The organism is Leisingera daeponensis DSM 23529 (assembly GCF_000473145.1).
GTDB classification, from domain to species: domain Bacteria; phylum Pseudomonadota; class Alphaproteobacteria; order Rhodobacterales; family Rhodobacteraceae; genus Leisingera; species Leisingera daeponensis.
Genome location: NZ_KI421500.1, coordinates 776,506 through 833,837, shown reverse-complemented (window position 1 = coordinate 833,837; position 57,332 = coordinate 776,506). Strand labels below are relative to the sequence as shown.

Below are 57,332 nucleotides of genomic sequence, written 5' to 3'. Positions count from 1 at the left end.
GTTGACGGGCTGGAGCCATCGCCGGAAATGCTGGAGCAGGCCCGTGCCAAAGGCGTCTACCGGCAGCTGACGCAGCTGGACATTGCGGACAAGACGCCGGTGAAACCGGGCAGCTACCGCGCTATTGCCGGCTGCGGCCTGTTGAGCAAGGGCGCGGCACCGCCGGCCACCTTTGACGTGATCATGCGGGCGCTGGACCGTGGCGGGCTGTTTGCCTTCTCCTTCAACGACCACGCGCTGGAGGACCGCGCCTATACCGGCAAACTGAATGACTGGCTGGACTGTTCGGCGGCACGGCTGCTATTCAAGGAATACGGCGACCACTTGCCCGGAATCAACCTCAAGTCCACCGTCTATGTGATTGAGAAAGCGTGACATTCACCACCCGCTTTGCGCCTTCGCCAACCGGACCTCTGCACCTGGGCCACGCCTATTCCGCGCTGCTGGCGCATGATATGGCCGTGGCTGCGGGCGGCCGGTTTTTGCTGCGCATCGAAGATATCGACCAATCCCGCTCCCGCACCGCCTGGGAGGCGCAGATCTATGACGACCTGCACTGGCTGGGCCTCAGTTGGCCGCAACCGGTGATGCGCCAGTCCGAGCGGCTGCCCCGCTACCGCGCTGCGCTGGACCGGCTGACCGCCCTGGGGCTCACCTACCCTTGCCGCTGCAACCGCGCCGATATCGAGGCCGCGGCGGGCGCGCCGCAGGAAGGCGTGCCGCAGTTCGGCCCCGACGGGCGCATCTACCCCGGCACCTGCCGCGGCCGCCTGCCCGGCGAGGCTACGGAGCGCGACGTGATCCGGCTGAACATGGAAAAGGCCGTCCAGACCGCCGAGCTGCGCAGCTTCAGCGAGACAGGCCCGGAGTTCGCCGGCACCCATGCACTGGACCCAGAGCAACTGATCTCAACGGTTGGCGACATCATCCTGGTGCGCCGCAACATGGGCAGTTCCTACCACCTGTCGGTGGTGGCCGATGACGCGGATCAGGGCATCACCTGCGCGGTGCGCGGCGCCGACCTGTTCGAGGCCACCCAGATTCACGTGCTGCTGCAAAGCCTGCTGGGCCTGCCCACGCCCGTCTACCACCACCACCGGCTGATCCGGGACGAACAGGGCAAGCGGCTCGCCAAACGTGACGACGCCCGCGCGATTGCGAAGTACCGCGCCGAGGGCGCCACCCCGCAGGACATCCGCGGGATGGTGGGCCTGCCCGCTTCTTCTGGCTGAAAATATCCCCGCCGGAGGCACGGCCCGTCAGGGCCGCGCCCTGAACGCGGTCAGTCCATCGGCGTCATCAGCTCGACCTCGCCGCCCTCCCGCAGCGCGGTGTAGAAACAGGTCCGGCGGTTGGTGTGGCAGGCCGCGCCGGTCTGGCGCACCAGGGCCAGCAGGCAGTCCCGGTCGCAATCGACGCGCAGATCCACCAGTTCCTGCACGTGGCCCGACGTCTCGCCTTTGATCCAGAACGCCTGGCGCGAGCGCGACCAATAGGTGAGCCGGCGGGTTTCCAGCGTGCGCGCCACCGCATCCGCGTTCATCCAGGCCATCATCAGCACCTCGCCCGAGGCCTCGTCCTGCGCAATGCAGGGGATCAGGCCCGCATCGTTGTAAACCAGGCTGGCGGGATCAAAGGACGCGGCAATAGACATGGGCAAAAACCTTTTGCATCTGCTGTTCGGCTCCTTATGTATGGGGAACCACCAAGCAGGGAAAGCCCGGGAAAGCGATGTCTGGCGAATCCGATCTGATCAAGCTGTATTCTACGCGCATTCTGGCGCTGGCGGCGGATATTCCGCACCTTGGACGGCTGGACGCGCCGGATGCCACGGTCAAGAAACGCTCCCCGCTCTGCGGCTCCACCGTCACCGTCGACATCCGCGTCGAGGACGGGCGGATCACGGATTTCGGCCAGGACGTGAAGGCTTGTGCGCTGGGACAGGCCGCGGCGGCTGTGGTCGGCGCCAATGTGATCGGCCGCTCGCTGGCTGAAGTGGAGACCGCCCGCGACCAGCTGAAGGCAATGCTGACCCAGGACGGCCCGGTGCCGCAAGCCCCCTTTGACGGGCTGGAAGTTCTGCAACCCGCGCGCGAGTTCAAGAACCGCCACGCCTCCATCATGCTGGCGCTGGACGCCACCCTGGAAGCGATGCAGACCGCCGCCAAGGAGCAATGCGCCTGACGGCGGCGTCCTGCGCCACTGATTGCCAAAGACAACGAACGCCACGGCCGCCCTTGCAGCTATGCAGGGGTGAATTTTCTGTTGCATCCGCCCCTCAAACAAAAAACCGCCGCGCATCCGGGCAGGATGGCGGCGGCAGTCATGCTCTGCTGTGCGGGACCCGGGCGGGCCAGGCTGGATCTTGAGGCAATCCATTCGGGGATCGGAACAGGCGGTTGATCCCTTAAGCAGTCCGGGACAGGAAAGGGCCGGCCCGGCACGGCAGAGGCATTCAGGAATGGGAACAGCGGGTCAGAGCAGGCCCGGCAGATGCAGCGCCGCCACCAGCATCACCATCAGCGAGGCCGCGCCGATGGCGTCCTGCAGCAGGGTGGAATGGGCATTCTGAATCGTGGTTTTGATCTGTGTCATCATGGCTCGGGCCTCCTCCAGTCTGTGTTTTCGCTCTCTGGCAGTTTTGTTGCCCCTTTGTTCTCATTTTTACCGGCACCTGTAAAGAACTTTTTGAGAACATTTGCGAACACGCTGGAACATTGACGGAGAACAAGCGACGGGGCGCGGCTCAACCCACTGAAATCAAACGGATCGCCTGATCCTGTTTCATCAGCCACAACAGCACCCGTGCCGCCTTGCCGCGGGCGCTTTCCAGTTTCGGATCGGCTGCCAGCAGCGCCCGCGCATCGCTTTGCGCCACCTCCATCAGCCCGGCCTGGCGCTCCAGATCGGCAATCCGGAAGCGCGGCAGGCCCGATTGCGCGGTTCCGATCATGTCGCCCGCGCCGCGCATCTGCAAATCGGTCTCCGAGATCCTGAAACCGTCCTCGGTCTCGCGCAGGACCTCCAGCCGCTTGCGCCCACCTTCGGTCAGCGGCGGCTGATACATCAGGAGGCAGGTCGATTCGGCGCTGCCGCGCCCGACCCGGCCGCGCAGCTGGTGCAACTGGGCGAGGCCAAAGATCTCTGCCCGCTCAATCACCATGATCGAGGCATTGGGCACGTTCACCCCCACCTCGATCACCGTGGTGGCAACCAGGACCTTGGTCTTGCCCTCCTGGAAGGCCGCCATCGCGGCATCTTTCTCGGCGGGCGGCATCTGACCATGCACCAGGCCGGCGATCCCCTCGCCCAGAACCGCGCGCAGATGCTTGAAGCGTTCCTCCGCCGCGGTCAGATCGCTCAGCTCCGACTCATCGACCAGCGGGCAGACCCAGTAGCACTGCCGCCCTTCCGCGATGGCCTTGCGCAGGTGATCAACCACCTCCTGCATCCGTTCGGTGCTGATGACGGCGGTCTTGACCGGTTTGCGCCCGGGCGGTTTCTCATCCAGCACCGAAACATCCATGTCGCCGTATTGCGCCAGCGCCAGCGAGCGCGGGATCGGCGTCGCGGTCATCACCAGCACATCGGCGCCCTTGCCTTTTTCCGCCAGCTCCATCCGCTGGCGCACGCCGAAACGGTGCTGCTCGTCGACAATCGCCAGCCGCAGATCGCGGAATTCGACATCCTGCTGGAACACCGCATGGGTGCCGACCAGTATTTGGATGTCGCCGCGCTTCAGCGCCGCCAGTTTGGCCTTGCGCTCAGCCCCCTTGTCGCGGCCTGTCAGGATCTCGATCACCACGCCGGCATCCTCGGCCAGCGGCGCAAGGCCTTCTATATGCTGCTGGGCCAGAATCCCGGTCGGGGCCATCATCACCCCCTGCCCGCCCGCTTCAACGGCAACCAGCAACGCCATGAAAGCAACCAGGGTTTTCCCCGCCCCCACATCCCCCTGCAAGAGCCTGTTCATGCGCTTGGGCGAGGCCATGTCGGCGGAGATTTCCTCGATCGCCCGCGCCTGCGCGTTGGTGGGCCTGTACGGCAGCGCCTTCAGAACACGCGATTGCAGCCGCCCGGTGGCATGGCTTTCGATGCCCCGGGACTTTCGCTCCGTCTGGCGCGCAAGGGCCAGGGTCAGCTGGTGGGAAAACAGCTCATCATAGGCCAGCCGCGCCCGGGCCGGAGACTGCGGGCTCAGATCGTCCGGGCCCTGCGGAGCGTGGGCAGACTGCAGCGCGTCGTGCCAGGCAGGCCAGTTTTCCCGCAGCATCTGCGCCGGGTCGATCCATTCCTCCAGATGCGGCATCCGCGACAGCGCGCTTTGCGCGGCCTTGTACATGGTTTTCTGCGAAACCCCGTGGGTCAGGCTGTAAACCGGTTCAAACTCCGGGATCTCATGCGCCTCTTCCACCGGCAGCATGTGATCGGGGTGCACCATCTGCGCGATGCCATCGAACAGCTCCAGCTTGCCGGAAACCACGCGGCGCGCGCCTTCCGGCAGCTGCGCCTCCAGATAGCGGCTGCGGCCGTGGAAGAAGACCAGCTGAAATTCCGTCTCAGCGTCCTCCACATGCACACGGTAAGCGCCGCCGCGGCTGCGCGCCGGGCGGTGGCGGCCAATGGTCACTTCAACTGTCACCACGGCGGGCAGGTCCACCCCGCGGATGGTATCGCGGCGGCGCCGATCCACCACCGAATAAGGCAGCGAAAACAAAAGGTCTCGCGGTGTTTCTATATCAATCTGCGTCAGGTTCTGCGCGGTTTTCGGGCCGACACCCTGCAGGGTCTCGGCGCCGGCAAACAGCGGAAACAGGATCTCCGGACGCCCGCTCATGCCCCTGCGATCAGCTCCAGCCAGCCGTCTTCATCGAGCGTCTGGATCCCCAGCTCTGCCGCCTTCTTGGCCTTGGAGCCCGCGCCGGGACCAGCCACCAGAATGTCGGTCTTCTTGGAGACGGAGCCGGAGACCTTGGCCCCCAGCGCCTCGGCCCGGGCCTTGGCTTCGGCGCGGGTCATCTTCTCCAATGTGCCGGTGAAAACGACAGTCTTGCCGGCCACCGGGCTGTCCGCGGCCGGCGCATCCGGCGGCACGACGGTCAGTTTAGCCACCAGACGGTCGATGGCCGCGCGCTCCTCCGGGTTGGCAAAGGCATCCGACAGCGACAGGCCCAGCACCGCGCCGATGCCGTCGACCCCGATCAGGTCGGCCCAGGCGGCGGCGGCCTCGGCCGGCACCTCGCAGGCGGCGATGGCGGCCGCCCGGGTTTCCGAAATCCGGGCGCGGCGGCCCTTCTCCGCGGCGGATTGGCGTTCGGCTTCCTCGGCTTCATCCGCGGCGCGGTGCGCCAGGGCTGCCGGACGGGCCGCGTCAAGCGCAGCCGCCATCCCCTGCCAGTCCCGGTAGTGCAGCGCCAGATCGCGGCCAGCCACCTCGCCCGCATGGCGGATGCCAAGGGCAAAGATCAGCTTGGCCAGCGGGATCGTGCGCTTTTCCTCAATCGCGGCAAACAGGTTGTCGGCGGATTTCTCTCCCCAGCCTTCTCGGTTCTTGAGCTGTTGCAGGCCAGAGCCATAATTCGCTTGCAGATCAAAGATATCTGCGGGTTCCTTGATCCAGCCGTCGCTGTGGAACTGCTCCACCTGCTTGGCGCCCAGGCCTTCGATATCAAAGGCCGCGCGGGACACGAAATGCTTGAGCTTCTCCACCGCCTGAGCAGGACAGATCAGCCCGCCGGAACAGCGGCGCACGGCATCGCCTTCTTCCCGCTCCGCCGGGCTGCCGCATTCCGGACAGGTGTGCGGGAACTGGTATGGCTCGGCGTGTTGCGGGCGCTTGGACAGGTCCACATCGGCCACTTTCGGGATCACGTCGCCCGCGCGGTAGATCTGCACCCAGTCGCCGATGCGGATGTCCTTGCCGCCGCGGATTTCCTCGCCTTTGGAGTCGCGGCCCTGGATGTAATCCTCGTTATGCAGCGTGGCATTGGACACCACCACCCCGCCCACCGTCACCGGGGTGAGCCGCGCCACCGGGCTGAGCGCCCCTGTGCGGCCGACCTGAATGTCGATGGCTTCCAGCCGTGTCCAGGCGAGTTCCGCCGGGAACTTATGCGCAATCGCCCAGCGGGGCGTGGTGGAGCGGAACCCCAGCCGCCCCTGCAGCGCCAGATCGTTGACCTTGTAAACAACACCATCGATGTCATAGCCCAGCGTGGCGCGCTGTTCCTCGATGCTGCGGTAATGATCAATCAAGTCCGCAACGCTGGTGCACAGCCGGGTCAGCGGGTTGGTTTGGAACCCGAGGGATTGCAGCCGTTCGATCGCCTCCATCTGTGTTTCTGCCAAAGGCGCGCTTAGCTCACCCCAGCTATAGGCGAAAAACCGCAAAGGCCTGGCGCGGGTGATTTCCGCATCCAGCTGCCGCAGCGAGCCTGCGGCAGCATTGCGCGGGTTGGCAAAGATCTTGCCGCCGCGCTCCGCATGGCGGGCGTTCAGCGCTTCGAAATCGGCGTGGCTCATATAGACTTCGCCGCGCACTTCCAGCACCTCCGGCGCGCCGGTCAGGTCTTGCGGAATATCGGAAATGGTCCGCGCGTTGGCGGTCACGTTTTCGCCCACACTGCCATCGCCGCGGGTGGCGGCCTGAACCAGCTTGCCCTGCTCATAGCGCAAAGACAGCGACAGCCCGTCAATTTTCGGCTCCGCCGTGTAGCCAAGCGCGGCCTCCCCGCCCAGGCCCAGGTATTTGCGGACACTGCGGTCAAAGTCAGTGACATCCTCATCCGCAAAGGCATTGCCCAGCGACAGCATCCGCACCGCATGGGTGATCTTGCCGAAGCCGGACGCCGCCGGCGCGCCAACCGCGTCCAGATGGGTGGCCGCATCTGCAAGGTCGGGAAAGGCCTCTGCCAGCGCCCGATAGCGCTGTTTCAGCGAATCATATTCGGCGTCGCTGATCTCCGGCGCGTCAGCCTGGTGATAGGCCAGATCCGCCGCCCGCAGCTGATCCTCCAGCGCCAGAAACTCTGCCCGGGCGTCCTCCGCCGTCAGGCCGGTCACGTCTTTTTCCGAATTCTCTGCCACGCGCGGTCCCTCTTCGTTCTCCCTTCAGGTGATAAGGCTCCGCGCGCGCCGCGTCCAGCGCCTCTGTCAGAGCGGCCCGCGCCGCCGGCAGACATGAAAAAAGCCCGCCAAGCGGCAGGCCTTTACAACCGGGGGCACAGTTTTATGTGCCGTCCGGAAGGTCATTCTTTCAAGCGCCGACTGCCATCCGCTGGCCGCCGGACATATGATCCTCCTGCGGATCACGCAGCACATAGCCGCGGCCCCAGACGGTTTCGATATAGTTTTCGCCGCCGGTCGCGTTGCTGAGTTTCTTGCGCAACTTGCAGATGAAAACGTCGATGATTTTCAGTTCCGGCTCATCCATGCCGCCATAGAGATGGTTGAGGAACATTTCCTTGGTCAGCGTGGTGCCTTTGCGCAAGGACAGCAGCTCCAGCATCTGGTATTCCTTGCCGGTCAGATGCACCGCCTTGCCATCGGCCTCAACCGTTTTGGCATCCAGGTTGACCGAGATCTTACCGGTCTTGATGATCGACTGCGAATGGCCCTTGGACCGGCGGATGATCGCATGGATCCGCGCCACCAGTTCCTCGCGGTGGAAGGGCTTGGTCAGATAGTCGTCCGCACCAAAGCCGAACCCCTTGATTTTGTTGTCGGTATCGTCGGCTCCGGACAGAATCAGAATGGGCGTTTCGATGCGGGACATGCGCAGCTGGCGCAGCACCTCATGGCCGTTCATATCCGGCAGCCCCAGATCCAGCAGGATCAGGTCATAGTCGTAGAGCTTGGCCAGATCGATCCCCTCCTCGCCCAGATCCGTCGAATAGACGTTCAGGTTGGCGTGGGTCAGCATCAGCTCGATGCTTTTCGCCGTGGTCGGATCATCCTCAACCAAAAGAATGCGCATATTATATTCTCCGCCTGTACACTGTTTCCCTCAGGTCTCGTTAACCTTGGTGGAAAAAAGTTAATGGCCCGTTACCATGATGGTTAATTTACGAATTCAACTCAAGGGCGGCCCTATCTATTTTGCGTCCGGATTGCGGAATTTCTTCAACCGTGTTGTTTTCAGCGCTTCTTCACCGTGGTCGGCAACAGCGGCAACCCAGCTGCGGAATTCCTCCTCGCTCAGCCCGTAGCGGCGCATCGCCTCGGTCTGCGGCAGCAGACCGTAAAGCACGCCGCGCACAACCGCAGCCTTGCGCGAGGCGACCCAGCGCTTGGTCGTTTCCGGCGGCAAATCCGCCCGGGTCATGATGGTCCCGTCCGGCAGGGTGACTGCCCGCGGGCCGTCGACTTTCTTCAAAAACATCCGTCTTCCCTTTGAAGATCTTTTCGTTTTGGTCTGGAAAAAGAATTTCCGATCAGGCTTAACGGGCCGTGAACCACACCCCTTGAGAGTCGTTAGGATTTTCCTATATTCTGCGGCGCCTGCCCCCTTGCCTTCAGGAGCTGCCCCATGGCGCTGGACCACAACACCACCGTGAACTCGCTCGGCTTTGCCAAACCGCCCTCTGAAACCCGGGTGGTGGTGGCCATGTCCGGCGGCGTCGACAGCTCTGTTGTGGCGGCATATCTGGCCGATCAGGGCTATGACGTGGTCGGTGTGACGCTGCAGCTTTACGATCACGGGGCGGCGCTGGCGAAGAAGGGCGCCTGCTGCGCGGGGATCGATATCCACGACGCGCGCCGTGTGGCGGAGGAACGCGGCTTCCCGCATTACGTCCTGGATTATGAGAACATTTTTAAGGATGCCGTGATTGACGAGTTCGCCGACAGCTATCTGGCGGGCGCGACTCCGGTGCCCTGCATCCGCTGCAACGAGCGGGTGAAGTTCAAGGACCTGCTGGAAACCGCCAAGGATCTGGAGGCCGACTGCATGGCCACCGGCCATTACATCCAGCGCAAGATGGGTCCGAACGGGCCGGAGCTGCACAGCGCCGAGGATGCCAACCGCGACCAAAGCTATTTCCTGTTCTCCACCACCCCGGAGCAGCTGGATTACCTGCGCTTCCCGCTGGGGCACCTGCCCTCCAAGGACGCAACGCGCGAAATGGCGGCCCAGTACGGGCTGGCGGTGGCGGATAAGCCCGACAGCCAGGACATCTGCTTTGTGCCGGACGGAAACTATGCCTCGGTGATCGAGAAACTGCGCCCCGGCGCAGCGGAACCGGGAGAGATCGTTCATTCGGACGGCCGGGTGCTGGGCAGCCACGAGGGCGTCATCCACTACACCATCGGCCAGCGCCGCGGCCTTGGCATCGGCGGCCTGTCCGAACCGCTTTATGTGGTGAAGCTGGATGTGGACAAGAAACAGGTGGTTGTCGGTCCCAAGGAGCTCTTGGCCACCCGCACCATTCCGGTGCGCGAGATCAACTGGCTGGGCGATGAACCTTTCACCAGCCGGGACGAATGGCACCTGAAGGTCAAGGTCCGCTCCACCCGCCCCCCGCGCGAGGCGATCATCCGGCCGCTGACGGACACAACTGCCGAGGTGGAACTGCTGACCCCGGAGGAAGGCATCTCCCCCGGCCAGGCCTGCGTGTTCTATGCCAGCGAAGGCTCCCGCATCTTCGGCGGCGGCTGGATCTGGCGCGGTTACTGAGCCGCCACGCCCGCAACTCCGGGTCAAGGGAGGCGCGGCCTCCGCACGGCACGCGCGGCTTGCCCTTGACGCGGCAGCTTCAAGCCATAATCGGATTGGCGCCTGAGGGCAGACCTGCCCTTAGGGGCTTCTCAGCGAAAAAAGATCCAACGCCACTTCTCTGCCCGGCCGTCAGAGTTCTGCTGGACCGGCGCGGCAAGCCCCGCGCGGGGGCGTCAGCGCCCGCGCCACCAGAAGCCGCGCGCCGGAGGCTCCAGCCTCCGGCGCGCTTCTTCGTCAGCGTCCGGGCAACCGGTCCAGAACGGCCCGCGCCGCGCGCAGCCCGGGGTCTTCCCCGCCTTGGCCGAGGCGCTGCATGGTCAGTTCCATCGCGTCCAGCTGCGCGCTTGGGTTTGCTGCCAGTGCGTTCAGCCGGGCGGCAATGGTCTCCGGCGTGCACTCCGGCCCCAGGCATTCCGGCACCACGCGGGTCTCGCTCACCAGGTTGACCAGCGTCACCGTGTCGATCAGCGCCATGCGCTTCATGATCTGCCAAGTCAGCCACTGGAACTTGTAGGCGATCACCATCGGGGTGCGGGCGGCGGCCAGCTCCAGCGAGACGGTGCCGGAGGCGGCCAGCGCCAGATCCGCCGCAGCAAAGGCTGCGCGCTTGTGCGTCTTGGCAGTGGCTGTCTCAAACCGGTTGGGATCGACCAGCACCGTACCCGCTGGCCAGTCTTTCAGCGCGTCCTGCACCAGCCCGGCCACCGGCGCGGCTGCGGGCACGACGATCCGGAAATCCGGGTGCTGCGCCGTGAAGCGGTGCAGCGCGCCGCCGAAATCCAGTGCCAGCCGCGCGACTTCGGACCGCCGCGAGCCGGGCAGCGCCAGCACAAAAGGCGACTCGCCCAGACCAAACTCCGTGCGGAAGGCGGCGATCTCCGCCCCCGTGGCCTGCGGTTCGGCAACCACCGGGTGGCCGACAAAGTCGCAGTCCATGCCTGTGGCCTCCATGTAAGGCGGCTCAAATGGCAAGAGCGCCAGCACATGGTCGATCACTTCCGCCATCTTCCCGGCCCGCTTGGGCCGCCAGGCCCAGACCGAGGGCGCGACGTAGTGGACGGTGCGGATGCTGCTTTGTTCCTTGACCAGCCTCGCGACGCGCAAGGAAAAGTCCGGGCTGTCGATAGTGATCAGAACATCCGGTTTTGTCTCAAGGACGGCCTCCGCGGTTTCCCGGATGCGGCGCTTCAGGTGTCGGTATTTGGGCAGCACCTCTGCCAGCCCCATCACCGACAGCTCGTCCATCGGAAAGCGGGAGGACAGCCCCTGTTCCGCCATCAGCGCCCCGCCGATGCCGTCGAAGCTGACGCCAGGCGCCAGCTGTTTCAGCCCCGCCATCAGCGCTCCGCCCAGCCGGTCGCCCGAAGGCTCCCCGGCCAGGATGAACACCCGCAGGCTCACGGCCGCCGCAGCCACAGGTACAGGCCCAGCCGGTCGCAGGCCGCAATCACCGCATCCTGATCCAGCACGATGACGCCGCCCGCCTCCAGCACGATGCCGGAAAGGCCCGCCCTGGCGGCAGCTTCCACGGTTTCCACGCCGATTGCCGGCAGATCGGCGCGGCGGTCCTGCGCGGGCTTGGGTGCCTTGAACAGCAGTCCGCCCTGCCCGTCCGGGCGCTGCGCCAGTGCGGCCAGCATCCAGTCGGTGCCAAAGACATTTTCCACCGCAATCGCCTGCCGCTTGCGCACGGCGCAGGACTGGCCGATGTCGGCGGCGGACATGGCGGCGACGATCTCCGCACCGCGCTCCGCATCCGCTTTGTCCAGCTCGCCCGGCTGCACCTTGGTCGGCACGCCCGCCGCCATCAGAAGATCGGGTGCCACCTCATGCGCGGCCCGCACGGCAAAGCCAGCCTGCTCGAAAATGCCGATGATCGCCCGCAGGGCACCATCATCGCCCGCGGCCAGCGCCCCTTGCAGGACCGGCACCAGCGGCAGGGTGGCCGCATCAATGGCCGAAGGGTCGATATTCGGCCGCTGCACCGCGCCTGCCATGCAGATTTCGGTGACCTCCGCAGCCTTGAGCCGTTCGAGAAAAGACCCCAGCTGTTCGAACCGGAAGGTAATCTCAGGGTCGACCGCATCCGGTTCCGACCCCGCCATCGCACAGATCAGCGGACGGCCCGGCGCCCGGGCGGCCACTTCGGCGGGCAAGCCGCCGGTGCCTGCAATCAAAGCCAGCATGGTGTCAGCCTCCCGGTGTCAGGAAAGAGCGGTCGCTTTCGCCCGTGATGAAGGCAACAATCTCCTGAACGTATGCGCTGTCGGTCTCATCCCCCAGCCGCTTGGCGCGCTCCTGGAAGGTGCCTTCGCCCTGGGCCAGCATCTGGAAGGCGGCGCGCAAGGCGGTGATGTCGCTGCGCGCCACGCCGCGGCGTTTGAGGCCAACCAGGTTCAGCCCGTCCAGTTCGCCGCGCTGCGCCTGCACCAGGCCATAGGGAATCACGTCGTTGGTCACCATGGTGACCGCGCCGATGATCGCGCCCTTGCCGATCCGCACCCACTGGTGAATGCCGGACAGGCCGCCGATGATCACATCGTCCTCCAGCACGCAGTGGCCCGCCACCGCAGCAGAGTTCACCACGATCACCCGGTCGCCGACCTGGGCGTCATGGGCGATGTGGCAGCCCGCCATGAACAGGCCGTCGTCGCCGATGCGGGTCACGCCGCCGCCGCCCTCTGTGCCGGCATTCACCGTCACATGCTCGCGGAAGCGGTTGCGCTTGCCGATCACGGTCTTGCACTTCTCGCCCTTGAACTTCAGGTCCTGCGGGATCTCGCCCAGCACGGCAAAGGGGAAGACCACCGTCTCGTCCCCGATCTCGGTATCGCCGGTGATGACGACATGGGACTTCAGAACAACCCGGTCCCCCAGAACCGCCTCCGGGCCAACCACGCAGAACGGGCCGATCTCGCAGTCCTTTCCAAGCTTGGCGCCCTCTTCGATCACGGCACTGGGGTGGATCTTTCTCATCTCAGCCTTCCTCGGCCTGGCGGTCAACCATCGCGGTGAATTCAGCCTCTGCGGCCACTTCCCCCCCGACCGTTGCACGGCCCAGGAACTTGAAAATCTTACCGCCCGGCTTGCCGCGCAGGGTCTCAACATGCATCTCCAGCACATCGCCCGGCACCACCTTGCGGCGGAATTTGCACTTGTCGATGTTCATGAAATAGATCAGCAGGTCGGTATCGACCATATCCATGCCAACGCCCAGCATGACGCCTGCGGTCTGCGCCATCGCCTCGACGATGGTGACACCCGGCATGATCGGCGTGCCCGGGAAATGGCCCTGGAAGTGCGGCTCGTTCATGGTGACATTCTTGATGCCGCGGGCCGATTTGTAGCTGTCGATATCGACCACCTTGTCGACCAGCAGGAACGGATAGCGGTGCGGCAGGATCCGCTGGATCAGTTGAATGTCAGCGCTTTGCAGCTCGGTGGTCATGGTTGGTTTCCCATATTCTTCAAATGTGCTGCGCCGTCCCTAGCAAGCAGGCGGCGTTTGGGCAAGTTCGCCGGATCAGCGATCGCCATCCTCTTGCCCTGCGCCATCCTCTTGCCCCGCGCCATCCCCCAGCACCGCATCGACCCGGGCGATGGCCAGGCTGGTGATATCGGCGGCATCCGCGCTCAGGAACACCGAGGCGTGATCGAGGATTGCTCCGGCCCCGGTTTCTTGCAGGATCTGCTGCAGCACCGGCAGCGAGGCGCTGATGAACTCGCGCCGGGCGTCCTCGCCCATCTGGGTGATTTCGCGCAGTTTCTGCTCCTGGCGGCGGCGGGTGTCCTGCACTTTCTGATCAAAGGCATCGGCCAGCGCGCGGAACGCCTGCGGCTCCATCCCGGTGCGGCGCTCCGTCAGGTCCAGCTCCTCGCGGCGCAGCTCGGCCTCGATACGGCGGTTTTCGGCGGTCAGCACCGCACCTTCCGCCTCCATCTCCCGCTCTACCCGCTTGCCAAAGGCGCTTTCGGAGAACAGCCGCTCGGGCTGAATGGTGAGGATGCCGCTTTGCGGCAGCCCCAGCTGGTAACCGCGCCCCGGCCCCGGCGCCGGTTGCGCCGCGTCCTGCGCAATAGCGGGAGCAGCCCCGAAACAGGCCAGCGCCACGGCGAGACCGCGCGCCGCCCAACGGCCGGGAGCCTGCCGCCGCACCAGATCAGAACCTCGCCTGCAGGGTCAGGTCAAAGGCTTGCTCCTCGTCAAAGTCCTCTTTCTTGAGAGCTTTGGAGAAGTTGAACCGCAGCGGGCCAAAGCCGGTGGTCCACAAGAGCGAGAACCCGACAACGTGACGGAAGGACTGTTCGTTACCCACAATCTGGTCGGTCGCCAGGGTGTTCACATCCTGCAATCCCCAGAGGCCGCCGACGTCATAGAACAAGCCGCCGCGCAGCCCCAGTTCTTCCGGCAGGCCCAGCGGGAACTCCGCATCGAAGCGCGCTACCGCATAATAATTGCCACCCAGGAAGTCATTGTAGTTGCCTCCGTTCGGATTGCCAGACCCCTGATCCCGCGGGCCGATGCCGCCAGGTTCAAAGCCCCGCATGACAGAAGGGGTCAGAACAAAGCGGTCGATCGTGCGGCTGTTGCCGCCGCCTTGCCATTGGAACGCGCCGGCCTCAACCGTGGCGCGGATCGTGACTTCCTCATTCCAGATGCGGCGCTGCGCAACCAGCTTGGTGGTTGCCTTGATGTATTCGGAGTCCCCGCCAAGGCCAGCGTAATCTGCCCCGACTTCGACCAGGAACCCGGCATTCGGATCGAGGCCGGTCAAACGGCTGTCGTACCGGTAGGTGACACCGAAGGCGCTGGAATTCAGCTCTCCCTGCGCAATTTCGCTACGGATGACCGGGCCAGCCAGATTCTGGTTGGTGTCATCATCATCGAACAGCATCTCGTCCGAGTCCCACGTGTAGCGGACCTGCACCGACGAATCCTCGCCGGTATCGAACGTCAGCGCCGGGCGGAAGAAAACGCGTTTGGTTTTGTATTCGGAGAAGCTGGAATCGGTTTCATTCAAACCAAGATCCAGGTCAAACCGCAGCTTGCGCCCCAGCAAATAGGGCTCGGTGAAGCCCAGGACGTAGGAGTCCGATTCCGTCGCCGTGGCGATGTTGAACGACAGCCGCTGGCCGCGGCCCAAGAAGTTGTTTTCGCTCAGGCCGACACTGACACCGAAACCGTCGGTGACAGAGTAGGCGCCGCCCAGGTTCAGCGAACCGGTCGGCTGCTCCTCGACGTCCACGTCGACGATCACCTGATTTGAAGAGCTGCCCTCGCGGGTCTCGACATCGGCATTGGCGAAGTAGCCCAGAGCCCGGATCCGCTCGGCGCTGTTGCGGATCGAGCGCGGGTTGAACGGGTCGCCTTCGACAGAGCGGAACTGCTGGCGGATCACCCGGTCCAGCGTGGTGGTGTTGCCTTCGATGTCGATGCGCTCGACAAACACACGCGGCCCGCGCGTCAGCACGAATTCGATATCGAGCGTCAGGTCGCGGTCGTTGCGTGTGACCCGCGGCTCGACCCGCAGAAAGTCGATCTCGTTGCGGACGGCCAGACCTTCCATCCGGTCGATCGCGTTTTCGACCAGGGTCGGAGAATAGACCACACCGGGACGGATTTTCAGCGTGGAGCTGAACAGATCGGCGTCGGCTTCCGGCATTTCGCTGGTCACCGAGATGTTGCCGAACCGGAACTGCTGCCCCTCGGTCACGTCGACGACCAGGAACACCGCGTCACGCTCCTGCGTGACTTCGGCATTGGCGCTGTTGACGCGGAAATCCACATAGCCGCGCGACAGGTAGAAATCGCGCAGCACCTGCTTGTCGAATTCCAGCCGGTCTTCGATCAGGGTGTCGGAGCGGATGAAGGTGCGCAGCAGACCGGCCTGCTTGGTTTCCAGAACCCGGCGCAGGCGGCGGTCGGAATAGACCCGGTTGCCGGTGAAGGACACGCGCTCCACCTCGACGGTGTCGCCTTCCGAAATCTCGAACACCAGGTCGACGCGGTTGTTGCTGCGGCGGATGATGCGCGGGGTCACGCGGGAGGCCAGACGGCCCTGAACGCTGTAGGCTTCAGCAATCAGGGCGGCGTCGCGCTCTGCCTGCGAGGGGCTGAACACCCGGCGCGGCGCGGACTCGATGATGTCGCTCAGCGCGTCGTCCTTGAGGCGGCGGTTGCCCTCGAAACTGATCTGGTTGATGGTCGGGAACTCGGTGACCTTGATCACCAGGGTGCTGCCGCGCGGCACGATTTCCACTGTTTCAAATACGCCACTGTCAAGAATGCGCTGATAGGCATCGTTCAGTTCGCCTGCGCTGACCGTCTGGCCGCGCTCAATGCCGGTATAGGCGACAACAGTGGATGTCTGAATCCGCTGATTGCCCTCCACCTGCACCGAATTGAAGCGGTAGCTTTGCGCCTCCGCCGGCAGCGGCGCCAGCGCGTAACCCAGCGCAACTGCCAGAGAAATAGCAGAAACTTTCCGGTACAAGATATTGATGCCCGACTTACGCTCACCACAGGACTTGCCTGCGACTTTCCCCCAAACCATCTTTTTTACAACCCGATTATTTTAGCAGCTTTGGCAAGTGCGTACCGGGTTTGAAAGCGCTTGTCAAAACTATCAAAGCGCATTCTGGCGGCAACCGGCGCGGCGGGCTTGCGCGCCGGTTGCGGGAATCACAAGGTGGCGAGCCAGGTGCCGGCGGTCAGCGCGCCAAGGATGGCAAATCCGGTCAGCGCGCGGTCCCAGTTCAGCCGCATCAGCAGGCCAAGGCCGCGATAAGAGTGCGAGAGTGTCTGCATCGGTCATCCCCCAGTTTACGTCAGTCTCTCCGCGCCGCGGCGCTGTCGCAGCCGGCGCGGATTGATAAAACGTTAACGTGGGAATGTGGCGGCAGTTGGGCGGCACTGTGGCCGCCCCTTGGCGCTGCTGCCGGCCCGCTCAGCAGAACAGGTCGTTGCCAAGCGCAAACACCATCAGCGACAGTACGATGGCAATGCCAAGCGACATCAGCACCCGCACCGCCCGGTCGCTGGGCGGACGGCCCGCCACGGCCTCATAGGCGTAGAACATCAGGTGGCCGCCATCCAGCGCCGGCACCGGGAACAGGTTCAACAGCCCCACCGCGGTGGACAGCACCGCAATGAAGCGAATAAAGCTTTCTGCCCCCTGGCTGGCCATCGCGCCGGAGGTTTCGGCAATGCCGATCGGCCCTGACAGGTTGCAGGTGCTGATGGCCCCGGTGATCATGTGCTTCAGACCTGACAGGGAGGTCTCGACCACTGCCCAGACCTGGTATGTGCCCGCCGCCAGCGACTCGCCCAGCCCGGCCTTATCGGCGGCAGGCTCAAACGCCAGCCCGCCGATGATGCCGATCCGCCAGCGGGTGGTGAAGCCGCCGTCCGGCAGCGGTTCATCGGTGCGCCGGGGCGCCAGGGCCATCTCGACCGTCTCGCCATCCCGCAGAACATCCAGCACCAGCACCTTGCCGTCCGCCGCTTCGACCAGCTCCTTGAGCTGATCAAAGGACACCAGCGATGTGCCATCCACCGCGACGATCAAATCCTCCGGCTGCAGCCCGGCATCCGAAGCCGCGCTGCGCGGCACCACGCCGCGCACATAGGGCGGGTACAGATACGGGCCGCTGACGCTGAGCTCTGCCCCGTCGCGGCGCACCTGATACTCCAGCGGCTGCTGCTGCGGCAGGGCTGTGCGGAAATCTTCCCAAGCTTCGGTGTCCAGATAGCTCGGCACGGCCAGTCCGCCCACGGTGATCAGCTCATCCCCCTGCTGCAGCCCGTTTTCGGCACCAGCCAGCGGGGCCATGTCCCCGACGGTCAGCGGATCGCGCATCACCCCCTGCGACATCGCCACAGCGGCAAAGATGATGGCCGACATCACGAAATTGAACACAGGGCCGGCCGCAACCGTTGCAGAGCGGGCCCACAGCGGCGCGCCATGCATGGTCCGCCGCAGCGCCGCCGGGTCGGCGGCGGCCGCCTGCATCGCCTCGGAATCCTTGCCCGAGGCCGCATCGGCATCGCCCAGGAACTTCACATAGCCACCGAAAGGCAGCGCCGCGATCTGCCAGCGGGTGCCACGCTTGTCCACCCGGCTCCACAGCACGGGACCGAACCCGAGGGAGAACACTTCTGCGTGAATGCCCGACCAGCGGCCGACGATGTAGTGGCCGTACTCATGCACAGCCACGATCACCGACAGCGCCACGACAAAGCTGGCGATTGTATAAAGAAAACCGCCAAACTGCGGGACAAAAGCAAAAATGTCCAAAGATCTACCCTATGTGTTTTTCTGCGGCCCTGGCAGCCTCTTGCCGTGCGAGATGGTCAACCCGGGTCACGTTATCAAGTGTCATGGCAGCATCAATGAGGCTGCTCTCTGCCGCGAAACGCTCCAGCACGTCCTCGGTTACGGCCGCCATGCCGGTGAAAGGGATGCGGCCTGCGATGAACGCGTCCAGCGCCTGTTCCTTGGCGGCGTTGAAGGCCGCACCCATCATGCCGCCGCGTTCCATCACCTCGTAAGCCTGGCGCAGCGCCGGATAGCGGGCGGGGTCCGGGGCGCGGAAATTCAACTGGCCGATGCGGGCCAGATCCAGCCGCTCCACCGGCAGATGCTGGCGGTCCGGCCAATGCAGTGCATAGCCGATGGCGTGCCGCATGTCGGCGGCCCCCAGATGCGCCATCAGCGCCCCGTCATTGAAGCCGACCAGCGCATGAACCAGAGATTCGGGATGCACCAGCACCTCGATCTGGTCCGGGCGGACGCCAAAGTATTCCCGGGTTTCAATGACTTCCAGCGCCTTGTTGAACATCGACGCGCTGTCGATGGTGATCCGCTGTCCCATGTCCCAGTTGGGGTGCGAGGACGCCTGCGCAAGGGTTGCGTTCGGCAGATCCTCCAGCGGCCAGTCGCGGAACGCGCCGCCGGAGGCGGTGATGACGATCCGCTCGACCGCCTCGATGTCTTCGCCCACGAGGCCCTGGAACACCGCCGAATGCTCGCTGTCCACCGGCAGCAGCCGGGCGCCGTGCTTTTCGGCCGTCTCCAGCAGCAGCCGGCCCGCGCAGACCAGCGATTCCTTGTTGGCCAGCGCCAGGGTGGTGCCGTGTTTGAGCGCCTCCAGCCCCGGCGCCAGGCCGGCCGCACCGACGATGGCCGACATGATCCAGTCTGCCGGGCGCGCGGCAGCCTCGACCAGAGCCGCCTGCCCGGCGGCCGCCTCCACGCCGGACCCCGCCAGCGCCGCGCGCAGGTCCGGCAGGCGGTCGTCATAGGCGGTCACTGCCACATCCGCCCGCAGCGCGATGGCATCCTCTGCCAGCCGCGCGATATTGGCGCCGCCGGTCAGCGCCACCACATCATAGGCTTCAGGCGCGCGCCGGATCAGGTCGATCGTGTTTTGCCCGATCGACCCGGTGGCGCCGAAAATCGAAACTTTCCGCATACTTTTTCCTGCCTGGTTATCCCCAGATGGCGGTCACGGCCAGGAACATGGCCGCGGCGCCCAGCATCCCGTCGAACCGGTCGAACAGCCCGCCGTGGCCCGGGATCAGCGCGCTGGAATCCTTGACGCCCATCTTCCGCTTCAGCGCGCTTTCCGCCACATCGCCCGCTTGGCTGGCCATCGACAGCAGCACCGACAGGACCACGATCCCAAAACCCAGACCCACTTGCGCGGCGAACACCGACCCCACCAGCGCAGCGGCCAGCCAGCCGGCGGCGGTGCCGCTCCAGGTTTTCTTGGGGCTGACCCGCGGCCAGAACTTAGGCCCGCCAATGGCCTTGCCCGCGAAGTAGCCCGCCACATCGGTCGCCACCACGACGCCAATCAGCCACAGCATCCATTCGATCCCCATCTGGCCGCGCAGCCAGATAAAGCCGAAGCCGGCAAACAGCACCCAGATCGCGCAGCCGGAGAAATAATGGCGGTTGCGATCAAACTGGCTGAACCCGGCTGCAACCGGCGCTGCCAGCAAAGGCACCACCCAGATCACCGGCAAAAGGGACGCCAGCAGAACCGCCGCGGCAGAGACCGCGCCCAGCTGCAGCGCGAGGCCGCCGCGGTCCGGCGCCAGCATCCGCACCAGTTCCCAGATCATGCCGCCGCAGCACAGCGCGATCGCCGCATCAAACACCAGCCCGCCAGCCCAAACCGCATAGCCGCCCGCCAGGACCATCACGATTGCCGACAGAACCCGCGGCAGAAGGTCGGCCCAGCGGCCCTTGTCAGCGCTCATGTCTTGACTGCCCCGAACCGGCGGTCGCGGCGGCCATAGCTGCCGCAGAGCCGCGCCAGTTCCTCAGCCGTGAAATCCGGCCACAGGGTGTCGATGAACTCATACTCCGCGTAGGCCGACTGCCACAGCAGGAAGTTCGAAATCCGCGCCTCGCCGCTGGTGCGGATCACCAGATCCGGATCCGGCAGCACATGGGTGTCCAGGTAACGCGGCAAGGTTTCCTCATCGACGTCCTCAGGATCCAGCCGGCCCTCGGCCACATCCCGCGCCAGCCGCTTGGTGGCGCGCGCCACCTCGTCCCGGCCGCCATAGTTCAGCGCGATGGTCAGCTGGGTGCCGCTGTTGCCTTCGGTCTTGCGCTCCAGCTTGTCCATCAGGTCGATCAGCTTGGCATCCAGCCGCACCCGGTCGCCGATAAAGCGCACCCGGACGTTCTTTTCCGCCAAGGCGTTCATCTCCTTGGATATATAGCGGCGGAACAGGCTCATCAGACCTGCGACTTCGGTCTGCGTGCGCTTCCAGTTCTCTGTCGAGAAGGCAAAGATGGTCAGGTATTCCACGCCCAGACTTGGGCAGCACTCGACAACTTCACGAACCCGGCGCGCGCCGGCATGGTGGCCGAACAGCCGAGGCCGCCCGCGGGCCTGCGCCCAGCGGCCATTGCCGTCCATGATGATGGCCACATGGCGCGGGCCGGAGCGGGCCGCCGGAACCGGTCCGGCGGGGCTCATCTGCGGATTTGCATCTCCCGGCATAATGCGCCGTCAGACCTGCATGATCTCGGCTTGCTTGGTCTCAAGCGCCTCGTCCACATGCTTGATCATCTTGTCGGTCAGCTCCTGCACCTCGGCCTCCCAGAACTTCTGATCGTCTTCCGACATGCCGTCGGCCTTCGCCTTCTTGATCTGGTCCATGCCGTCGCGGCGGACGTTGCGGATCGACACGCGGGCGTGTTCGGCGTAGTGGCCGGCCACCTTGCCCAGCTCGCGGCGGCGCTCCTCGTTCAGCTCCGGGATCGGCAGCATGATGATGGTGCCGTTGAGCTGCGGATTGATGCCCAGGCCGGATTCGCGGATCGCTTTTTCCACTTTGCCGACCAGGCCCTTGTCCCAGACGTTGATGGTGACCATGCGCGGCTCCGGCACGTTCACGGTGCCGACCTGGTTGATCGGCGTCATCGAGCCATAGGCATCCACCATCACCGGCTCCAGCATCGAGGCCGAGGCCCGGCCGGTGCGCAGCGAGGCAAATTCGGTGCGCAGGTTGGCCATGGCGCCATCCATGCGGCGTTTCAGATCGTCGGTATCCAGTTCAAAATCATCAGACATGCTGCTCTCTCCCCTTATCTGAGGCGGTCTTCACTTGGCTCATAAGCCATTGGAAGGCTGATGTATAGCGATCATGGGGAGGATTTGCCGCAACTTCCCGCCCAAAGCGGAGCTCCGGCGCCTGCTCCCGCATCCATCCAAATAGCCCGCCCGCCGTGTTTTTCCTGCGATTGCTGCGGCGGCGCGCGGGCAGAATGCGGCCTGCCGGGGCCTGGGCGCAGAGGAGTGCCGGCGGCGGCACAAAACGCGGGCCAAATCGCTGGCCCGCGTCCGGATTTCATCAAGGCTGCAGGCGCTTAGCCTTGGACCTTGGTGTAGGTCCCCTTGCCCGACAGGATGCCGCGGAAGCCGCCCGGCTCATCCAGCGGGAAAACGATCAGCGGCAGATTGTTGTCGCGCGCCAGCGCAATGGCGGAGGCATCCATCACCTTCAGCCGCTTGGCAAAGACATCGTCATAGCTGATTTCATCATAGCGCACCGCGTCCGGATGCTCTTTGGGGTCCTTGTCATAGACGCCATCGACGCCGTTCTTGCCCATGAAAATCGCCTCGCACGCCATCTCATTGGCGCGCAGGGTCGCGGCGGTATCGGTGGTGAAATAGGGGTTGCCGGTGCCGGCGGCAAAAATGCAGACCCGCTTCTTCTCCAGGTGGCGCACGGCGCGGCGGCGGATATAGGGTTCCGCCACCTCATCCATGCGGATCGCCGAGATCACCCGGGTAAAGACGCCCATGCCCTCCAGCGCCGACTGCATCGCCAGCGCGTTCATCACCGTCGCCAGCATCCCCATGTAGTCGGCGGTCGTGCGCTCCATCCCCTGCGCCGAGCCGGACAGCCCGCGGAAGATGTTGCCGCCGCCGATCACCATGCAGATCTCGACGCCCATTTCCTGCACAGACTTCACCTCGCGGGCGATGCGCTGCACGGTCGGCGGGTGCAGGCCGAAACCCTGGTCGCCCATCAATGCCTCGCCGGAAATTTTCAGCATGACGCGTTTATAGGCGGCGGCCGGATCCAGCTCCGGCTTGTCTTGCGGTTGAGGCATGTTGCGCTCCAGAAGATGTGAGGGTTAATTTGCGCGCAAAATGGAGTAATTCGCTGCCGGTTTCAATCCGCGCAGCGCGGTTTCCGCCGAGATTTGCGGAACCGGCCTTGGAAACGGACCGCACCCGCATGACCCTGCCCGACACCGACCCGGATTTGCCTGTGCTGATTGCAGGCCCCACCGCCTCCGGGAAATCCGCGCTGGCCCTGGAAATTGCCGCGCGCCAGGGCGGTGTCATCGTCAACGCCGATGCCAGCCAGGTCTATGGCTGCTGGCGGGTGATCACCGCCCGCCCTTCGCCGGAGGAGGAGGCCCTGGCGCCGCACGCGCTGTACGGCCATGTGGCCTATGACGCAGACTATTCCGCCGGCCATTGGCTGCGCGAGGTGCTGCCGTTGCTGGACGGGCCGGAGCGGCCGATCATCGTCGGCGGCACCGGCCTGTACTTTACCGCCCTGACCGAAGGCATGGCCGACATTCCGCCCACGCCGGCCGCGGTGCGGGCAGAAGCCGACGCCCTGCCGCTGGAGGTGCTGCGGGCAGAGCTTGACCCCGAAACCGCCAGCCGCATCGACCTGCAGAACCGTGCCCGGGTGCAGCGCGCCTGGGAGGTTCTGAAGGCCACCGGGCGGCCGCTGGCCAGCTGGCAGGACGACACCCCTGCCCCGGCGCTGCCGCTGTCCCGCTGCACTGCGATGGTGCTGAACTCCGGCAAGGACTGGCTGGAGGCCCGCATCCGCAAACGGTTCGGCCTGATGCTCGATCAGGGCGCGATGGCGGAGATTGAGGCGATGCAGGACCGCTACGACCCCGCCCTGCCTTCCTGCAAGGCGATCGGCGTGCCGGAGCTGATGGGCTATGCCCGGGGCCAGCTCACGCTGGCTGAAGCTGAAGAGCGCGCCGCCATCGCCACCCGGCAGTTTGCCAAGCGCCAGCGCAGCTGGTTCCGCGCCCGGATGAAGGCCTGGCACCAGGTGGCGCTTCCCTAGCCTCGCGCCGCCGGAGGGGTGGTTCAGTAAAATCCAAATCAATATCCGCTTCACTCGGCGGAAACTTGCCAGAATCAGCGTTTTCTGGCCTGTTGCGGCAAATCTTTTTTTTGCCCAAGGCAACAGATGCCATTTGATCCAGACTTTTCAGCGGACATTCATGCCGCCCCGTTAGCCAGCCTGAGCCCGGACGGCGCCTGGCAAACCGCCCTGTCGCACAGCCGCAGCGATCACCTGCTGATCTGGATCACCCGCGGACAGGGCCGCATGTGCCTCAATGGCGGGCAGCGCGGGTTCGGGCCGCACAGCGCCATCTTCATCCCGGCCGGCACGCTGTGGTCCGCCGAATTCTCCCGCCAGTGCCTCGGACACGTGCTGACAATGACCGGCCCGCTGCTGCCGCCTTTTCCCGCTTCGTCCTGCCACAAGCGCGTCACCAGCCTGCAGGAGCAAACCCGGCTGACGAGCATGTTCGAGGCGATCAGCCGCGAGCAGTCGGCCCAGGCGCCGTTCTGGCGCCGCGCCGTGCAGGCGCATTGCGAACTGGCCGCAATTTCGCTGCGCCGCCAGCCGGACACCGGCAGCCAGGACCCGCGCCAGACGGCAGCGCAGCGCCTGTGCCTGGCCTATTGCCAGCGGGTCGCCGGGCTCCAGGACCGTCAGGCCACCATGGCCGACCACGCCGCCGCGCTGAAGGTGACGCCGACACACCTGACCCGGGTCTGCAAGGCCGAGGCCGGCAAGACCGCCGCTGCGCTGCTGACCGAACGTCAGCTGCATTCCGCGCGCACCCTGCTGATCGGCTCCGACATGCCCATCCGCGACATCGCCAGCCAGCTGGGCTTCGGCAGCGCCGCCTATTTCACCAGGTTCATCACCCAGCACACCGGCCAGCCACCCAGCGGCCTGCGTAAAAAAGCACGCGCGAAATCCCAATAGGTTGATTCGCCAGCAGATTCTTGCATCTTTGACGCTTAGCGCTGAAATCCGGCCTAGTACTGGGCAGTTTTGAACAGTATGCCGTCGCATGCTCCTTCAAATCACGAATACGACGCCGTAAATGTCGTATTCTTGCCGTGAAACGGCGAAACTGTGCATTGACGAAAGGTCATATCTCTGCCCGAATGAAGCGATGGGGAAACTTTAATCCGAAACGCGCTTCACAAGGCGCTCAGCAGGCCGCTGAGACGATAGGCGTTTCGCAAGATAATTAAGATCAAACGCTACAACAGGGAGACCTAGATGACCAAAGACACCATCAACGGAGCACCGGTGCATTGGGCCGCCAAGATGCACGCCCAGGAAGTGTTCGACGGCAAGCTCGACCGCCGCGAGTTCCTGACCCGCGCCACCGCGCTGGGGGTCACCGCAACCGCAGCCTATGGAATGATCGGCATGACCGCTCCGGCCAAAGCCGCTGAGGGCATGCAGGACGGCGGCACCCTGCGCGTCCAGATGGGCGTGCGCCCCCTGAAGGATCCGCGCACCTATGACTGGTCGGAAATGGGCAACCAGACCCGCGGCACCCTGGAGTACCTGGTTGAGTACAACAACGACGGCACCTTCAGCCCGATGCTTCTGGAAAGCTGGGAGATCAACGAAGACGCCACCGTTTACACGTTGAATGTCCGTCAGGGCGTCAAGTGGAACAACGGCGACGACTTCACCGCCGAGGACGTGGCCCGTAACATCGAAGGCTGGTGCGACAAGTCGGTTGAGGGCAACTCCATGGCCGGCCGGTTCGGCACCCTGATCGACGAGGCCTCCGGCAAGGCCGTCGAGGGCGGCATCGAGGTGGTCGACAGCCACACCGTGAGGCTGAACCTGCCGTCCTCCGACATCTCGCTGATTGCGGGCATGTCCGACTATCCGGCAGCCGTCGTGCATTCCAGCTATCAGAACGACGACTTCCTCTCCAACGTGGGCACCGGCCCGTACCTGCTGACCGAGCTGGAAGTGGGTGTGAAGGCCACGCTGGAACGCAACGCCGATCACGCCTGGTGGGGCGAGTCCGTCTTTGGCAAGCCCGCCCTGGACCGCATCGAATACATCGACTTCGGCACCGACCCGTCGTCGTGGATGGCGGCGCTGGAATCCGACGAAGTCGACATGCTGCATGAGTCCGTGGGGGAATTCATCGACGTTCTGGATGGCCTCGGCTATCAGAAATCCGAGGTTGTCACCATGGCAACCCTGGTGATCCGCCCGAACCAGCTGGCGGAGATCGACGGCAAGAAGCCCTACGCCGACAAGCGCGTCCGCAAGGCAATCCAGATGGCCGTGGACAACGCTGTCTGCCTGGAGCTGGGCTATGGCGGCCGCGGCGAGCCGGCCGAAAACCACCATATCGGCCCGATCCATCCGGAATACGCGGAACTGCCGCCGCTCCAGCACGACCCCGAGGCCGCCCGCGCGCTGATGGAAGAGGCCGGCATGATGGACTTTGAGCACGAGCTGCTGTCCATTGATGACGACTGGCGCCGCAACACCACCGACGCGGTGGCCGCGCAGATGCGCGATGCCGGGTTCAAAGTGAAGCGCACGGTGCTGCCGGGCTCGACCTTCTGGAACGACTGGGTGAAATACCCGTTCAGCTCCACCAACTGGAACCACCGCCCGCTGGGCGTCCAGATCTGGGCGCTGGCCTATAAATCGGGTGAGGCGTGGAACGAATTCGGCTGGTCCAACCCCGAGTTCGACGCGCTGCTGACCGAAGCCCTGTCCATCGCCGACGCCGACAAGCGCCGCGAGATCGCCAAGAAGGGCGAGATGCTGATCCAGGAAGAAGGCGTCACCATCCAGCCCTACTGGCGCTCGCTGTACCGCCATCTGCGTGAAGGCGTCGCCGGGGCCGACATGCACATCGCGTTTGAGCATCACCACTACAAGTGGGGCTGGGCCGCCTGACAGGCGCCCCGGACCGCTCCGGCCTCCTGCACCGCCCCGCCCGGGGCGGTGCGCTCCAGCTAAGACGATAAGAGACCCGCGCCCGCAACCGGGTCCGATCCGCCAGACTGACAGGGGACCCCATGGGACTTTTCATTCTCCGACGCTCGGGCGTGATGCTGCTGACGGCCTTATGCCTGACGTTCATCGTGTTTTTCCTGACGAACCTTTACCCGAACCTCGAAAAACTTGCCAAAACCCAGGGCAATTTCCGGATGTCGGACGAAGCTGTGGCCAGCTGGCTTGACGCCAACGGCTATGGCGGCTCCATGGTCTCAAAATACGGGCAGTGGCTCGGCGTGCTGCCGGGCTGGACCCGGGAAACCGGCAAAGGCGTGACCGGCCGCTGCATCACCGGCACCGTGAGTGCCGAACAGGCTGCCGAAGCGCCAACCTTCTGCGGCATTCTGCAGGGCGACTGGGGCTATTCCACACGGTTTAAGGATGAAGTCTCGGACATCATCTCCGAACGTCTCGGCAACACCGGCCTGCTGATGTTCTGGGTGCTGGTGCTGATGGTGCCCTCGGCGCTGCTGATCGGCGTTCTGGCCGGGATGCGCGAGGGCACGGCCACCGACCGGACCCTGTCGACCGCCTCGATCCTGACCACGGCAACGCCGGAATATGTCTCAGGCGTGATCTTCATCGCAGTATTCACTTCCTCCACCGTCGGGCTGAAATGGTTCAAGGGCACCGCCACCTCGGCAATGGACAACCCCAATTTCGAGAACTTCTTCCTGCCGGTGCTGACCATTGCGCTTTACGGCATGGGATACATCGCCCGGATGACCCGCGCCTCGATGACCGAGGTGATGACCGCGCAATACATCCGCACCGCGCGCCTCAAGGGGGTGAGCTTTCACAACATCGTTCTGAAGCACGCGCTCAGGAACGCTCTGATCGCCCCCTTCACCGTCATCATGCTGCAGTTCCCCTGGCTGCTGAACGGCGTGGTGATCGTCGAGACCCTGTTCAACTACAAGGGCTTCGGCTGGGTTCTGGTGGAAGCGGCGGGCAATAACGACATCGAACTGCTGCTGGCCGTCTCCGTGGTCTCAGTTGTCGTGGTGCTGGTCACCCAGCTGATTTCCGACATCGGCTATGTGTACCTGAACCCGCGTATCCGGATCTCTTGAGGAAGGCAGCTGAGCATGGAACCCCTTGGTTTTTTCGAAATCACCCTGCGGATCATCTACCAGCTGTCGCCGGTCTGGATTTCGATGGTGATCCTGTTTGCCCTCTCGATCGGCTTCAAGCGGCGGCTGGGCCTGTACGGTAAGCTGTTTGACAGTCCCATCGGCATGATCGGCTTTGCGCTGGTGATGTTCTGGGTGTTCACCGGCATCTACGGCGCCATGGACATGATCGTCACCCACGACCCGCTGACCCAGGTCTCGGGCATGAAGAACGAGCTGCCCGGCACCCCGGTGCCCGGCGCCGGCGAAGGCGAATACCCGTATTATCTGCTGGGCGGCGACAACCTGGCCCGCGACGTGTTCAGCCGCCTGGTGAAAGGCGCCTGGGAAGTCATCAAGATCGCCCCGATGGCCGCGGTTTTTGCCTTTATGGTCGGTATCACCCTGGGGCTGCCCGCGGGTTATTACGGCGGCAAGCTGGACACGTTCCTGTCCTTTGCGGCCAACCTGATCCTGGCGTTCCCGGTGATCCTGCTGTTCTACCTGCTGGTGACACCCGAGATCGTGGCAACCGGCGTGCCGAACTACATGGCGATCGTTCTGTTCATCTTCCCGATCATCTTTGTCGGGGTGCTGCTGAACTCGCGCTATTACACCCGCCCAAAGCTGCGCAACTGGCTGCTGCCGGTCGTGCTTGGCACCATCATCTGGTTCTATCTGCAGCTGGTTTCCAATGGCGGCTACCTGATCAACACGCCGGTGTATTCGATCTGGGGCCTGCCCCGGGCAATGGACCTCTTCGACATCCCCGGCGGCATCCTGGTGGTGTTCGTGTCGGTGGTCTTCGTCAACTCGCCCACGGTGTTCCGCATCGTGCGCGGCCTGACGATGGACATAAAAACCCGCGACTATGTGGCTGCCGCCCAGACCCGTGGCGAAGGCCCCTGGTACATCATGCTGTGGGAGATCCTGCCCAACGCCCGCGGGCCGCTCATCGTCGATTTCTGCCTGCGCATCGGCTATACCACCATCCTGCTGGGCACCTTGGGCTTCTTCGGCCTTGGCCTGCCGCCGGAAAGCCCGGACTGGGGGTCGACCATCAATGACGGGCGCAAGCTGCTGGCGATCTACCTGCACCCGGCCCTGCCGCCTGCATTCGCCCTGCTGACGCTGGTTCTGGGGTTGAACCTGCTGGCCGACGGCCTGCGCGAAGAGAGCCTGAAAGACTGATCCGAACCGGCGGGACCGGGGGCCAGCCCCCAGGACCCCCGGGATATTTGAGGCCAGAAGAAAGGGATCCGGTCCCTTCCAGCCTCAACAGGGAGACAAGACCATGACCAAGATGTCAGACTACAGCGGCCCGATCCTGGAAATTGACAAGCTGTCGATCTCCTTCTTCACCCGGCTGCGCGAAATCCCCGCGGTGATGGACTTCTCCGTTGCGGTGCAGCCGGGCGAGGCGGTGGGCCTGGTTGGCGAAAGCGGCTGCGGCAAATCCACTGTGGCGCTTGGCGTCATGCAGGACCTGGGCAAGAACGGCCGCATTGTCGGCGGCACCATCAAGTTCAAGGGCCGCGATCTGAGCGAGATGAGCGCCGAGGAGCTGCGCGATATCCGCGGCAACGAGATCGCGATGATCTATCAGGAGCCGATGGCCTCTTTGAACCCGGCAATGCGTATCGGCAAGCAGCTGATGGAAGTGCCGATGATCCACGAGGGCGTCAGCGAAAAGGAAGCCTATCAGCGCGCCCTTGAGGTGGTCACAGACGTGCGCCTGCCCGACCCGGAGCGGATGCTGAATTCCTTCCCGCACCAGCTGTCGGGCGGCCAGCAGCAGCGCATCGTGATCGCCATGGCGCTGATGTCGAAACCCTCGCTGCTGATCCTGGATGAGCCCACCACCGCGCTGGACGTGACGGTGGAGGCCGCAGTGGTCGAGCTGGTCAAGGACCTGGGCAAGAAATACGGCACCTCAATGCTGTTCATCTCCCATAACCTCGGCCTGGTCCTGGAGACCTGCGACCGTATCTGCGTGATGTATTCCGGCGAGGCGGTGGAACGCGGCTCCATCCACGATGTCTTCGACGAGATGCAGCACCCCTATACCCAGGCGCTGTTCCGCTCGATCCCTCTTCCCGGCGCCGACAAGAACGCGCGCCCCCTGGTGGCGATTCCGGGCAACTTCCCCCTGCCCCACGAGCGCCCGCCCGGCTGCAACTTCGGCCCCCGCTGCGACTATTTCGAAGAGGGCCGCTGCGACGCGGACCGGGTGATCCCGATGGCGCCGGTGCATGGAAACGACCGGCATGAAACCCGCTGTCTGCGGTTCGAGGAGATTGACTGGAACGCGCCGCTGACCCTGGCGGATCAGAAAGAGAAGACGGCACCCGGCAAGGTGATCCTGAAGATGGAGAACCTCAAGAAATACTATGAGGTTGCCGCCAATGCTCTGTTCGGCGGCGGCGAGAAGAAGGTGGTGAAGGCCAACGAGACGCTGAGCTTCGAGGCGCGCGAATCCGAAACCCTCGCCATCGTCGGCGAATCCGGCTGCGGCAAATCCACTTTTGCCAAGGTGCTGATGGGGCTGGAAACCGCAACCGAGGGGCAGATCCTGCTGGACAACCGCAATATCGAGCAGATCCCGATCGAGGAGCGCGACACCAAGACGATCTCCGACATTCAGATGGTGTTCCAGAACCCGTTCGACACGCTGAACCCGTCGATGACCGTCGGCCGCCAGATCATGCGGGCGCTGGAGATATTCGGGGTCGGCGGTTCCGAGGCCGAACGGCGCCGCAGGATGCTGGAGCTTCTGGACCTTGTGAAGCTGCCGCGCGCCTTTGCCGACCGGATGCCGCGGCAGCTGTCCGGCGGCCAGAAGCAGCGCGTCGGCATCGCCCGCGCCTTTGCCGGCGGCGCCCGCATCGTGGTGGCAGACGAACCCGTCTCGGCGCTGGACGTGTCGGTGCAGGCTGCCGTCACCGACCTGTTGATGGAGATCCAGCGCAAGGAAAAGACCACGCTTCTGTTCATCTCGCACGACCTGTCAATCGTGCGCTACCTCAGCGACCGGGTGATGGTGATGTATCTGGGCCATGTGGTGGAGCTGGGCACCACCGATCAGGTCTTTGCGCCGCCCTATCACCCCTACACCGAGGCCTTGCTGTCGGCGGTGCCGATTGCCGACACCTCGGTCGTGAAGGAGCACATCGTGCTGGAGGGCGATATCCCCTCGGCCATGAACCCGCCGCCGGGCTGCCCGTTCCAGACCCGCTGCCGCTGGAAGTCCGAAGTGCCGGCCGGTTTGTGCGAGCGCGAGGTGCCGCCGGTGCGCCAGCTGGGCGGCGGCCATCAGGTCAAATGCCACCTGAGCGACGAGGTGCTGGAACGGATGAAACCGGTGATCAAGGTCGCCGCGGAGTAAACTGCGGCAGCAGGTGCCGTGCTCAAATCCGCGCCGCGGCTTGGACTCAGGCGGCGGCGTTTTCTGTTGCGGCAGAGCGAAACCCGGCCCCCGGCGGGGCCGCGTTCAGGCCGCGGCCGGCGCCAGGCTGCCGGTTTCGGCGGCGTTCCGGTTCCATTGCTGCCACTGGTCAATCCACGCCTGCCCGCCCAGGGCCTCCTTGAGCGGCTCCAGCTGCGCTTCATACCGCCGCCATTTTTCCAGACCCGCAGTGTTGATGCTGTCGCGCACCTGCATTAGCGAGGCCGTCCGCACAGCGCGTGTGTTCTGTTCCGGAGTGAGGCAGCCCTCCTCCCACCCCAGGCCTGCATGCTGCAGAACGGACCGGATCTGCGCTTCGGGGCCGGTCACCAGCGCCTCAAAGGATTGCACCCGCAGGGTCTCTCCCAGCTTTGCCTGGTAGTCGAGAAGCGAACCGTACACGCAGCGGGTCATATGGCCGATCCACTCCAGCCGGGAGGAATACCTATGGCCAGCCGCGAAATTCATGGTGAAAATCGACAGCCCAACGTCCAGAGGGTGGCGCGACAGGAACAGGAACCTGGCGTTGGGCAGCAGGACATGCGCCAGCCCCATTTCAAAACAATTGAGCGGCATCTTGTCGACAACGACCGCAGCATCCGGTCTGCCCATGGGAAAGGCATTGTGCAGAAACAGCGTGCGGAACTGCTCCAATTCTTCAGCGCTTAGCCGCCCCAGCCAGTTCCACCAGCCGGCATCGCCATACCGCCCGGCTGCATACCGGCGCACCGCGGCCGCGGTATTGGACAGCGCCTCGCTCTCGCCGATGCTGTCGATTTGCGAGTGCCGCGTCAGGCAGGTTTCCAGCAGCGTGGTGCCGCTGCGCGGCAGACCGGTCACAAACAGCATACAGGGCGCGTCAGCAGCCTCGCCGCAGGCGGCACCGGTCCAGTCCGCCGCCAGCTGCGCCTGCAGGCGCGCGTCCTGGAACGCGTGATCATAGCCGGTTTCCGTCAGGGCGTTGGCCTGGGCATAGTGGTCAAACGCGGCTGCTGGGGCACCGGCCCGGTCCTCGATCACGCCCAGTGCGAAATGCGCCAGGATGCGCTCGCGCTGCGTGGCAGCGGTGTTCTGCACCGCCGCCCGCAGCCGGGCGGCTGCGCTGCTATCGCTGGTGAAGGGTTCCAGCCGGTTCCGGGCCGCAAGCAGCCCCACGTCGCCCGGTGCCAGGCTGAGAGCTTGCTCGAAGGCCCGCACGGCCCCGGCCTTGTCGCCGCTGGTGGCCCGCACGGCCGCAAGTTTGCCCCAGGCCTGCGGCAGAGCCGGATTGCCATCCGCAAGCAGTTCAAGCAGCCGCACGGCGGTCTGACTGTCCCCGGCTTCCAGGTAGCAGGTGGCCGTAAGGTCCAGCACCCGGACATTCGACGGATCCTGCCGCAGCAAGACCAACAGCAGCGGCAGGGCCTTGCCGTATTTCCCGGCCTTGACCAGTTCACTGGCTGCCTCCAGGGCACTGGCACCGTGCTGCGCGGGAGTGTCATGCATCAAAGGCTGGTTCATTCTGGCTCCACGGTTTCCGCTGGTGCCGAGAACCATAGCGAAGCGCCGTGAAAATGCGGTAAACACACCGCGCGGCCCTCCAGGCAACGCAAAACCCCATGCGCGGCGCAGCGGCGGCGCATGGGGCTCCACAGCGCTCCCCCACTCCCACAGGGGACGTTACGGTCAGCTCCAGAGAACCATCATGATCATCAGCAGGTTCATCGAGGCAAATTGCATCAGCCGCGGTGCCTGCTGTCCCTTGACGGCAGCAAACAGGGCGCCCGGCACCGATACTGCCAGTCCGGCCAGCGCCAGGCTGCCGCCGATCGCGCCGGCCAGCCCGGTGCCCGGCCCCCAGGGCGAGCCGGGCAGCACCATACCCTTGAGACCCACGCCGATCACAAGCCCCGCCACCGCGCCAGCCAGGCTCAGGACAGCGCTGCGCGGCTGCCGCGGCTGCCGGCTGCCCAGAACGCTATCGACCACTTTGCGCGTGGGCACAGCGCTCGGCTGCCAGTCAACCCGGTCAATGCGATCGTCGAAGCCGTTGATATACAATGCATTCCCTCCTGAACCTGCCGACAGATTCACGAAAAATTAAGGCAAATGCATGACGTCCCGTTGGAGTTAACAGGGCATTAAGAAAAGTTATCCACAGATTAATCCGCAGGTTAATCCGCGGGCGAAGATCCTCCTGGCCGCGCCCCTGCGGCACGCCGGCAGCCTTAGCTGCCCCAGATCTTCTTCACATAGTTCTGGGTTTCCTTGTAAGGCGGCACGCCGCCGTATTTCACCACCGCGTCCGGCCCGGCATTATAGGCCGCCAGCGCCAGCCGCCAGGAGCCGAACTTGCGGAACTGCCGCGCCAGATAGCGGGCGCCGCCGTCCAGATTCTGCCTGGGCACCTCCGGGTTGACCCCCAGCGCCCGCGCCGTGGCAGGCATCAGCTGCGCCAGCCCCAGCGCCCCCTTGTGCGATTTGGCGTTCGGGTTCCAGTTGCTCTCCTGCTGCACCAGTCGCAGGAACAGGTCTTCGGGCACGCCATGCTGGCGGGCGGCATCGCGCGCCATCTCCAGGTATTGCCCCCGGTACTTGCCGCTATAGGACAGCGTGCCCGCGGCAGAAGGGATGCCGTAGGTCTGCGGCTGCAACCGGGCGGAGTTCTTGTACTGCGCCGCCGCGCGGCCATCCAGCACACGGGTATGGGCGGCGAACAGATCCCGCCGGTTTTTCGTGCCAAGCACATCGGCCGCGGCCGGCTGCCCTGCCCCGACAACCGCGATCACCAACCCCGCAACGGCTTTGCGCATTTCCGCTGTCCTGATACTGTCCCACTGCGCGCAATATACCCAATGCGAAACAAAATTAAAGCAACACCGGCGCAAACCGCCGTAAATCCGGCCGCCGTGCCGCCGAAAGCATCCACAGATGCCTGCTTTTCACCCTGGGCATGGGGCTATACTGTCGCCGGAACGCAGCGGGGCCGGATTCGAGCCCTGCCGCTGCTGGACAAGACGATCAGAAACTAAAGGACGGAACCCTATGGCCGGCTCACTCAACAAAGTCATGCTTATCGGCAACCTGGGCCGCGACCCCGAGGTGCGCAGCTTCCAGAACGGCGGCAAGGTCTGCAACCTGCGCATCGCCACCTCGGAAACCTGGAAGGACCGCAACACCGGCGAGCGCCGCGAGAAGACCGAATGGCACTCCGTCGCGGTCTTCAGCGAGGGCCTGGTGCGGGTTTGCGAGCAGTATCTGCGCAAGGGCTCCAAGGTCTATGTCGAAGGCCAGCTGCAGACCCGCAAGTGGCAGGACCAGAGCGGCCAGGACCGCTATTCGACCGAGATCGTGCTGCAAGGCTTCGGCTCCACGCTGACCATGCTTGACGGCCGCGGCGAAGGCGGCGGCGGCGGTGGCCAAGGCGGTGGCAGCTATGGCGGCGGCGGCCAAGGCGGCGGCGGGTACGGCGGCGGCTATGACAGCGGGTCCCAAGGCGGCGGCAGCGGCGGCGGCTACGGCGGCGGCGCCTCCCACAATATCGACGACGACGAAATCCCGTTCTAAACGCGCGTCAGCAAAGCCCTACAGCAAAGCTCCCAGGCCCCGAGCCTTGGGGGCTTTTCAAATTCCGCCGTGCTTTTTTTGAAGATTTAACGGCTCGCGCAGCGGCCTTCCCCCGGGGAAACCGGGCCTGCACACCGCACCCCGCTCTTGCGCCTGTAACCGGCCAAGCGCGCTAATTTATTCCTTCTATTTCAACACCTTGATCGACCCCCGCCTGACCTCTGCTAACGGCTTCCCCCGCAGTTGAAGGCGGCCTTGCTGCACAGTCAGCCCCTTTCCGAAGGGTAGCCGAATATTAAGACACATTCCGCATTGTTGATGCAACTTATGCGATCAATGTTCAGCAAGGGTTCAGATTATGGGTATGCGATTTCTGCAGCATCTCTCGATTAAGGTGAAGATCACCATGCTGCTGGCGGCGCCGCTGCTTCTCAGCCTGTGGTTCATAGGCAATAAGCTGATAGAGCTGTATGAACGGGCACAGATCAATACAGCGCTCGCCGGGGAGCTTCTCGAAGGGACCAGCAGCCTGGTGCACTCGCTGCAGGTCGAACGCGGGATGAGCGCCGCTTACCTGGGCGGCGAGTCGTCTGTGATGCCGGAGGCGCTTGTGAAGATCCGGCAGACAAATGACGCTGCAATAGCCGGTTTTCTTTCCAAGCTGGAGCAGGTTGACCGTGATGGGCTCAGCACCGAAGCCTTGCAGTCATTCCGCGTCGCGCAAACTGAACTGGGCCGGAAAAAGGAAGTCCGCCAGCAAATCGCCAGCCGCGCGCTGCCGGTGCGCGCTGCGGTTGAGTATTACACTGATCTGAACACAGCGCTGATCCAGACCGGGCTTTCTGTCGCGCAGCAAATCGACAACCCCCGGATCTCCCAGGAAGCTGTCGCCCTGTCAATGTTCCTGCGGGCCAAGGACGCGGCCGGGCTGGAGCGCGCGGCCGGAGCGGTGGGATTTGCCAATGGCTGGACGCCAACCGATTTTCAGGTTTTCGTCGCAACGCATGAACGCTTCAAGGAACGCCTCGACCGCTTTCTTGACTTTGCGACAGTGGAGGACCGCAACGCCGTTGCCAGCCTGAAATCCACACCTGAAATGAAGAAGTTTGAGGACATCCGGCAAGCCATCCTGAGCGGCGGGGATCTCTCAGGCTTTACCGCCGCCTCGTGGTTTGCAGCCGCCACAGATATGCTGAAAGTCCTGCGCGGCAAGGAGTCGCTCCTCATACAGCACCTTGAAGAGGACATGGCCGCTTTCGATGCGCAGAACAAACTGCTGCTGACTGAGATGGCCATCTTCACGGCAGTTCTCCTGGCCGGTGTGCTGATCCTGAGCCTGGTGATCGCACGCGACATGACCAGCGGCCTGTCGGTCCTGAACAAGGCGCTGAAGCAGCTTGCCAGCGGCGACGCCAATGCCGAGATTTCCGGCGCCAACCGCCGGGACGAGATCGGCGAGGTTGCCCGCAATGTGGCCGATCTGCGCACCGTGACTCAGCAGAAACAGGAGGAGGAGACCAGGGCCGAAGAGGAGCGCCGCGAGGAAATCCTGTCAGTCGCCCGCCGCATCGGCGCTGCCCTGATGGATCTGCAGAACAAGCGGCTGGACAACCCGATCACGGAGTTTTTCCCTGTCGAGTTCAAGTCGATCCGGATGGATTTCAATGACTCCCTGAAAGCGCTGAGCGAAGCGGTCTCCTCCATCGGCGAGCTGACCAGCAGCGTTGACGAAAGCACCAGGTCGATTGCTGAAGCGTCGATGGATCTGGCGCACCGCACCGAGGCGGAATCGGCGACGCTGGAGAAAACCACCCATGCGATGCGCGAGCTGACCGCCAGCGTGCAGCATTCAGCAGAAAACGCAGACCGTGCCGAACGGCTGGCCGACAGCGCCCAGACCGGCGTTGCCTCCTGCGACCAGGTGGTGAAGAACACCATTGTTGCGATGGACAAGCTGCAGGAATCCTCGCAGGAAATCTCGCAGATCACCAAGGTGATCCAGGACATCGCCTTCCAGACCAATCTGCTGGCGCTGAATGCAGGGGTCGAGGCGGCCCGGGCCGGCGAAGCGGGCCGCGGCTTTGCGGTGGTCGCCAGCGAGGTGCGTATGCTGGCACAGCGCTGCGCCGACGCGGTGCAGCAGATCGATGAGCTGACCGCCCGCAGCTCCGAACAGGTCAAGAACGGCGCTTCGCTGGTCGATCAGGCCGGCCGGGCGATGTCCAGCGTGAACGAGCAGGTCGGGGAGATTTCCACCCTGGTCGTCGAGATCGCCGGCAATATCAAGGAACAGTCCGTGCAGATGGGCGACGTCAACACTGCCGTCGGAGAACTGGAAGTGATGGCGCAGCAGAACGCCGCCATGGCCGAGCAGACCACCGCCGCCACCACCTCCTTGTCCGAGCAGGCGCAGGAATTGCGGGAGCTTGTGGCCCAATTCACCGTGCCGCAGGCGTCCAGGCCGCTGGATGCGCTCCCCCGCCCGTCAAACGGGGCCGCACCGCGCAGGGCTATCGGCTTTGACGACGATCAGACGGGCTTTGCCTCCGGCAGCGCCGCGGCCTGAGACGGGGCGCCACCGCTGCCACAGCCCAAAAAGGGCAGCCGCTGCGGCTGCCCTTTTTGCGTTGTCTGTCTCGGCCGGCCCGCCCCCGCCGGTCAGGCTCCGGCGCTGCGCAGCACAGACAGCACTTGGTCCGGCGGCACGTCGCCGGTCACAAAGGCCTCGCCGATGCCGCGCGCCAGGATGAAGCGCAGCTGGCCCGCGACAACCTTCTTGTCCTGCCCCATCAATTCCAGCAGCGCCTCGGCGCCCGGCAGATCGCCTGGGATATCGGACAGATCGGTCTTCATCCCCATCGCCTTCAGATGCGCCCGCACCCGGCTTGGATCCTCCTGCGAGCACAGACCCAGTTTCGCCGACAGCTCAAACGCCAGCGCGCAGCCGATGGCAACGCCTTCGCCATGCAGCAGCCGGTCCGAATAGCCGGTCGCCGCCTCCAGCGCGTGGCAGAAGGTATGGCCGAGGTTCAGCAGCGCCCGGTCGCCCTGCTCGGTCTCGTCGCGCACGACGATATCCGCCTTCATCTGCACCGAGCGCGCCACCGCCTCGACCCGCGCCGCCACATCACCTTCGGCCAGCGCCGGGCCGTTGTCCTCGAGCCAGGCAAAGAATTCGGCATCGCCAAGCAGGCCGTATTTCACAACCTCGCCATAGCCGGACAGGAAGTCGCGCGCCGTCAGCGTTTCCAGAACCGAGGTGTCGGCCAGCACCAGCGAGGGCTGATGGAAGGCGCCGATCAGGTTCTTGCCCTGCGGCGCGTTGATGCCGGTCTTGCCGCCCACGGAACTGTCGACCTGCGCCAGCAGCGAGGTCGGGATCTGCACAAACCGCACCCCGCGGCGCAGCACGGCGGCGGCAAATCCCGCCAGGTCGCCGATCACCCCGCCGCCGAAAGCGACAACCACGTCGCCGCGCTCCACCTTCTGCTCCAGAAGCCACTCCACCGACCGGGTGAACTGCGGCCAGCCCTTGGTCGCCTCGCCCGGCGGCAGCGCCAGAGCGGTCATTTCCACCCCGGCAGCCGCCAGCCCGGCACGCAAGGCGTCCAGATGCTTCTCAGCCACGGTTTCATCGGTCAGAACGGCCACCTGCGGCCGCTTCAGCAGCGGCTTGATCCGCTCGCCCGCCTGCGCCAGCAGCCCGGGCCCGATCACCACGTCATAGGCGCGCTCGCCCAGGGGCACGTGAACCGTGCGTTCCATCATTTCAACTCCAGTACGTCGGGGCGTGCCTTCAAGGCGTCGAGCACGCGGTCAACCATGGTTTCGATCGCGGCCTGGCCGTCGGAGGCAACGGTCAGGTCGGCCTTGGCATAAAGCGGCACCCGCTGCTCGTACAGGTTCCGAAGCGTCGCATAGGGGTCGGCGGTGCGCAGCAGCGGCCGGGTGTCGCGGTGGCGGACCCGGTTCCACAGCACATCCAGGCCGGCATCAAGCCAGACGGAAACCCCCTTTGCGGTGATCACTTCGCGGTTTTCCTGCGCCAGGAAGGCGCCGCCGCCGGTCGACAGCACGCCGCGCTCCTCCGCCAGCAAGCGGGCAATCACCTGCCGCTCCTTCTGGCGGAAAAACGGCTCGCCGTCGCGGGCGAAAATTTCCGGGATGGTCATGTTGGCAGCGGCCTCGATCTCGTGGTCGCTGTCCAGAAAGGGCACATTCAGCCGGGCCGCCAGCGCCCGCCCCACAGCGGTCTTGCCGGCTCCCATCATCCCCACCATCACGATGGTTTTCTTCAGTTTCCCAGGCGCCGGGCCTGCTGCCTTCTGGCCGCTGCTTTGCTCTTTTTCGCTCATTCTTCAGTGAATGACGTGATCTTGCGCAAAAGGGAATATATAACTTGGTCAAAAGAGCAGGAAACAGGCATTGGACACGTTATGGGGCGATTGATTAAGTATCTGGTCTATTTGGTACTTCTCGCCGGGATCGGGCTGGTTGGCTACGCCTATGTGGGGCCGTGGTTCGGCGCCGATTTCCGCGCGCCCAGCACCGAGGTGCGCAAGCCGGTGGTGCTGAATGCGGATTAAGGCGGCTGCCGCAGGGGTCATGATGGCAGGCAGCGCCCTCGCCAATGAGCCCCTGGCAGCGATCGACTGGCTGAACCAGCCGCAGGCGCGCAGCGGGCTGCCCGGAACCGTGCTGCTGGAGCCGCCGGTCTCGGGCACCGCCACGGTGCCGCCGGTGTCTGTCACCCCGCTGGAGGCGCTCAAGCCGCCCATCGGGCTGGTGCCGGCCGCCGCCACTGGTCTGCCGCCGGACATGTGGCGCGGCAGCAGTGCGGATGATATCGCCCAGCTGATCGAAACCGTGCCGGTGCGCGGCAGCGCGGCAATGCAGGCGCTGCTGTTCACGCTGCTGCTGTCCGAAAGCCGCCCGCCCGCCGAATCCAAAGACCGGATTCTGCTGGCCCGGCTCGACCGGCTGCTGGCGCTGGGGGCTGCGGACCCGTCGCAGGCGCTGGCGGAGCACGCAGGCCCCACCGCCAGCAAGGAGCGTTTTGCACGCTGGTTCAACGCCACGCTGCTGACCGGCAGCGAGGACGGCTCCTGCAAGGCGCTTGCCGCCGCGCCGCATCTGGCGGACAGCTATGACGCCAGGATCTTCTGCGCCGCACGGCGCGGCGACTGGCCGACCGCCGCGCTGATGCTGGAGACCGCCCACGCGCTGGAGCTGCTGCCAAAGGAACGGATGGATCTGCTGGACCGGTTCCTCAACCCAGATCTGTTCGAGATGGCGCCGCCGCTGAGCCACCCCGCGCAACCGGACCCGCTGGCGTTCCGCCTGTTCGAAACCATTGGCGAGCCGATGCCCACGGCGCCGCTGCCGCCGGCCTTTGCCGCGGCGGACCTGCGCGACATTGCCGGCTGGAAGGCGCAGCTGGAGGCGGCCGAGCGGCTGGCCCGCGGCGGTGCGCTGAACCCCAACCAGTATCTCGGCCTGTTCAGCGACCGCATACCGGCCGCGTCGGGCGGCATCTGGGACCGGGTTGCCGCAGTGCAAAAGCTGGAGCACGACCTGATTTCCGGCGACGCTGCTGCGCTGGCCGCCTCCCTGCCGCGCGCCTGGGAGGCGATGCAGCAGGCGGGCACCGAAACCGTCTTTGCCGACCTCTTTGCCGAACCGCTGTCCCGGGCAGAGCTGAGCGGCGCGGAAGAGGCCCTGGCCTGGCGTATCCGCCTGCTGTCGCCGCTTTATGAGCTTGCTGCCGTTGATACCCCTGCCGCGGGGGCCCGGGAACAGTTTCTGGCAGCCCTCGCCCGCGGACGCCCCGGCGATGCCCCGGCCCCGTCGCCGCTGGCCGAAGCCATCGCACTGGGATTTGCCGCCGAACCGCCGGTTCCGGACAGGATCCGGCAGCTCCTGAACAACGGGCAGCTTGGTGAGGCGATTCTGCGCAGCATGGTGCTGTTTGCGCAGGGCGCCGACGGCAACCTGGGCGATCTGACCGCGGCGCTGGCCGCTTTCCGCGCTGTCGGGCTGGAGGACACCGCCCGGCGCGCCTCGCTCCAGCTCATGCTGCTGGAGCGGCAGTGACATGCCTGCCCCCGCTGCGAACTTCCAATGGATTTCCACCTTTCTCGACGCCCAGGCCGCAGAGACCGGCGCCTCGCAGAACACGCTCCTGGCCTATGGCCGCGATCTCAAGGATCTGACCGCCTGGCTTGAGCACCGCTCGCTGGATTTCAGCACCGCCTCCCAAGACGATATCGAGGCCTATCTGATCAGTTGCGACGCGCAAGGCCTGGCCCGCTCCACCCGGGCGCGGCGGCTGTCGGCGGTCAAGCAAATCTACCGTTTCGCCTTTGAAGAAGGCTGGCGGCAGGACAACCCCGCCATCCAGATCCGCGGGCCGGGACGCGAAAAAAGGCTGCCGAAAACGCTGGAGGTGATCGAAGTCGACCGCCTGCTGGACGCCGCCCGCCAGACCGGCCGCAGCGAGGCCGACCGGCTGCGCAACACCTGCCTGATGGAGCTGCTTTACGCCACCGGGATGCGGGTGACAGAGCTGGTCTCGCTGCCGGTCTCCGCCGCCCGCGGCGACCCGCGGATGCTGTTGATCCTGGGCAAAGGCGGCAAGGAGCGCATGGTGCCGCTGTCGCCCCCTGCCCGCGAGGCGCTGGCGCAATGGCTGCTGGTGCGCGACGCAGCGGAGGACGAACGCGAGCTGAAGGGCCATCCGGCCTCGCGGTTCCTGTTTCCCTCGCGCGGCAAATCCGGCCACCTGACCCGGCACAGATTCTATCTGCTGATCAAGGAGCTGGCCGTGACCGGAGGCCTTTCGCCGGATAAGGTCACGCCGCACACCCTGCGTCATGCGTTTGCCACCCACTTGCTGGCCAATGGCGCTGACCTGCGCGCCATCCAGGCGCTGCTCGGGCACGCCGACATTGCCACCACCGAGATCTACACCCATGTGCTGGACGCCCGGCTGCAGGAACTGGTGCTGGAGCATCACCCGCTGGCCAAGCGCGGCTGACGGCGCCCGCAGAACTTGAAGCGCCGCCTCTAAGACCCCATAACTACGGGGAACATTCAACCGATCGGATCTCTGGACCTGTTATGGACACCGCCACCCCAGTACTCGACAGCGCGTTTTGGACCACTGCCGGGGCCATCGTGCTGCTGCTTGTGCTTTCCGGCTTCTTTTCGGGCTCGGAAACTGCGCTGACCGCCGCCTCGCGCGGGAAGCTGCGCAGCCAGGCCGACAAGGGCTCACGCGGCGCACAGCGCGCGCTCAAAATTACCGAGGACAACGAACGGCTGATCGGCTCGGTTCTGCTGGGCAACAACCTGGTCAACATCCTGGCGGCCTCGCTGGCCACGGCGCTGTTCACCCGCGCCTTCGGAGAGAGCGGCGTGGCGCTGGCGACCTTGGTGATGACCCTTCTGGTGCTGATCTTTGCCGAGGTGCTGCCCAAGACCTACGCGATTTCCAACTCCGAAAAGGCCGCCGCCGCCGTCGCCCCGGTGATCGGCTTTCTGGTCACCGTGCTGTCGCCAGTGGTCGGCACCGTCCGGCTGCTGGTGCGCGGCGTGCTGCGCATCTTCGGGGTGCGGATCGACCCGAACAGCCACATTATGGCGGTGCGCGAAGAGATTGCCGGCGCCCTGCACCTGGGCCATTCCGAAGGCGTTGTTGAAAAAGAGGACCGCGACCGGATTCTGGGCGCGCTCGATCTCTCCGACCGCTTTGTCGAGGAGATCATGCTGCACCGTTCCAACATCGAGATGATCGACGCGGATGCGGAGCCGGAAACCATTCTGGAGCAGTGCCTGCAAAGCCAGCACACCCGCCTGCCGGTGTTCCGCGGCGAGCAGGAAAACATCATTGGCGTGGTCCATGCCAAGGATCTGTTCCGCTCAATGTACACAGAGGCAGGCGGCGCCGGCGGCGATACCGGACGGCTCAAATCCTTCGACATCACCGAGGTCGCCAAGGCCCCCTATTTCGTGCCGGAAACCACCACACTGGATGAGCAGATGCGCCAGTTCCTGCGGATGCGCTCGCACTTCGCGCTGGTGGTGGATGAATACGGCGCCCTGCAGGGGCTGATCACGCTGGAGGATATTCTGGAAGAGATCGTCGGCGAGATCACCGACGAATTCGACCCGCACGAGGAGAGCATCGTCAAGAAAACGCCTGACGGTTCCTACCTGGTTGACGGCGCCGCCACCATTCGCGACGTGAACCGTGCCACCGAATGGAACCTGCCGGATGACGAGGCCAACACCATTGCCGGCCTGGTGATCCACGAGGCGCAGATGATCCCCACCAAGGGCCAGGTGTTCTCCTTCCACGGCTTCCGCTTCGAGGTGACCGAGCGGGAGGGCAACCGGGTCACAGGGCTCAGGATCCGGCCCCTGTCATGATCCCTGGAATGCGTCCCGGCATCTGTCAGGTGCAGCCGTGACGCGTGCGGCGGCGCTGGCCTGGAATGGCTTTGACAGGGTTGTGCTGGAGCTGTTCCGGCAGCTCCGCTGGTCCTTCCTGCCGCCGCTGCTGATCTATTTCGCTTACGGTGCGCAGGGCATCACCACCGTCGCCGCTTCGTTTTTCGTCAAGGAATACCTGGACTTCTCCGCCGCCTTTCTGGCGGGTCTGGCGTTCTGGGTGGGCCTGCCCTGGGCGCTGAAAATGCCGCTGGGGCATTTGGTCGACCTGATCTGGCGCTGGAAATACCTGCTGATCCTTGCCGGTGCCGGGCTGATGGCCGCAAGCTACGCCATCCTGGCCGCGATGGTGCTGGAGCCGCGGATGCTGGGCGCGCTGATGCCGCTGGGAGCCTGGTATGTCACCGCCGCGCTGCTGGCCCCTTGCGGGTTCGTGCTGCAGGACGTGGTGGCGGACGCCATGTCGGTGGAGGCGGTGCCCCACACCGATGCCCGCGGCACTCCCCTGCCCGAGGCCGAGACCAAATCCCTGCACACCACCATGCAGACCTTCGGGCGCATCGCGCTGATCGGCGGCTCCAGCGCCGCCGCCGCGCTGAACGTCGCCCTGTTCGACGGTGCCGGCGCGCTGCCGCAGCCGGAGAAGGGCGCGCTTTACGGCTTTGTCTTCACCCTCGCCCTGCTGATCCCGGTGATCTCGCTGTCCGGTGTGGCGCTGGCGATCTGGCAAAAGTGGCGCAAGGCTGCGCGGCTGCGCCGGGCTGGTGTCGCGGAGCATGAGATCCGCAGCCGCATCGAACTCCCGCGTGAGCCGGTTGCGCCCAACTACTGGTATTTCATCGGCGGCGCCGCCTTTGTCGCGCTCTCGCTGGCCGTGGGTCTGGGCGAGGTTCCCTATTCGCAGGAAATCGTCTTTACCGGCTCCATGGCCATCGTGCTGTTTCTGATGCGCCAGCTCGTGGCGGTCCTGCCCATAGATCAGGCCCGCACCCTGATCGGCACCGCCATCATCATCTTCGTCTACCGCGCCACACCCCTGCGCGGCCCCGGCGCCACCTGGTTCGAGATCGACGTGCTGGGATTTGATCAGCAATTTCTGTCGCTCCTGTCCCTCATCACCTCGCTGCTGACGCTGGCAGGCATGCTGATCTTCCGCCCGATGATGGCCAGCCGCCCGATTGCCTGGATTGTTGCATTTCTGGCGATCACCGAGGCCGTCCTCAGCCTGCCCAACATCGCGCTCTACTACGGCGCCCACCACTGGACCGCTGCGATGACCGGCGGCGTGGTCGATGCCCGCTTCATCGCCCTTGTCGACACCGCGGTCGAATCCCCGCTGGGCCAGGTCGCGATGATCCCGATGCTCGCCTGGATCGCCCGCAACGCGCCGTCGGGGCTGAAAGCCACCTTCTTTGCGGTCATGGCCTCCTTCACCAATCTGGCGCTTTCCGCCTCCAGCCTGGGCACAAAATACCTGAACCAGATCTTCGTGGTGACGCGAGAGGTGACAGATTCGGCCGGCGCCGTCACCACGCCCGCCGACTATTCCCAGCTGGGCATGCTGCTGATCACCGTTGGCGTGATCCTCCTGGCCGCGCCGCTCACCGCGATTTTCGTCATCCAGAACAGCCGCTTCCGCACCTCAGAATAGCGCTGCCGCCGCCCGCCCTGTCTGCGGCTTTGCGGAGGGCGGTTTTTCTTCTGGACTACTGTTCACTTCTGTACAGAATGCAGGAAACGCCTATCAGGGAGGCCAACATGAAAACCACCACCCGCGTGGCAGTGATCGGCGGCGGCGTCGTCGGCTGCTCTGTCCTGTACCACCTGACCAAACTCGGCTGGTCCGACGTCATGCTGATCGAACGCTCGGAGCTGACCAGCGGCTCCACCTGGCACGCGGCGGGCGGCTTTCATACGCTGAACGGCGACACCAATATGGCGGCGCTGCAGGGCTACACCATCAAGCTGTATAAGGAGCTGGAAGAGATCACTGGCATGTCCTGCGGCCTCCACCACGTCGGCGGCGTCACCCTGGCCGAAACCCAGGAGCGCTTCGACATGCTGAAGGCAGAGCGCGCCAAGCACCGTTTCATGGGACTGGAGACAGAGATCGTCTCCCCAGAAGAAATCAGGAAGATCGCGCCCGTCACCAATGTGGATGGCATCATCGGCGGGCTCTACGATCCGCTCGACGGCCACCTCGACCCCTCAGGAACCACCCACGCCTACGCCAAGGCCGCGCGGATGGGCGGCGCCACGATCGAGACCCATTGCAAGGTGATCGAAACCAACCAGCGTCCCGACGGCACCTGGGACGTGGTGACCAGCAAGGGCACCATTCACGCCGAACACGTCGTCAACGCAGGCGGCCTCTGGGCGCGCGAGGTCGGCGCCATGGCCGGTGTCTACTTCCCGCTGCACCCGATGGAACACCAGTACATCGTCACCGACGAGGTGCCGATGATCGCCGAGATCATCGACGCAGGCGGCGAGCACCCGCATGTGATGGACCCGGCTGGCGAAAGCTACCTCAGGCAAGAGGGCCGCGGCCTTTGCATCGGTTTCTACGAACAGCCCTGCAAGCCCTGGGCGGTGGATGGCACCCCCTGGGACTTCGGCCACGAGCTGCTGCCGGATGACTTCGACAAGATCGAGGATTCCATTGCATTCGCCTACAAACGCTTCCCGGCATTGGAGGCCGCGGGCGTGAAATCTGTGATCCACGGCCCTTTCACCTTTGCCCCCGACGGCAACCCGCTGGTCGGCCCGGTGCCCGGCATGCGCAATTACTGGTCCGCCTGCGCGGTGATGGCCGGCTTCTCCCAGGGCGGCGGCGTCGGGTTGATGCTGGCCCAGTGGATGGTTGAAGGCGAATGCGAGCGCGACACCTTTGCGATGGACTGCGCCCGCTTCGGCGACTGGATCACCCCGGGCTACACCCGCCCCAAAGTCATCGAAAACTACCAGAAACGCTTCTCCATCGCCTACCCGAACGAGGAACTTCCCGCGGCCCGCCCGTTCCGCACCACCCCGATGTACGACATTTTCGACCGCATGGGTGCCGTCTGGGGCGCGCAATACGGACTTGAGGTCCCGAATTACTTCGCCGAAGGGAACGAGCCGCGGTACGAGACGCCATCTTTCCGCCGCTCCAACGCCTTTGAGGCCACCGCGCGCGAAGTCAAAGCCGTGCGCGAAACCGTCGGCATCAACGAGGTCCACAACTTCGGCAAATACCTGGTCAAGGGTGCAGGCGCCCGCGCCTGGCTCGACCGCATCATGGCAGGCCGGGTGCCGCAGCCGGGCCGCCTGTCGCTGACCCCGATGCTGTCGCCCAAGGGCCGCTTGATCGGGGACTTCACCATCTCCTGCCTCTCCGAGGAAGAGTTCCAGCTCACCGCCTCTTATGGCTCCCAAGCCTACCATATGCGCTGGTTCCTGCAGAACCTGGACAACGGCGTCAGCCTGGAGAACATCTCCGACACCCGCAACGGCTTCCAGATCGCAGGCCCCCGCGCGAAGGAAGTCCTGCAGGCCTGCACCCGTCAGGACATCTCGGACATGCGTTTCATGGATGTGCGCCGCCTGACCGTGGGCATGGCCGACTGCATCGTGCAGCGCGTCAGCTACACCGGCGATCTGGGGTATGAGATCTACTGCGACCTGCCCAGCCAGCGGTCCCTGTGGGACAGCCTTTGGACCGCTGGTCAGCCCCACGGCATGAAACCCTTCGGCATGCGGGCCATGATGTCCCTGCGCCTGGACAAGTTCTTCGGCTCCTGGCTGCGAGAGTTCTCGCCCGACTACACGGCGGCGGAAACCGGACTGGACCGCTTCATCTCCTTCAAGAAGCCTGTTGATTTCATAGGCCGCGCCGCTGCTGAGGCGGAACGCGACGCGCGGCCAGCCCGCCGGCTCTGCGCCTTTGAGGTCGCGGCAGACGACGCCGATGTGGTCGCCTATGAACCGATCTGGCTCGATGGCGCAGTGATAGGCTTCTGCACTTCCGGCGGCTATTCGCACCACGCACAGAAATCCATCGCGCTGGGGTTTGTCCCCACGGGGACAGCCAGGGAAAACCTGGAAGTGGAAATCGAAATCCTCGGCAAGATGCACAAGGCCCGCCTGATCACCGAGCCGCTGTTCGACGCCGGCGGCGCCCGGATGCGCGGCTGAGGCCAGAAAGCACCGGATTCAGGTCAGCCCGCCTGACCTGAATCCGCGCTGTTGCCACACCAGCGCGCGCTGACACTGCGAAACCCGCGCAACACATAGGTCAGCGGCCACACCCGAATGTTTCGCGCGCGAAACATTCGGTCAATCTTGCTGACCTATGCGTCTTCCTCTGGATCCGCCTCTTCTTCTGGCTAAAAATATCCCCGCCGGAGGCATCCGGCCTCGCCCCCAGACCGAAGGACCGGGATTTCATGACCGCCATCGCCATCCTCCTGCTTGCTGCAGGCGCCTCCGCCCGGATGCAGGGCCGCGACAAGCTGATGGAGACGGTGGACGGCCAGCCCCTCCTGTCGCTGATGTGCCGCCGCGCCGCGCTGACCGGACTGCCGGTCTATGTGACCCTGCCCGGCCTCACCCATCCCCGCGCCGCCGCCATCGGCACGTCGGCGCCCGTTGCGGTCGCGGACGCGGCCGAAGGCATGGCCGACTCGATCCGCCGCGGCGTGGCCGCACTGCCCGAAGGCTGCGCAGGCGTGATGATCCTGCCTGCCGACATGCCGGAGGTTGAAACCCAAGACATGCTGCATCTGGCGGCACTGTTCGGCGGCGGCAGCGGCCCCATCCTGCGCGCCACCGCCGAGGACGGAACCCCGGGCCATCCGGTGCTGTTCCCGCGCCGCTGTTTTGATGCCTTGCAGGCCCTCAGCGGCGATCAGGGCGCGCGCAGCATCCTGAAGTCTGAAAAAGTCCAGACTGTGCCCCTGCCCGGCCGCCACGCGCTGACCGATCTGGACACGCCCGAAGACTGGGCCGCCTGGCGCCGCCGCCACCGCTGAAACACCCCGCAAAAGCAGAGAAGACAGGGCACAAGGCCCTGCCTTCCTGCGCCTCGCTCTTGTCCACCGTTTCCCCCAAAACGGCAGCTGCACCTGTCAGTGCACAAGCAGATGCGCCTCGTGTTTGCGCAAGGACCGGCGCGCCGATGTATAGGCGGTGCGGCCCTGTTCCGATTTCAGCTCCGGAAACAGCTCAAACAACTCGTTGCGCTGGGCATTGTCCAGACCGCGCAGGGACTGGTCGCCAGGCTGGAAGCTTTCGGTCCAGGCCCCATTGGACAGCACCACTTCATGCTGATCGAACATGAAGTGGATATAGGTGACCCTGGACACCTCCATCCGGTCGACACCCGCCAGGCCGGTCAGATGCTTGGCCGCCACCAGAACTTCGCGGTCCTCGAAATACAGCGCCGTCTTGTCATTGGCGACCAGCACCCGGTGGTTGGGGCTGACCATCATGTCGCGTTCCGGCAGGCCTTTACCCATGGCGCCCTGGCAGATCCGCACCGGCTGCAGATGCGAGGCACGGGCCAGATCGCAGCCTTCCAGCGTGCGTGCGCCAATCCAGCGGATCGCCTGAATGCCGTTGTCGCGGGTGATCACCCGGTCGCCCGCTTGCAGGTCCTCGACCCGGCGTTCGCCCAGCGGAGTGGCAATCAGAGTGCCCGGCGTGAAGCAGGGAATGATCTGCTCGATCTCGCCAAAGGTCATGGAGCCGGTCACCGCGCCGTCGCCATCGAGGAAGTTCACGGTGCCCGAGACGCTGTTGCCATCCGCATCCTGGGTCACCCCGGTCAGCTCAAACCGGCCAGAGCCCCTCAGGTCCAGGGTATCGAAATCGTCGCCGCCCGAACCGCCGTCCACCACGTCGCCGGCTGTGCCGCCGAGGAAGGTGTCGCGGCCGTCCCCGCCGGACAGAATGTCCGCCCCGTGGCCGCCCTCGATCGTGTCATCGCCGCCGCCGCCCAGGATGGTGTCGTCGCCCTCGCCGCCGCTCAGGCTGTCGTCGCCCGGCACAACCGGGTCCTGCGGGGCGGAAGCGTAGTCATAATGCGCGTTGTCGAAGGCGGTGCCCGAGGTGCCCAGATCGACAGTCAGCGTGATGTCCGTGAAATCCTGATCGCCGAGGCCGGGCAGATCCTCGAAACCGATCTGCACGGAGCCATCGGGGTTCTGCCCGAAGCCCTGGGTGTGGATCAGCCCGTCGGAATTCAGGTCCGTGTTGCTGCCGTAACCGGAGGAGTAATACGTTCCCTTGTCGTTGGAGATGCCGACCCCGACAATGGCGCCTTCGGGCGCATCATAGGTGAAGCTGCTGCCAACGCTGCCGTTGGCGTTTTCGCTCAGCACCACCACGTTGCTGATCTCACCTGTATGCGGGTCGATGGTGTAGGCGAACAGCTGGTTTGTGATGCCCGCAGTGGTGCCGCCGATCGTGATAGTGACCGCTGTGGCCGCGCCCGACACGCCATCGCCGAGGATCAGGTCGTCCCCGCTGCCGCCTTCGGCGGTGTCATCGCCTGCACCGGCATAGATACTGTCGTTCCCGGCGCCGCCAAGGATAACGTCATCCTCCGGCCCGGCTGCCGGGCCGATGGCGTCGGCGTTGTCGACCCTGTCGCCGTCCGGATCGCCGGTGTAGGCCGCGTCGATCAGGTCATCGCCCGTGGTGCCCTCTACGATCCCGTCCCGGGCCGGGTTCGGCTGCTCGTCGATCACTGTCATTACCCTCTCCTCACCGGTCAGGCGAAAACCCCAACTGCCGGGCCCGCCGGACAGCCATGCGGACTGCCGCAGTCAAACCACCAGCCCACGCGGGCAGCGAGCCAGCGCGCGCACGCGCCGGTTTGCGCGCCCGAACAGCGCGCAAGCGGATAGCATCAGCCTTCTGATCAGTGGTGTGCCCTGAAAAACGGCACCGGGACTTGCTTCAATAGTCAGCCGTCCGCCACGGTCCAGCAGCTCGCAGAACTCGCCCCCCAATGGGCTAATCCATGCATACTTTGGGAACCCCGGCCCTCAAAGCCGAAAAATTACCTAAAATTCCTCGCATGGAGCGCGGCGGCTGACCGGCAGCAGCACGGTCTCCGCCTGCATTGTTTCCACTTCTGCGTGCAAGGGGCGCCAGGACCTGCCGATATAGGCAATGTTCCGGATGCGGCACCCGGCGTTGAGCGGTATTTGTTTCCCCTTTCGAAACTCCAGCCAAGGCGCTGGATGTAGCCCGACCCCGCCGTGGCCGCCCTGCACCCTGCGGGGATTAGCGCGGGATTTGGTTTAAATCCCCAATAACGGCCGATTTTGTTTCCACAACAGGCCGGTTCGGCCCGCCTGGCCTTTCGAATCAAAGCGCCTATCCGGAAGGTCAGCGCCGCCTGACCCGAAAGCAGATAACGCTGAAGACTTTACTCAACCCCGGGGCATTTGACGGCCAGCCAGCCGGGTGCCCGCGCCGGGAGCGGCCTGCAATCAAAAGCCCCTCGCGCGTAAAAACAGGCTATACTCCCTCCCATCAACAGACAGGAGATCACAATGCTCTACCCCCTCGCGACGCTCGAAGCGGAGAAGCTCCACGCGATCCAGGATCTTGAAAAGGATATCGGCAGCCCTGTCGTTGCGCTGGCCGAGGTCGAGGCGGATACCGCTGCGCTGCCGGAAGACCAGCTAAAGAAGCTGCAGAAGCTGGAACAGGAACTGGGTGTCGTTCTGGTGGCGGTCCGGCCCAACTGATCCGGCCGCCGGACCCGGTTCGAACAGACCGCAGCAACCGGCGCACAGAAGTTGCGCTGGCATCACTTGCGGCGGCGTAAACGTACCATTCTGCTGGGGTTATGGCGGAGAGACAGGGATTCGAACCCTGGAGACGGTTTCCCGCCTACACACTTTCCAGGCGTGCGCCTTCGACCACTCGGCCACCTCTCCGTTGAGGGGGCTTTTGAAGGATTGGCAGGGGAATTGCAAGAGCCGAAATGGCAAAAAATGCGCCTTCCCCCCAATCTTTTTCAGGCCTCCAGATGCAAGTAGACGCGGCGGTTCTGCTTGCCTTTTTTCTCTACCTTGCCCAAGCGGATTTTTCCGATCTCGCCGGTGCGCCTGACGTGGGTGCCGCCGCAGGGCTGGAGGTCGATCTGCTCTTCCTCGGTACCGATCCGCACCAGACGCACCTGCCCTGCCCCGCGCGGCGGCGCGACCGACATGGTCTTCACAAGCTGCGGATTGGCGTCCAGTTCAGCGTCGGTGATCCAGTCCTCAGTCACCTCCAGATCGCGGTCGATAAGCGCCTGCAGCTGATCCTGCAGCGCCTGCTTGTCCTCCGGTGCCTCGGGCATGTTGAAGTCGAGCCGCCCCTTGCCGTCGCTGATCGAACCGCCGGTGACTTCCAAGGGGACCACCACTGACAGCAGATGCAGCGCGGTATGCACCCGCATATGGCCGTAGCGGCGGTCCCAGTCGAGCACCTGGGTCACCGTGGCACCAACGGGAGGCAGGGCCGAGCCCTCCGCCGGCACCAGCACGACGGCGCCGTCCTCGCCCTTGGTGGTGGTGGCGATGCTGCATTGCCCCTCCGCCCACAGCAGCTTGCCGCTGTCGCCGGGCTGGCCGCCGCCGGTGGCGTAAAACAATGTGCGGTCGAGGATGATTCCGCCCTGATCCGTTTGCGCCAGAACCTCGGCCTCGGCCATCCGGGCATAGGCGTCCTTGCGGTGCAAAAGCTCACTTGTCGGCATCTGACTCTCCTTCAGCATCGTTGTCGGAATCGTGCTGCAGATCGTCCAGATCCGGCTTTGGCGGTGCGGCCGCGGTGGCGGATGCGGGCGCTTCGGCAGGGCTTGCAGCCTGGGACTGGGCCTGCGCCAGCGCTTCAGGATTGCGGATCCAGATGTCGCGCTGCACGAAGGGGATTTCGACCCCTTCTTCCTGGAAGCGCCTGGCGATTTCATAGTTCAAGTCGGACTTCACCGAGAGAACCCAATTCACGTCGCGCAGGATGGCGCGGATTTCGAAATTGAGGGAATCGGCGCCGAACCCCTGGAACACCACCGTGGGCGCCGGGTTCAGCAGCACCATCGGATGGCCCTTGGCAATATCGCTCAGGATCGCCTCCACCTTGCGCGGGTCGGTGCCATAGGCGACGCCCACCGGCACGATCACCCGGCCCACGGTGTTGCCGCGGGTGTAGTTGGTGACGGTGCCCGAAATCAGGTCCGAGTTCGGCACGATCACGTCGGTGCGGTCGAAGGTCTCGATCCGGGTGGAGCGCACCGAGATATCGCGGACATAGCCCATCAGCCCGCCGACCTCGATCCAGTCGCCCTTGGAGACGGGCCGTTCGATCAGCAGGATGATGCCGGAGACGAAGTTCGACACGATGGTCTGCAAGCCGAAGCCGATACCCACAGACAGCGCACCAGCGACGATGGCGAGCGAGGACAGGTCGAGGCCCGCCATGGAGATCGCCACCACCGCAGCCAGGAAGATGCCGACATAGCCAAGCCCGGAGGTGATCGCATTCTGGCCGCCCGGGTCGATCTTGGTCTTGGGCAGAAGCGAGTTGCGCAAAGACCCCTGCACCAGCCGGGTCAGGGCGTAACCGATGGCGAAAACGATGGCGAACGTCAGAAAGGCGGTGGGCGAAATCCGGGTGCCGCCGATCTGAAAGCCCTCAAGGAACCGCGACCACAGCTCTGTCAGGTCAGCGACCCGTGCGCCCCAGATCAGCGCCAGCAGCGGCAGCGCCAGTGTGACCAGCAGAAAACCGATCAGCACGGCAAACAGCGAATCCCGCGCCTCGGAACCCTTGCCGGACAGCCAGCCGTAGACGTCGCCCAGGAAGCGTTGCAGCACCAGCAGGGCGGCCAGCAGCGCCAGGGTGGAAACCGCCGGGTATATCAGCGCCTCTGCCGCGTTGACATAGCCGAAGGCAGCCAGGACCGGCGACGCGAACCCCAGAAGGTAGGTGGCGCGGCGCACCAGCGTCATGACCCGGTTGGCACCGGCAGCAATCGCGCCGTCCTCGTCGGTGTCGTCCTCGCTTTGCTGCTGGCGGCGCTTGGCGCCGATCCGGTGCAGCCGCAGCAGAACCAGTGCTGCGCCCATGATCAGCGGGAAGCTGGCGACCGCATGGGCTTCTGCCGGGATGTTGTCGATGTTTTCCATCAGGCTCAGCGCATCCTGCAGAACCAGGATCACCGCCAGGATATCGACCATCAGCCGGGTTTCGTTCAGGCGCCCCTCCTGCACCGGCACCAGGTCGTTTTCGATCCGGCCGGAGAAAAGCTGATTGCCCAGCCAGTGGAAGGACAGGATCAGCAGCGCCCAGCCGGGGATGTGATCCAGAAGCACCGCGCCGCGGAACCCGAGAATGCCGGACAGATCAATGGCCGCCACCAGCAGGAGGATGCCGACGAATGGCACGATCACCTCAAGCAGCGAGACCACAAAGCCCCAGACCCCGCGGCCGCTGCTGCCAAACTGGCGCAGGTAATCGCCCGCCGCATGGGCCCAGTGCCGGCCGCGCAGCAGCAGCAGCGCTGAAATCACCAGCAGCAGAAGCAAGGCAGGCAGGCTGTTCTGAATCCGCTCGGCGGTGGTGGCGCTGCCGATACGGGTGGCCGTTTCATGCAAGAGGGAGCCGGCAGACCGCGACAGGGAGCGCCACGCGCCCGGCCAGTTCTCGGGGTTCAGCGGCGACGGGCCGCGCTCCAGCAGCTTGCGGGTGCGGCGCTCGCGGATGATCGTGTCGATTTCGGAAATCAGGCCGTTGGCGCGGCTGAAGGCCTCTTCCGCCACGATGCGCGGGACCTTCAGGTCTTTCAGCTGCTGCTCCAGCGAGCTGCGCAGCCGGGCAATGTCCTCCGGCTCGCTCTCGCCTTCGGCAGGCGGCTCGCCCAGGGCGGCAAGCTGGCCCTCCAGCGTCTCGAGGCGGTCGCCGTTTTCGGTGCGCGCGTCCAGGAAGTTCTGACGGTAGCCTGCCAGCTGCTTGCGCAGTGTTTCCAGCGCGGCGCTTGAGGCCCGCCTGGCGTCAATGACCTCCTCCGCGCGGTTGGCGGTCTTCAGCCACTCCTGATACACAGCCCGGGATTCAGCGTTCAGCTGCGCCAGGCCAGGCATAGCGAGGCCGGCCGCGAAGGCCAGCCCCAGCAAAACAGTCCGCAAAGCGGTTATGAAAGCTGTCATACGTCCTCAAAAACGCCGGGAATGGAGGCGGGCGTATGGGTCATCCACTCCGGCACCGGCAGGTCTTTCTCCCGCAGGAAATCCGGGTTGAAAAGTTTGGACTGGTAGCGGGTGCCATAGTCGCACAGAACGGTGACGATGGTCTTGCCCGGGCCCATGTCCTTGGCCATTCGCACAGCGCCTGCGATGTTGATGCCGGAGGAGCCGCCCAGCACCAGGCCTTCCTCATGCAGCAGGTCGAAGACATACGGCAGCGCCTCGCTGTCCGGCACCTGGTAGCTGTAATCCGGCGTGAAGCCTTCCAGGTTCTTGGTGATCCGGCCCTGGCCGATGCCCTCGGTGATCGAGCTGCCCTCGGACGCCAGCTCGCCGGTGGTGTAATAGGAATAAAGCGCCGCGCCCATCGGATCGGCCAGGCCGACCTTCACGCCCTTGGGCTGCAGGGCTTCGGCCACGCCCGCCAGAGTGCCGCCGGAGCCGACAGCGCAGACAAAGCCGTCGACCTTGCCGCCGGTCTGCTCCCAGATTTCCGGGCCGGTGGTTTCCACATGGGCCTGGCGGTTCGCCACATTGTCGAACTGGTTGGCCCAGATCGCGCCGTTCGGCTCTGTCTGGGCCAGTTTTTCTGCCAGGCGCTGGGAATAGCGCACATAGTTGTTGGGGTTTTTGTAAGGCGCTGCAGGCACCTGGACCAGCTGAGCGCCAGCCAGGCGCAGCATGTCTTTCTTCTCTTCAGACTGGGTTTCCGGGATCACGATCACCGTCTTGAAACCCATCGACGCACCGACCAGCGCCAGGCCGATGCCGGTGTTGCCGGCGGTGCCCTCGACAATGGTGCCGCCCGGCTTCAGCTCGCCGCGGGCCACTGCATCCTTGATGATATAGAGCGCCGCGCGGTCCTTGACCGACTGGCCCGGATTCATGAATTCCGCTTTGCCCAGGATCTCGCAGCCGGTCTCTTCGCTGACGCGGTTCAGGCGGATAAGAGGTGTGTGGCCGATGGCATCAGCCAGATCACGTGCAATGCGCATGGTATCCCTTTCGATCTGTTCCCCAAGATGTAACCAAGCGCCCCGGCGTTCACAAGGCGCGAAGCGGCTCAGGAGCGCGCGTTCCGCAGCCTGTCACGGTGGCGTGACAGCCACAGCGCCGCGGTCACCAGCGGCATGTCCTGATAGATCTGGTCATCCACCCCCAGCATCAGCTCGTCATAGCTGAGGATCTTGCTGCGGATGTCCTCCCCCTCGCCTGCAACGCCGCCGCCGCCATTGAGATCAGAAAGGTCCGCTATGCCGATGAAAACGTGAATAAACTCCGCCAGCGCGCCGCTTGAGGGATAGACCTGCGCCACAGGCTCCAGCCGCTCAACAGTGACGCCTGCCTCCTCCTGCGCTTCGCGGATTGCAGTCTCCTCGGGTGTTTCGCCCGGGTCGATCACACCCGCCACCGGCTCCCACATCCAGGGGCGGGCTTCGCCCATGATGAAAGGGGGTGCGCGGAATTGCTCCACCAGCAGCACCTGATCGCGGACCGGGTCATAGGGCAGAACCACCGCCGCATGGCCCGCCATCGCAGCAGAGCGGTGCATCACCGGGCTCATGCTGCCGTCATAGCGGCGGAATTGAAGTTCCATCTCCTCCATCGCGAAGAAATTCAGCCAGGCGCGGGTGTGGCTGTGGACGATCACGTCTTTGGAGAGATCCCGGTCCGGGCCGCCGGGGCGGGCCTGCGCGGCCAGCCAGGCCGCCGCGCGGCGCCGCACCGAGGGGAAGCAGCGGGCCACCTCCTCTGCGCTCATGCGGCCATGGTAGGCCATCACCTCTTCGGCGGCGCGCAAGGACAGCGCCCCCCACTCCTCCACCCAGGCGGCAAGGTCCCAAGGCTCCGCCGTCTGCCACAGGCCGGGTTCGGGGAAATAGACCTCAGCCGGAGCGGTGCTGCCGTCCTCCAGATGAACGGTGACCGGTTTCAGCGCGTAGCCAAAGCCGCCCTCGTAGAAGTTGAGCGCATCCAGATCGGTGGATGAAAGGCCCTGAACCAGAATGCCGGCGGCGGTCGCATCCGCCCGTTCCTCGATCGCCGGAAACGGCTGCCCCGCGACTTGGTAGACCCCATGCCCGGGCAGGTCCGCTGCCTGCGCGTTGAGCGCAGCGCCGCCGCGGCCCAGAACCCGTTCAAGCAAAGGAAGATGGCGCAACGTACCAAAGAAAAAGAGATTAGCCACGGTCGGTAACCTGTTGTTAAGGAAAGTCTATCAGCGCCAGCGGCGGGAGGCGTTTTCGGTCGCAAGCCCGGCCAGCACACCGCCCACGGCCAGCGGCACCAGAACGGACGGCACAGCGATAACAAAGAAATAGTCCAGCGCAATGACAAAGATCGCCGACAGCGCCTCAAACGGGCCGTCATAGCGGTGCCGCATGGCAAGCCGGAACATCTCCCAGGCGCCCTGGATGAACAGCGCCCACAGCACCATCACCGCCATGCCGGTGATGCCGTTGTTGATGGCAGGCACCAGGCCGCGGCCTGCCCGCCTGCCCATGAAGATCCAGCCGCACAGCAGCCCCAGCGCCACATTCACATGCACGAAATAGCCGAAATCCGTGCCCTCGGGCATCAGCGGCATCACAAGAAAGGACACAAAAAACGCCACCAAGCCCAGGCAGATAGCGGCGGTCAGTCGGGCTCCGGTGGGCATGTCTTGTCAAAATCCGTGCGGCAGGTCACTCAGCGATGCGCAACTGTAATCTGCGTCACGTCGCAATTTCCAGTCTTAAAGGCCGCCGCGCAGGAGGTGAGGTAAAAGTTCCACATCTTGTGAAAGCGCTCGTCAAAGCCCATGCTGGAAATCTGGTCCCAGCGGGCATTGAACGTGTCATGCCAGCGCCGCAGGGTCTGGTTGTAGCTGTCGCCGAATTCAATGGAGCGCACGACGCCGAGGCCCGCCTTTTCCACCTGTTCGCGCAGCACCTTCGGGGAGGGCAGCATACCGCCCGGAAAGATGTGCTTCTGGATGAAGTCGACGCCCTTGCGGTAAACCTCCCAGCGCCGGTCGGCGACGGTGATGATCTGCAAGGTGGCCTGGCCGCCGGGTTTCAGCCGGTCGCGGATGGTGCTGAAATAGGCGGGCCAGTATTTCTCGCCCACCGCCTCGAACATCTCGATCGAGGCGATGCCGTCAAACTGGCCGCGGCAGTCGCGGTAGTCCTGCAACCGCAGCTCCACCCGATCCGAAAGC

General features: G+C 64.8%; 50 protein-coding genes and 1 tRNA gene (2 of these 51 only partly in view). 20 read left to right on the top strand and 31 right to left on the bottom strand.

All coding sequences use genetic code 11. The features are described 5' to 3' along the window. Positions 1-375, top strand: the 3' portion of a protein-coding gene (locus tag DAEP_RS0104470; protein ID WP_027243819.1) for a class I SAM-dependent DNA methyltransferase. Its footprint begins 240 nt before the window's first position; 375 of the gene's 615 nt are visible here — the last part of the coding sequence; its start codon lies beyond the left edge, outside the window; it ends in the stop codon at positions 373-375. Continuing rightward, a complete protein-coding gene (gluQRS, locus tag DAEP_RS0104465; protein WP_027243818.1) occupies positions 372-1,232 on the top strand; it encodes a tRNA glutamyl-Q(34) synthetase GluQRS in 861 nt (286 codons plus the stop codon). The genes DAEP_RS0104470 and gluQRS overlap by 4 nt, the downstream gene beginning before the upstream one ends. Before the next feature lie 50 nt (positions 1,233-1,282). On the opposite strand, the gene hisI is transcribed toward gluQRS, so the two are convergent. Further along, entirely contained in the window at positions 1,283-1,654 is a 372-nt protein-coding gene (hisI, locus tag DAEP_RS0104460) for a phosphoribosyl-AMP cyclohydrolase (RefSeq protein WP_027243817.1), read from the bottom strand. A 77-nt stretch (positions 1,655-1,731) separates the two neighbouring features. Here hisI and DAEP_RS0104455 point away from each other — a divergent pair, with 77 nt between their 5' ends. Continuing rightward, on the top strand, positions 1,732-2,184 hold the full coding sequence (locus tag DAEP_RS0104455; RefSeq protein WP_008556722.1) for an iron-sulfur cluster assembly scaffold protein: 453 nt from the start codon (positions 1,732-1,734) through the stop codon (positions 2,182-2,184). Positions 2,185-2,746: 562 nt separating this feature from the next. Here DAEP_RS0104455 and recG read toward each other — a convergent pair. From recG to sciP, 4 genes are all read right to left on the bottom strand, one after another. Further along, the gene (gene recG, locus DAEP_RS0104445) at positions 2,747-4,837 is read right to left on the bottom strand and encodes an ATP-dependent DNA helicase RecG (RefSeq protein ID WP_027243816.1); all 2,091 of its coding nucleotides are present in this window, start codon (positions 4,835-4,837) and stop codon (positions 2,747-2,749) included. After that, positions 4,834-7,053, bottom strand: a complete 2,220-nt coding sequence (gene ligA, locus DAEP_RS0104440; RefSeq protein WP_154665103.1) for an NAD-dependent DNA ligase LigA — start codon at positions 7,051-7,053, stop codon at positions 4,834-4,836. Before ligA ends, recG begins: the two co-directional genes overlap by 4 nt. A gap of 202 nt (positions 7,054-7,255) precedes the next feature. Further along, positions 7,256-7,975 (bottom strand): response regulator transcription factor CtrA, encoded by a 720-nt coding sequence (gene ctrA, locus DAEP_RS0104435; protein ID WP_008556381.1) that lies wholly within the window; start codon positions 7,973-7,975, stop codon positions 7,256-7,258. 117 nt (positions 7,976-8,092) lie between these two features. Beyond that, complete coding sequence (gene sciP, locus DAEP_RS0104430; RefSeq protein ID WP_008557698.1) at positions 8,093-8,380, bottom strand: CtrA inhibitor SciP; 288 nt, start codon at positions 8,378-8,380, stop codon at positions 8,093-8,095. A 147-nt stretch (positions 8,381-8,527) separates the two neighbouring features. Here sciP and mnmA point away from each other — a divergent pair, with 147 nt between their 5' ends. Continuing rightward, entirely contained in the window at positions 8,528-9,673 is a 1,146-nt protein-coding gene (gene mnmA / locus DAEP_RS0104425) for a tRNA 2-thiouridine(34) synthase MnmA (protein WP_008555483.1), read from the top strand. Between the two features lie 276 nt (positions 9,674-9,949). Here the strand turns inward: mnmA and lpxB are convergent, their stop codons facing one another. The 13 genes from lpxB to pyrH form a co-directional block, all read right to left on the bottom strand. Continuing rightward, the gene (lpxB, locus tag DAEP_RS0104420) at positions 9,950-11,116 is read right to left on the bottom strand and encodes a lipid-A-disaccharide synthase (RefSeq protein ID WP_027243814.1); all 1,167 of its coding nucleotides are present in this window, start codon (positions 11,114-11,116) and stop codon (positions 9,950-9,952) included. Continuing rightward, a complete protein-coding gene (locus DAEP_RS0104415; RefSeq protein WP_008555042.1) occupies positions 11,113-11,901 on the bottom strand; it encodes an LpxI family protein in 789 nt (262 codons plus the stop codon). The genes lpxB and DAEP_RS0104415 overlap by 4 nt, the downstream gene beginning before the upstream one ends. A 4-nt stretch (positions 11,902-11,905) precedes the next feature. Then, positions 11,906-12,691 (bottom strand): acyl-ACP--UDP-N-acetylglucosamine O-acyltransferase, encoded by a 786-nt coding sequence (gene lpxA, locus DAEP_RS0104410; RefSeq protein ID WP_027243813.1) that lies wholly within the window; start codon positions 12,689-12,691, stop codon positions 11,906-11,908. A gap of 1 nt (position 12,692) precedes the next feature. Further along, a complete protein-coding gene (gene fabZ, locus DAEP_RS0104405; protein WP_008555409.1) occupies positions 12,693-13,163 on the bottom strand; it encodes a 3-hydroxyacyl-ACP dehydratase FabZ in 471 nt (156 codons plus the stop codon). A gap of 75 nt (positions 13,164-13,238) precedes the next feature. Continuing rightward, entirely contained in the window at positions 13,239-13,871 is a 633-nt protein-coding gene (locus DAEP_RS0104400; protein ID WP_027243812.1) for an OmpH/Skp family outer membrane protein, read from the bottom strand. 4 nt (positions 13,872-13,875) lie between these two features. Continuing rightward, positions 13,876-16,269, bottom strand: a complete 2,394-nt coding sequence (bamA, locus tag DAEP_RS0104395; RefSeq protein ID WP_027243811.1) for an outer membrane protein assembly factor BamA — start codon at positions 16,267-16,269, stop codon at positions 13,876-13,878. A 128-nt stretch (positions 16,270-16,397) separates the two neighbouring features. Continuing rightward, complete coding sequence (locus tag DAEP_RS24480) at positions 16,398-16,523, bottom strand: hypothetical protein (protein WP_008557198.1); 126 nt, start codon at positions 16,521-16,523, stop codon at positions 16,398-16,400. Positions 16,524-16,662: 139 nt separating this feature from the next. Further along, complete coding sequence (gene rseP / locus DAEP_RS0104385; protein ID WP_027243810.1) at positions 16,663-18,012, bottom strand: RIP metalloprotease RseP; 1,350 nt, start codon at positions 18,010-18,012, stop codon at positions 16,663-16,665. Positions 18,013-18,016: 4 nt separating this feature from the next. Then, positions 18,017-19,189 carry a 1-deoxy-D-xylulose-5-phosphate reductoisomerase gene (gene dxr, locus DAEP_RS0104380; RefSeq protein ID WP_008555429.1) on the bottom strand — a complete coding sequence of 391 codons (1,173 nt, stop codon included), beginning with the start codon at positions 19,187-19,189 and terminating at the stop codon, positions 18,017-18,019. A 16-nt stretch (positions 19,190-19,205) separates the two neighbouring features. Further along, entirely contained in the window at positions 19,206-19,982 is a 777-nt protein-coding gene (locus DAEP_RS0104375) for a phosphatidate cytidylyltransferase (RefSeq protein ID WP_008556211.1), read from the bottom strand. Next, positions 19,979-20,737, bottom strand: coding sequence for an undecaprenyl pyrophosphate synthase (locus DAEP_RS0104370; RefSeq protein ID WP_008553864.1), 759 nt, complete (start codon positions 20,735-20,737; stop codon positions 19,979-19,981). Before DAEP_RS0104370 ends, DAEP_RS0104375 begins: the two co-directional genes overlap by 4 nt. Before the next feature lie 9 nt (positions 20,738-20,746). Continuing rightward, the gene (gene frr, locus DAEP_RS0104365) at positions 20,747-21,310 is read right to left on the bottom strand and encodes a ribosome recycling factor (protein WP_008554431.1); all 564 of its coding nucleotides are present in this window, start codon (positions 21,308-21,310) and stop codon (positions 20,747-20,749) included. A 296-nt stretch (positions 21,311-21,606) separates the two neighbouring features. Further along, positions 21,607-22,356: a UMP kinase gene (gene pyrH / locus DAEP_RS0104360; RefSeq protein ID WP_008557536.1), complete on the bottom strand. Its 750-nt coding sequence runs from the start codon at positions 22,354-22,356 to the stop codon at positions 21,607-21,609. 128 nt (positions 22,357-22,484) lie between these two features. Between pyrH and miaA the strand changes: the two genes are divergently transcribed. The 6 genes from miaA (at position 22,485) to DAEP_RS0104330 (ending at position 30,851) form a co-directional block, all read left to right on the top strand. Then, positions 22,485-23,345 (top strand): tRNA (adenosine(37)-N6)-dimethylallyltransferase MiaA, encoded by an 861-nt coding sequence (gene miaA, locus DAEP_RS0104355; RefSeq protein WP_027243808.1) that lies wholly within the window; start codon positions 22,485-22,487, stop codon positions 23,343-23,345. 126 nt (positions 23,346-23,471) lie between these two features. Next, positions 23,472-24,284 (top strand): helix-turn-helix transcriptional regulator, encoded by an 813-nt coding sequence (locus DAEP_RS0104350; protein WP_027243807.1) that lies wholly within the window; start codon positions 23,472-23,474, stop codon positions 24,282-24,284. A 303-nt stretch (positions 24,285-24,587) separates the two neighbouring features. Further along, complete coding sequence (locus DAEP_RS0104345; protein ID WP_027243806.1) at positions 24,588-26,252, top strand: ABC transporter substrate-binding protein; 1,665 nt, start codon at positions 24,588-24,590, stop codon at positions 26,250-26,252. Between the two features lie 122 nt (positions 26,253-26,374). Continuing rightward, entirely contained in the window at positions 26,375-27,427 is a 1,053-nt protein-coding gene (locus tag DAEP_RS0104340; RefSeq protein WP_008553431.1) for an ABC transporter permease, read from the top strand. A 15-nt stretch (positions 27,428-27,442) separates the two neighbouring features. After that, on the top strand, positions 27,443-28,657 hold the full coding sequence (locus DAEP_RS0104335; RefSeq protein WP_027243805.1) for an ABC transporter permease: 1,215 nt from the start codon (positions 27,443-27,445) through the stop codon (positions 28,655-28,657). A gap of 103 nt (positions 28,658-28,760) precedes the next feature. Further along, entirely contained in the window at positions 28,761-30,851 is a 2,091-nt protein-coding gene (locus DAEP_RS0104330) for a dipeptide ABC transporter ATP-binding protein (RefSeq protein WP_027243804.1), read from the top strand. Between the two features lie 105 nt (positions 30,852-30,956). On the opposite strand, the gene DAEP_RS0104325 is transcribed toward DAEP_RS0104330, so the two are convergent. The 3 genes from DAEP_RS0104325 to DAEP_RS0104315 form a co-directional block, all read right to left on the bottom strand. Further along, the gene (locus tag DAEP_RS0104325) at positions 30,957-32,411 is read right to left on the bottom strand and encodes a tetratricopeptide repeat-containing sulfotransferase family protein (RefSeq protein WP_027243803.1); all 1,455 of its coding nucleotides are present in this window, start codon (positions 32,409-32,411) and stop codon (positions 30,957-30,959) included. A gap of 165 nt (positions 32,412-32,576) precedes the next feature. Beyond that, positions 32,577-32,951: a hypothetical protein gene (locus tag DAEP_RS0104320; RefSeq protein WP_008555736.1), complete on the bottom strand. Its 375-nt coding sequence runs from the start codon at positions 32,949-32,951 to the stop codon at positions 32,577-32,579. Between the two features lie 167 nt (positions 32,952-33,118). Continuing rightward, entirely contained in the window at positions 33,119-33,703 is a 585-nt protein-coding gene (locus tag DAEP_RS0104315) for a lytic transglycosylase domain-containing protein (protein ID WP_008555320.1), read from the bottom strand. 232 nt (positions 33,704-33,935) lie between these two features. Here DAEP_RS0104315 and ssb point away from each other — a divergent pair, with 232 nt between their 5' ends. After that, positions 33,936-34,457 carry a single-stranded DNA-binding protein gene (ssb, locus tag DAEP_RS0104310; protein WP_008557627.1) on the top strand — a complete coding sequence of 174 codons (522 nt, stop codon included), beginning with the start codon at positions 33,936-33,938 and terminating at the stop codon, positions 34,455-34,457. Positions 34,458-34,815: 358 nt separating this feature from the next. Continuing rightward, a complete protein-coding gene (locus tag DAEP_RS22420; protein ID WP_084204396.1) occupies positions 34,816-37,023 on the top strand; it encodes a methyl-accepting chemotaxis protein in 2,208 nt (735 codons plus the stop codon). 92 nt (positions 37,024-37,115) lie between these two features. Here DAEP_RS22420 and aroB read toward each other — a convergent pair whose 3' ends face one another. Continuing rightward, a complete protein-coding gene (gene aroB / locus DAEP_RS0104300) occupies positions 37,116-38,222 on the bottom strand; it encodes a 3-dehydroquinate synthase (protein ID WP_027243802.1) in 1,107 nt (368 codons plus the stop codon). Further along, positions 38,222-38,812 carry a shikimate kinase gene (locus DAEP_RS0104295; RefSeq protein WP_027243801.1) on the bottom strand — a complete coding sequence of 197 codons (591 nt, stop codon included), beginning with the start codon at positions 38,810-38,812 and terminating at the stop codon, positions 38,222-38,224. Before DAEP_RS0104295 ends, aroB begins: the two co-directional genes overlap by 1 nt. Before the next feature lie 81 nt (positions 38,813-38,893). Between DAEP_RS0104295 and DAEP_RS24190 the strand changes: the two genes are divergently transcribed. From DAEP_RS24190 to DAEP_RS0104260, 7 genes are all read left to right on the top strand, one after another. Next, positions 38,894-39,043, top strand: a complete 150-nt coding sequence (locus DAEP_RS24190) for a hypothetical protein (RefSeq protein ID WP_008553546.1) — start codon at positions 38,894-38,896, stop codon at positions 39,041-39,043. Between the two features lie 22 nt (positions 39,044-39,065). Further along, positions 39,066-40,550, top strand: coding sequence for a hypothetical protein (locus DAEP_RS0104285; RefSeq protein ID WP_245595054.1), 1,485 nt, complete (start codon positions 39,066-39,068; stop codon positions 40,548-40,550). A 1-nt stretch (position 40,551) separates the two neighbouring features. After that, positions 40,552-41,493: a site-specific tyrosine recombinase XerD gene (locus DAEP_RS0104280; protein WP_027243799.1), complete on the top strand. Its 942-nt coding sequence runs from the start codon at positions 40,552-40,554 to the stop codon at positions 41,491-41,493. A gap of 83 nt (positions 41,494-41,576) precedes the next feature. Continuing rightward, positions 41,577-42,887, top strand: a complete 1,311-nt coding sequence (locus DAEP_RS0104275; protein WP_008557395.1) for an HlyC/CorC family transporter — start codon at positions 41,577-41,579, stop codon at positions 42,885-42,887. A gap of 37 nt (positions 42,888-42,924) precedes the next feature. Beyond that, a complete protein-coding gene (locus tag DAEP_RS0104270; protein ID WP_027243798.1) occupies positions 42,925-44,559 on the top strand; it encodes an MFS transporter in 1,635 nt (544 codons plus the stop codon). Between the two features lie 107 nt (positions 44,560-44,666). After that, a complete protein-coding gene (locus tag DAEP_RS0104265) occupies positions 44,667-47,084 on the top strand; it encodes a GcvT family protein (RefSeq protein ID WP_027243797.1) in 2,418 nt (805 codons plus the stop codon). Positions 47,085-47,335: 251 nt separating this feature from the next. Then, positions 47,336-47,920 (top strand): nucleotidyltransferase family protein, encoded by a 585-nt coding sequence (locus DAEP_RS0104260; protein ID WP_027243796.1) that lies wholly within the window; start codon positions 47,336-47,338, stop codon positions 47,918-47,920. A 96-nt stretch (positions 47,921-48,016) separates the two neighbouring features. Here DAEP_RS0104260 and DAEP_RS0104255 read toward each other — a convergent pair whose 3' ends face one another. Then, positions 48,017-49,645 carry a Hint domain-containing protein gene (locus tag DAEP_RS0104255; protein ID WP_036760437.1) on the bottom strand — a complete coding sequence of 543 codons (1,629 nt, stop codon included), beginning with the start codon at positions 49,643-49,645 and terminating at the stop codon, positions 48,017-48,019. Between the two features lie 807 nt (positions 49,646-50,452). Between DAEP_RS0104255 and DAEP_RS0104250 the strand changes: the two genes are divergently transcribed. Beyond that, on the top strand, positions 50,453-50,650 hold the full coding sequence (locus tag DAEP_RS0104250; RefSeq protein WP_008557248.1) for a hypothetical protein: 198 nt from the start codon (positions 50,453-50,455) through the stop codon (positions 50,648-50,650). Positions 50,651-50,752: 102 nt separating this feature from the next. On the opposite strand, the gene DAEP_RS0104245 is transcribed toward DAEP_RS0104250, so the two are convergent. The 7 genes from DAEP_RS0104245 to DAEP_RS0104215 form a co-directional block, all read right to left on the bottom strand. Continuing rightward, a tRNA-Ser gene (locus DAEP_RS0104245) sits at positions 50,753-50,842 on the bottom strand. 80 nt (positions 50,843-50,922) lie between these two features. Continuing rightward, positions 50,923-51,648, bottom strand: coding sequence for an alanyl-tRNA editing protein (locus DAEP_RS0104240; RefSeq protein WP_027243794.1), 726 nt, complete (start codon positions 51,646-51,648; stop codon positions 50,923-50,925). Continuing rightward, entirely contained in the window at positions 51,635-54,097 is a 2,463-nt protein-coding gene (locus DAEP_RS0104235; protein WP_051337313.1) for a DUF3772 domain-containing protein, read from the bottom strand. Before DAEP_RS0104235 ends, DAEP_RS0104240 begins: the two co-directional genes overlap by 14 nt. Beyond that, positions 54,094-55,128: a cysteine synthase A gene (locus DAEP_RS0104230; protein WP_008555023.1), complete on the bottom strand. Its 1,035-nt coding sequence runs from the start codon at positions 55,126-55,128 to the stop codon at positions 54,094-54,096. The genes DAEP_RS0104235 and DAEP_RS0104230 overlap by 4 nt, the downstream gene beginning before the upstream one ends. Positions 55,129-55,196: 68 nt before the next feature. Beyond that, a complete protein-coding gene (locus tag DAEP_RS0104225) occupies positions 55,197-56,321 on the bottom strand; it encodes an NUDIX domain-containing protein (protein ID WP_027243792.1) in 1,125 nt (374 codons plus the stop codon). A gap of 30 nt (positions 56,322-56,351) precedes the next feature. Then, a complete protein-coding gene (locus DAEP_RS0104220; protein WP_027243791.1) occupies positions 56,352-56,792 on the bottom strand; it encodes a TrgA family protein in 441 nt (146 codons plus the stop codon). A 29-nt stretch (positions 56,793-56,821) separates the two neighbouring features. Then, a protein-coding gene (locus DAEP_RS0104215) for an SAM-dependent methyltransferase (RefSeq protein ID WP_027243790.1) crosses the window boundary here: on the bottom strand, positions 56,822-57,332 show its final stretch. The gene runs 695 nt beyond the window's last position; 511 of the gene's 1,206 nt are visible here — the last part of the coding sequence; the start codon falls outside the window, past its right edge; it ends in the stop codon at positions 56,822-56,824.

Excerpts from the sequence above, each read along its gene's own strand:
- frr (WP_008554431.1), bottom strand. The coding sequence starts at position 21,310 with ATGTCTGATGATTTTGAACTGGATACCGACGATCTGAAACGCCGCATG.
- hisI (WP_027243817.1), bottom strand. The coding sequence starts at position 1,654 with ATGTCTATTGCCGCGTCCTTTGATCCCGCCAGCCTGGTTTACAACGAT.
- DAEP_RS0104455 (WP_008556722.1), top strand. The coding sequence starts at position 1,732 with ATGTCTGGCGAATCCGATCTGATCAAGCTGTATTCTACGCGCATTCTG.
- DAEP_RS0104345 (WP_027243806.1), top strand. The coding sequence starts at position 24,588 with ATGACCAAAGACACCATCAACGGAGCACCGGTGCATTGGGCCGCCAAG.
- DAEP_RS0104220 (WP_027243791.1), bottom strand. The coding sequence starts at position 56,792 with ATGCCCACCGGAGCCCGACTGACCGCCGCTATCTGCCTGGGCTTGGTG.
- lpxA (WP_027243813.1), bottom strand. The coding sequence starts at position 12,691 with ATGAGAAAGATCCACCCCAGTGCCGTGATCGAAGAGGGCGCCAAGCTT.
- DAEP_RS0104255 (WP_036760437.1), bottom strand. The coding sequence starts at position 49,645 with ATGACAGTGATCGACGAGCAGCCGAACCCGGCCCGGGACGGGATCGTA.
- pyrH (WP_008557536.1), bottom strand. The coding sequence starts at position 22,356 with ATGCCTCAACCGCAAGACAAGCCGGAGCTGGATCCGGCCGCCGCCTAT.
- dxr (WP_008555429.1), bottom strand. The coding sequence starts at position 19,189 with ATGCGGAAAGTTTCGATTTTCGGCGCCACCGGGTCGATCGGGCAAAAC.
- DAEP_RS0104295 (WP_027243801.1), bottom strand. The coding sequence starts at position 38,812 with ATGAGCGAAAAAGAGCAAAGCAGCGGCCAGAAGGCAGCAGGCCCGGCG.
- DAEP_RS0104250 (WP_008557248.1), top strand. The coding sequence starts at position 50,453 with ATGCTCTACCCCCTCGCGACGCTCGAAGCGGAGAAGCTCCACGCGATC.
- DAEP_RS0104265 (WP_027243797.1), top strand. The coding sequence starts at position 44,667 with ATGAAAACCACCACCCGCGTGGCAGTGATCGGCGGCGGCGTCGTCGGC.
- DAEP_RS0104280 (WP_027243799.1), top strand. The coding sequence starts at position 40,552 with ATGCCTGCCCCCGCTGCGAACTTCCAATGGATTTCCACCTTTCTCGAC.
- DAEP_RS0104335 (WP_027243805.1), top strand. The coding sequence starts at position 27,443 with ATGGAACCCCTTGGTTTTTTCGAAATCACCCTGCGGATCATCTACCAG.
- DAEP_RS0104275 (WP_008557395.1), top strand. The coding sequence starts at position 41,577 with ATGGACACCGCCACCCCAGTACTCGACAGCGCGTTTTGGACCACTGCC.
- DAEP_RS0104375 (WP_008556211.1), bottom strand. The coding sequence starts at position 19,982 with ATGAGCGCTGACAAGGGCCGCTGGGCCGACCTTCTGCCGCGGGTTCTG.
- DAEP_RS0104325 (WP_027243803.1), bottom strand. The coding sequence starts at position 32,411 with ATGAACCAGCCTTTGATGCATGACACTCCCGCGCAGCACGGTGCCAGT.
- ssb (WP_008557627.1), top strand. The coding sequence starts at position 33,936 with ATGGCCGGCTCACTCAACAAAGTCATGCTTATCGGCAACCTGGGCCGC.
- DAEP_RS0104235 (WP_051337313.1), bottom strand. The coding sequence starts at position 54,097 with ATGACAGCTTTCATAACCGCTTTGCGGACTGTTTTGCTGGGGCTGGCC.
- DAEP_RS0104370 (WP_008553864.1), bottom strand. The coding sequence starts at position 20,737 with ATGCCGGGAGATGCAAATCCGCAGATGAGCCCCGCCGGACCGGTTCCG.
- DAEP_RS0104230 (WP_008555023.1), bottom strand. The coding sequence starts at position 55,128 with ATGCGCATTGCACGTGATCTGGCTGATGCCATCGGCCACACACCTCTT.
- DAEP_RS0104415 (WP_008555042.1), bottom strand. The coding sequence starts at position 11,901 with ATGCTGGCTTTGATTGCAGGCACCGGCGGCTTGCCCGCCGAAGTGGCC.
- recG (WP_027243816.1), bottom strand. The coding sequence starts at position 4,837 with ATGAGCGGGCGTCCGGAGATCCTGTTTCCGCTGTTTGCCGGCGCCGAG.
- DAEP_RS0104350 (WP_027243807.1), top strand. The coding sequence starts at position 23,472 with ATGCCATTTGATCCAGACTTTTCAGCGGACATTCATGCCGCCCCGTTA.
- DAEP_RS0104260 (WP_027243796.1), top strand. The coding sequence starts at position 47,336 with ATGACCGCCATCGCCATCCTCCTGCTTGCTGCAGGCGCCTCCGCCCGG.
- miaA (WP_027243808.1), top strand. The coding sequence starts at position 22,485 with ATGACCCTGCCCGACACCGACCCGGATTTGCCTGTGCTGATTGCAGGC.
- DAEP_RS24190 (WP_008553546.1), top strand. The coding sequence starts at position 38,894 with ATGGGGCGATTGATTAAGTATCTGGTCTATTTGGTACTTCTCGCCGGG.
- DAEP_RS0104340 (WP_008553431.1), top strand. The coding sequence starts at position 26,375 with ATGGGACTTTTCATTCTCCGACGCTCGGGCGTGATGCTGCTGACGGCC.
- mnmA (WP_008555483.1), top strand. The coding sequence starts at position 8,528 with ATGGCGCTGGACCACAACACCACCGTGAACTCGCTCGGCTTTGCCAAA.
- DAEP_RS0104330 (WP_027243804.1), top strand. The coding sequence starts at position 28,761 with ATGACCAAGATGTCAGACTACAGCGGCCCGATCCTGGAAATTGACAAG.
- fabZ (WP_008555409.1), bottom strand. The coding sequence starts at position 13,163 with ATGACCACCGAGCTGCAAAGCGCTGACATTCAACTGATCCAGCGGATC.
- DAEP_RS24480 (WP_008557198.1), bottom strand. The coding sequence starts at position 16,523 with ATGCAGACACTCTCGCACTCTTATCGCGGCCTTGGCCTGCTGATGCGG.
- bamA (WP_027243811.1), bottom strand. The coding sequence starts at position 16,269 with ATGGTTTGGGGGAAAGTCGCAGGCAAGTCCTGTGGTGAGCGTAAGTCG.
- DAEP_RS0104285 (WP_245595054.1), top strand. The coding sequence starts at position 39,066 with ATGGCAGGCAGCGCCCTCGCCAATGAGCCCCTGGCAGCGATCGACTGG.
- DAEP_RS22420 (WP_084204396.1), top strand. The coding sequence starts at position 34,816 with ATGGGTATGCGATTTCTGCAGCATCTCTCGATTAAGGTGAAGATCACC.
- DAEP_RS0104315 (WP_008555320.1), bottom strand. The coding sequence starts at position 33,703 with ATGCGCAAAGCCGTTGCGGGGTTGGTGATCGCGGTTGTCGGGGCAGGG.
- sciP (WP_008557698.1), bottom strand. The coding sequence starts at position 8,380 with ATGTTTTTGAAGAAAGTCGACGGCCCGCGGGCAGTCACCCTGCCGGAC.
- aroB (WP_027243802.1), bottom strand. The coding sequence starts at position 38,222 with ATGGAACGCACGGTTCACGTGCCCCTGGGCGAGCGCGCCTATGACGTG.
- DAEP_RS0104240 (WP_027243794.1), bottom strand. The coding sequence starts at position 51,648 with ATGCCGACAAGTGAGCTTTTGCACCGCAAGGACGCCTATGCCCGGATG.
- ctrA (WP_008556381.1), bottom strand. The coding sequence starts at position 7,975 with ATGCGCATTCTTTTGGTTGAGGATGATCCGACCACGGCGAAAAGCATC.